At 34.4% G+C, this 57,671-nt stretch carries 52 protein-coding genes, 1 CRISPR repeat array and 1 riboswitch (1 of these 54 running past the window's edge); of the genes, 33 read left to right on the forward strand and 19 right to left on the reverse strand.

The window, feature by feature from the left end; translation table 11 throughout:
- Positions 1–215: 215 nt before the first annotated feature.
- From VFM92_RS15890 to VFM92_RS15905, 4 genes are all read right to left on the reverse strand, one after another.
- Positions 216–1,769 carry a M20/M25/M40 family metallo-hydrolase gene (locus VFM92_RS15890; RefSeq protein ID WP_325123216.1) on the reverse strand — a complete coding sequence of 518 codons (1,554 nt, stop codon included), beginning with the start codon at positions 1,767–1,769 and terminating at the stop codon, positions 216–218.
- 269 nt (positions 1,770–2,038) lie between these two features.
- A complete protein-coding gene (locus VFM92_RS15895; RefSeq protein ID WP_325123217.1) occupies positions 2,039–4,576 on the reverse strand; it encodes a DUF2309 domain-containing protein in 2,538 nt (845 codons plus the stop codon).
- Positions 4,577–4,632: 56 nt separating this feature from the next.
- Positions 4,633–6,240: a proton-conducting transporter membrane subunit gene (locus tag VFM92_RS15900; protein WP_325123218.1), complete on the reverse strand. Its 1,608-nt coding sequence runs from the start codon at positions 6,238–6,240 to the stop codon at positions 4,633–4,635.
- 11 nt (positions 6,241–6,251) lie between these two features.
- Entirely contained in the window at positions 6,252–6,539 is a 288-nt protein-coding gene (locus tag VFM92_RS15905; RefSeq protein ID WP_325123219.1) for a hypothetical protein, read from the reverse strand.
- A gap of 106 nt (positions 6,540–6,645) precedes the next feature.
- On the opposite strand from VFM92_RS15905, the gene VFM92_RS15910 reads away from it, so the two are divergent.
- On the forward strand, positions 6,646–7,542 hold the full coding sequence (locus tag VFM92_RS15910) for a LysR substrate-binding domain-containing protein (protein ID WP_325123220.1): 897 nt from the start codon (positions 6,646–6,648) through the stop codon (positions 7,540–7,542).
- Between the two features lie 192 nt (positions 7,543–7,734).
- On the opposite strand, the gene VFM92_RS15915 is transcribed toward VFM92_RS15910, so the two are convergent.
- The gene (locus tag VFM92_RS15915) at positions 7,735–9,300 is read right to left on the reverse strand and encodes a hypothetical protein (protein WP_325123221.1); all 1,566 of its coding nucleotides are present in this window, start codon (positions 9,298–9,300) and stop codon (positions 7,735–7,737) included.
- A 149-nt stretch (positions 9,301–9,449) separates the two neighbouring features.
- Positions 9,450–10,445 (reverse strand): alpha/beta hydrolase family esterase, encoded by a 996-nt coding sequence (locus VFM92_RS15920; protein ID WP_325123222.1) that lies wholly within the window; start codon positions 10,443–10,445, stop codon positions 9,450–9,452.
- Between the two features lie 7 nt (positions 10,446–10,452).
- A riboswitch (cobalamin riboswitch) is annotated at positions 10,453–10,681 on the forward strand.
- A gap of 93 nt (positions 10,682–10,774) precedes the next feature.
- Here VFM92_RS15920 and VFM92_RS15925 point away from each other — a divergent pair.
- The 6 genes from VFM92_RS15925 to VFM92_RS15950 are packed head-to-tail and all read left to right on the forward strand — an operon-like array spanning position 10,775 to position 15,997.
- Entirely contained in the window at positions 10,775–12,661 is a 1,887-nt protein-coding gene (locus VFM92_RS15925; protein WP_325123223.1) for a TonB-dependent receptor, read from the forward strand.
- A 2-nt stretch (positions 12,662–12,663) separates the two neighbouring features.
- Positions 12,664–13,707 (forward strand): YncE family protein, encoded by a 1,044-nt coding sequence (locus VFM92_RS15930; protein WP_325123224.1) that lies wholly within the window; start codon positions 12,664–12,666, stop codon positions 13,705–13,707.
- A complete protein-coding gene (locus tag VFM92_RS15935; RefSeq protein ID WP_325123225.1) occupies positions 13,704–14,093 on the forward strand; it encodes an acyl-CoA thioesterase in 390 nt (129 codons plus the stop codon). Before VFM92_RS15930 ends, VFM92_RS15935 begins: the two co-directional genes overlap by 4 nt.
- The gene (locus VFM92_RS15940) at positions 14,090–14,248 is read left to right on the forward strand and encodes a DUF5522 domain-containing protein (RefSeq protein WP_325123226.1); all 159 of its coding nucleotides are present in this window, start codon (positions 14,090–14,092) and stop codon (positions 14,246–14,248) included. The genes VFM92_RS15935 and VFM92_RS15940 overlap by 4 nt, the downstream gene beginning before the upstream one ends.
- A 53-nt stretch (positions 14,249–14,301) precedes the next feature.
- A complete protein-coding gene (locus VFM92_RS15945) occupies positions 14,302–15,288 on the forward strand; it encodes a DUF3667 domain-containing protein (protein WP_325123227.1) in 987 nt (328 codons plus the stop codon).
- A 1-nt stretch (position 15,289) separates the two neighbouring features.
- Entirely contained in the window at positions 15,290–15,997 is a 708-nt protein-coding gene (locus VFM92_RS15950) for a diphthine--ammonia ligase (protein ID WP_325123228.1), read from the forward strand.
- A 21-nt stretch (positions 15,998–16,018) separates the two neighbouring features.
- On the opposite strand, the gene VFM92_RS15955 is transcribed toward VFM92_RS15950, so the two are convergent.
- On the reverse strand, positions 16,019–17,776 hold the full coding sequence (locus tag VFM92_RS15955; protein ID WP_325123229.1) for a choice-of-anchor B family protein: 1,758 nt from the start codon (positions 17,774–17,776) through the stop codon (positions 16,019–16,021).
- Between the two features lie 93 nt (positions 17,777–17,869).
- Positions 17,870–18,859: a methylmalonyl Co-A mutase-associated GTPase MeaB gene (meaB, locus tag VFM92_RS15960; RefSeq protein WP_325123230.1), complete on the reverse strand. Its 990-nt coding sequence runs from the start codon at positions 18,857–18,859 to the stop codon at positions 17,870–17,872.
- A gap of 142 nt (positions 18,860–19,001) precedes the next feature.
- Between meaB and VFM92_RS15965 the strand changes: the two genes are divergently transcribed.
- From VFM92_RS15965 to VFM92_RS15985, 5 genes are all read left to right on the forward strand, one after another.
- Positions 19,002–20,270 (forward strand): CHASE2 domain-containing protein, encoded by a 1,269-nt coding sequence (locus tag VFM92_RS15965; protein ID WP_325123231.1) that lies wholly within the window; start codon positions 19,002–19,004, stop codon positions 20,268–20,270.
- A 10-nt stretch (positions 20,271–20,280) separates the two neighbouring features.
- Positions 20,281–21,207 carry a hypothetical protein gene (locus VFM92_RS15970; protein WP_325123232.1) on the forward strand — a complete coding sequence of 309 codons (927 nt, stop codon included), beginning with the start codon at positions 20,281–20,283 and terminating at the stop codon, positions 21,205–21,207.
- A gap of 373 nt (positions 21,208–21,580) precedes the next feature.
- Positions 21,581–22,114: a CopD family protein gene (locus tag VFM92_RS15975; protein ID WP_325123233.1), complete on the forward strand. Its 534-nt coding sequence runs from the start codon at positions 21,581–21,583 to the stop codon at positions 22,112–22,114.
- 16 nt (positions 22,115–22,130) lie between these two features.
- The gene (locus tag VFM92_RS15980) at positions 22,131–22,793 is read left to right on the forward strand and encodes an SCO family protein (protein ID WP_325123234.1); all 663 of its coding nucleotides are present in this window, start codon (positions 22,131–22,133) and stop codon (positions 22,791–22,793) included.
- Positions 22,783–23,244, forward strand: coding sequence for a cytochrome c (locus VFM92_RS15985; protein ID WP_325123235.1), 462 nt, complete (start codon positions 22,783–22,785; stop codon positions 23,242–23,244). The genes VFM92_RS15980 and VFM92_RS15985 overlap by 11 nt, the downstream gene beginning before the upstream one ends.
- A 6-nt stretch (positions 23,245–23,250) precedes the next feature.
- On the opposite strand, the gene VFM92_RS15990 is transcribed toward VFM92_RS15985, so the two are convergent.
- The 3 genes from VFM92_RS15990 to recA all read right to left on the reverse strand — a co-directional run bounded on the left by VFM92_RS15990 (position 23,251) and on the right by recA (position 25,519).
- Positions 23,251–23,652 carry a hypothetical protein gene (locus tag VFM92_RS15990; RefSeq protein WP_325123236.1) on the reverse strand — a complete coding sequence of 134 codons (402 nt, stop codon included), beginning with the start codon at positions 23,650–23,652 and terminating at the stop codon, positions 23,251–23,253.
- Positions 23,653–23,716: 64 nt separating this feature from the next.
- Complete coding sequence (locus VFM92_RS15995) at positions 23,717–24,331, reverse strand: DUF3267 domain-containing protein (RefSeq protein ID WP_325123237.1); 615 nt, start codon at positions 24,329–24,331, stop codon at positions 23,717–23,719.
- 138 nt (positions 24,332–24,469) lie between these two features.
- Positions 24,470–25,519, reverse strand: a complete 1,050-nt coding sequence (gene recA, locus VFM92_RS16000; protein WP_325123238.1) for a recombinase RecA — start codon at positions 25,517–25,519, stop codon at positions 24,470–24,472.
- 103 nt (positions 25,520–25,622) lie between these two features.
- Here recA and VFM92_RS16005 point away from each other — a divergent pair, with 103 nt between their 5' ends.
- From VFM92_RS16005 to tsf, 9 genes are all read left to right on the forward strand, one after another.
- Entirely contained in the window at positions 25,623–26,753 is a 1,131-nt protein-coding gene (locus VFM92_RS16005; protein ID WP_325123239.1) for a hypothetical protein, read from the forward strand.
- The gene (locus VFM92_RS16010) at positions 26,750–27,784 is read left to right on the forward strand and encodes an aminopeptidase (protein WP_325123240.1); all 1,035 of its coding nucleotides are present in this window, start codon (positions 26,750–26,752) and stop codon (positions 27,782–27,784) included. The genes VFM92_RS16005 and VFM92_RS16010 overlap by 4 nt, the downstream gene beginning before the upstream one ends.
- Before the next feature lie 111 nt (positions 27,785–27,895).
- Positions 27,896–28,585: a response regulator transcription factor gene (locus VFM92_RS16015; protein ID WP_325123241.1), complete on the forward strand. Its 690-nt coding sequence runs from the start codon at positions 27,896–27,898 to the stop codon at positions 28,583–28,585.
- A gap of 8 nt (positions 28,586–28,593) precedes the next feature.
- Positions 28,594–29,679, forward strand: a complete 1,086-nt coding sequence (locus tag VFM92_RS16020; protein WP_325123242.1) for a sensor histidine kinase — start codon at positions 28,594–28,596, stop codon at positions 29,677–29,679.
- A 17-nt stretch (positions 29,680–29,696) separates the two neighbouring features.
- Positions 29,697–30,410, forward strand: a complete 714-nt coding sequence (locus VFM92_RS16025; RefSeq protein WP_325123243.1) for an RluA family pseudouridine synthase — start codon at positions 29,697–29,699, stop codon at positions 30,408–30,410.
- A 199-nt stretch (positions 30,411–30,609) separates the two neighbouring features.
- On the forward strand, positions 30,610–31,053 hold the full coding sequence (gene rplM, locus VFM92_RS16030; protein ID WP_325123244.1) for a 50S ribosomal protein L13: 444 nt from the start codon (positions 30,610–30,612) through the stop codon (positions 31,051–31,053).
- 11 nt (positions 31,054–31,064) lie between these two features.
- Entirely contained in the window at positions 31,065–31,451 is a 387-nt protein-coding gene (gene rpsI, locus VFM92_RS16035; protein WP_325123245.1) for a 30S ribosomal protein S9, read from the forward strand.
- Between the two features lie 33 nt (positions 31,452–31,484).
- The gene (rpsB, locus tag VFM92_RS16040) at positions 31,485–32,279 is read left to right on the forward strand and encodes a 30S ribosomal protein S2 (protein WP_325123246.1); all 795 of its coding nucleotides are present in this window, start codon (positions 31,485–31,487) and stop codon (positions 32,277–32,279) included.
- Between the two features lie 116 nt (positions 32,280–32,395).
- On the forward strand, positions 32,396–33,226 hold the full coding sequence (gene tsf, locus VFM92_RS16045; RefSeq protein ID WP_325123247.1) for a translation elongation factor Ts: 831 nt from the start codon (positions 32,396–32,398) through the stop codon (positions 33,224–33,226).
- Positions 33,227–33,323: 97 nt separating this feature from the next.
- Here tsf and VFM92_RS16050 read toward each other — a convergent pair whose 3' ends face one another.
- Genes VFM92_RS16050 through VFM92_RS16070 form a run of 5 tightly spaced genes read right to left on the reverse strand, consistent with a single transcriptional unit; the run spans position 33,324 to position 37,909 of the window.
- Positions 33,324–33,947: a TIGR04282 family arsenosugar biosynthesis glycosyltransferase gene (locus VFM92_RS16050; protein WP_325123248.1), complete on the reverse strand. Its 624-nt coding sequence runs from the start codon at positions 33,945–33,947 to the stop codon at positions 33,324–33,326.
- The gene (locus tag VFM92_RS16055; protein ID WP_325123249.1) at positions 33,940–34,425 is read right to left on the reverse strand and encodes a rhodanese-like domain-containing protein; all 486 of its coding nucleotides are present in this window, start codon (positions 34,423–34,425) and stop codon (positions 33,940–33,942) included. The genes VFM92_RS16050 and VFM92_RS16055 overlap by 8 nt, the downstream gene beginning before the upstream one ends.
- A gap of 16 nt (positions 34,426–34,441) precedes the next feature.
- Complete coding sequence (locus VFM92_RS16060; RefSeq protein ID WP_325123250.1) at positions 34,442–35,740, reverse strand: hypothetical protein; 1,299 nt, start codon at positions 35,738–35,740, stop codon at positions 34,442–34,444.
- 1 nt (position 35,741) lies between these two features.
- Complete coding sequence (locus VFM92_RS16065; protein WP_325123251.1) at positions 35,742–37,217, reverse strand: cellulose synthase family protein; 1,476 nt, start codon at positions 37,215–37,217, stop codon at positions 35,742–35,744.
- A 2-nt stretch (positions 37,218–37,219) separates the two neighbouring features.
- A complete protein-coding gene (locus VFM92_RS16070; protein WP_325123252.1) occupies positions 37,220–37,909 on the reverse strand; it encodes a glycosyltransferase family 2 protein in 690 nt (229 codons plus the stop codon).
- 190 nt (positions 37,910–38,099) lie between these two features.
- Between VFM92_RS16070 and VFM92_RS16075 the strand changes: the two genes are divergently transcribed.
- Positions 38,100–38,492 carry an Hsp20/alpha crystallin family protein gene (locus VFM92_RS16075; RefSeq protein WP_325123253.1) on the forward strand — a complete coding sequence of 131 codons (393 nt, stop codon included), beginning with the start codon at positions 38,100–38,102 and terminating at the stop codon, positions 38,490–38,492.
- 163 nt (positions 38,493–38,655) lie between these two features.
- Here VFM92_RS16075 and vapC read toward each other — a convergent pair whose 3' ends face one another.
- Together vapC and VFM92_RS16085 are read right to left on the reverse strand one after the other, a co-directional pair.
- Entirely contained in the window at positions 38,656–38,997 is a 342-nt protein-coding gene (gene vapC / locus VFM92_RS16080; protein ID WP_325123254.1) for a type II toxin-antitoxin system VapC family toxin, read from the reverse strand.
- Between the two features lie 24 nt (positions 38,998–39,021).
- Positions 39,022–39,204: a type II toxin-antitoxin system VapB family antitoxin gene (locus tag VFM92_RS16085; RefSeq protein WP_325123282.1), complete on the reverse strand. Its 183-nt coding sequence runs from the start codon at positions 39,202–39,204 to the stop codon at positions 39,022–39,024.
- 355 nt (positions 39,205–39,559) lie between these two features.
- Between VFM92_RS16085 and VFM92_RS16090 the strand changes: the two genes are divergently transcribed.
- The 11 genes from VFM92_RS16090 (at position 39,560) to cas2 (ending at position 49,982) form a co-directional block, all read left to right on the forward strand.
- Positions 39,560–40,447: a helix-turn-helix transcriptional regulator gene (locus tag VFM92_RS16090; RefSeq protein ID WP_325123255.1), complete on the forward strand. Its 888-nt coding sequence runs from the start codon at positions 39,560–39,562 to the stop codon at positions 40,445–40,447.
- A 47-nt stretch (positions 40,448–40,494) separates the two neighbouring features.
- A complete protein-coding gene (gene cas6 / locus VFM92_RS16095; RefSeq protein ID WP_325123256.1) occupies positions 40,495–41,277 on the forward strand; it encodes a CRISPR-associated endoribonuclease Cas6 in 783 nt (260 codons plus the stop codon).
- A 197-nt stretch (positions 41,278–41,474) separates the two neighbouring features.
- Positions 41,475–42,092, forward strand: coding sequence for a hypothetical protein (locus tag VFM92_RS16100; RefSeq protein ID WP_325123257.1), 618 nt, complete (start codon positions 41,475–41,477; stop codon positions 42,090–42,092).
- A 76-nt stretch (positions 42,093–42,168) separates the two neighbouring features.
- The gene (gene cas6 / locus VFM92_RS16105; protein ID WP_325123258.1) at positions 42,169–42,825 is read left to right on the forward strand and encodes a CRISPR-associated endoribonuclease Cas6; all 657 of its coding nucleotides are present in this window, start codon (positions 42,169–42,171) and stop codon (positions 42,823–42,825) included.
- 55 nt (positions 42,826–42,880) lie between these two features.
- Positions 42,881–43,465, forward strand: coding sequence for a hypothetical protein (locus VFM92_RS16110; protein WP_325123259.1), 585 nt, complete (start codon positions 42,881–42,883; stop codon positions 43,463–43,465).
- Positions 43,465–45,612, forward strand: a complete 2,148-nt coding sequence (cas3, locus tag VFM92_RS16115) for a CRISPR-associated helicase Cas3' (RefSeq protein WP_325123260.1) — start codon at positions 43,465–43,467, stop codon at positions 45,610–45,612. Before VFM92_RS16110 ends, cas3 begins: the two co-directional genes overlap by 1 nt.
- Entirely contained in the window at positions 45,609–46,925 is a 1,317-nt protein-coding gene (locus VFM92_RS16120) for a hypothetical protein (protein WP_325123261.1), read from the forward strand. Before cas3 ends, VFM92_RS16120 begins: the two co-directional genes overlap by 4 nt.
- A gap of 60 nt (positions 46,926–46,985) precedes the next feature.
- The gene (locus VFM92_RS16125; protein ID WP_325123262.1) at positions 46,986–48,047 is read left to right on the forward strand and encodes a CRISPR-associated protein Cas7; all 1,062 of its coding nucleotides are present in this window, start codon (positions 46,986–46,988) and stop codon (positions 48,045–48,047) included.
- 64 nt (positions 48,048–48,111) lie between these two features.
- Positions 48,112–48,624, forward strand: a complete 513-nt coding sequence (gene cas4, locus VFM92_RS16130; protein ID WP_325123263.1) for a CRISPR-associated protein Cas4 — start codon at positions 48,112–48,114, stop codon at positions 48,622–48,624.
- 23 nt (positions 48,625–48,647) lie between these two features.
- Entirely contained in the window at positions 48,648–49,652 is a 1,005-nt protein-coding gene (gene cas1b, locus VFM92_RS16135) for a type I-B CRISPR-associated endonuclease Cas1b (RefSeq protein ID WP_325123264.1), read from the forward strand.
- A gap of 66 nt (positions 49,653–49,718) precedes the next feature.
- A complete protein-coding gene (cas2, locus tag VFM92_RS16140; RefSeq protein ID WP_325123265.1) occupies positions 49,719–49,982 on the forward strand; it encodes a CRISPR-associated endonuclease Cas2 in 264 nt (87 codons plus the stop codon).
- 214 nt (positions 49,983–50,196) lie between these two features.
- Positions 50,197–55,894: a CRISPR direct-repeat array (repeat unit 30 nt; unit sequence CTTTTAATCGCACCATACTGGAATTGAAAT).
- Positions 55,895–56,222: 328 nt separating this feature from the next.
- Here cas2 and dnaE read toward each other — a convergent pair.
- Positions 56,223–57,671, reverse strand: partial view of a DNA polymerase III subunit alpha gene (gene dnaE / locus VFM92_RS16145; RefSeq protein ID WP_325123266.1) — the 3' end only. It continues 2,853 nt past the right edge of the window; the window shows 1,449 of its 4,302 coding nt (coding positions 2,854–4,302); the start codon falls outside the window, past its right edge; the stop codon is at positions 56,223–56,225.

Below are 57,671 nucleotides of genomic sequence, written 5' to 3' on the forward strand. Positions count from 1 at the left end.
ACAAATTGAGAAAAGCGCCTGCCGCGGGCTCCTCGAAATTTAAGTAGCGATTTTTACAAAATCACTCCCTAAATTTCCGAGGCTCAATAACTGTTTTGTAAGCCCTGATTTAGAACTTACACAGTTTATGAGATACTCCCTCTAATTTGATAATGCAGACAGCTTTTTAAATTTTCAACCAATTTTACTTTTGAAATGTCTTTTTAGATGATAGATTAATCTTTACCCCCATCTCTTTCTGGTGACCTTGGCTCAGGCCAGGTATATGGTTCATTTGTGCGTGAGTTCATAGGCAAAACAGCTCTCTCACGAGAAGTACTTGTTTCATCTTCAGAAGCCATATAAGTCATGATGGCAGTTAAAATCGCATTATTACGAACATCATCAAATACGATTTTATCATAAGTATCTAGATTGGTATGCCATGTATAATTCCAATAACTCCAGCTCAGTGAGCTTAAAGAAAACGCAGGTGCACCAGCTGCAACAAACGAAGCATAATCTGAGCCTCCTCTTGAAGGTGTTCCTGGGAAAGTAGTTTCTATTTCATCTTTATAATCATCAGGAACCGCAGCAAGCCATCTTCCTATATAATCATAAGCATGTAAAAATCCTTGCCCAGAAATACTTACTACCCTACCTGTTCCATTATCTTGATTAAAAACCGCTTGAACATTGTCTACAATTTCGGGATGGTCTTCCACAAATGCACGTGAGCCATTCAATCCTTGCTCTTCACTGCCCCAATGCCCTATTAAAATAGTTCTTTTGGGATTTGGATATACTTTTTTCAGTATTCGAGCAGCTTCCATCATTGTAATGGTACCTGTTCCATTATCAGTTGCTCCTGTTGCACCATCCCATGAATCTAAATGTGCGGATAAAATCACATATTCCTCAGGTTTTTCAGTGCCTTTAATTTCCGCAATAGTATTGAAAGTTGGTACCGTTCCCAACTCCTTAGACTCGGCTACGATTTTTAACTTTGGAGTATTGCCACTTTCTACCAAGCGATAAATCATGCCATAATCCTCTAATGATAAATCAATTACAGGGATCTCTTTTGTGTTGGCACTGAATATTTTATTAGCTCCAAATCCGTTGGACCATCTAGATTGAATCAATCCAACCGCACCTGCATTTTCAAGTGCCTCATTTATGCTTCTATAATTATAGCCAGTAGCATTGATTTTTTCTCTCCAAGCTTCTGTTTGAGCAGAACGCTCTTCTTTCATTTTCTCAAAAGATTCTTCCTTTGCAAATTCTTCCCAATTATAATCTGGTCGACCAGTTGGCTGCGGCATAGAAATTAAAACAATTTTACCTTTCACATTTGGCAACCATTTTTGGAAAGAAATGGAATCTTCAACTTCTGGAAGCGTGATGACATCAGCTGTAACGCCTCTTTTTGAAGTGCTCGGACTCCAAGCAAGCTGCATTCCGCTTAAGCTCACCACCCGAGGTTCAATCATATCAACATGCGTGATTCCACGTTCCCAGCCTCGCCACTTTCCATATTCTTGATTTTCTGCTTCTATTCCCCATTTCTTGTAAGTGCTAACCACCCAGTCATTGGAATTTTTCATTTGAGGAGTTCCAACTAATCTAGGTCCAACAACATCCATCAATTCATGTGCAAGTGGTTCCAGTTGTGAGTTTTCCTCTCCCTCCTCCACTATGGCCTGAATGACATCTTCAGTGGACTGAGCAAATGTTATAGTGCTAGTTAAGGCACCAAACATCATAAATATTAATATTAATTTTTTCATAGGATGTTAGAATTTTATGTTTGAGCTTCAATATATCTAAACTTCACATGATTTAAGTATTCTTTTATATGTATGGATTAATTGAACTTTAGAGGAGACGAAAAGTAAAAAACCAATTTCAATATATTTGAGTATTGATTCATCCGTTTTCATAATAAGCCAAATTTGTGTCAACTTATTTTAGGACGAGACAATCGCTAAAAAAAGCCTCATTAAGTTAATAATGAGGCTTTAATAAATCACCTAAAACTAAACAAAACCTTTCTGATTTACACCAGCTCTTCAATCACTTCATTGCTTACTGATTTCAAAGATTCCTTACTTTCCTCAAGATTCACCCAACTTAAATCACCGTTATAGCGACTGGTAATTATCCCTTCATCATTCATAGCCAAAAGAAAAATCCATTGATTATCACAAAGCTGCCGTACTGAGTCATGCTTTTCTAAAATTTTAGTCATGGCCCCTTCAGGGGCATTAATTACTACATTTAACCGTAATGGTTCATGCTGATAGTTTTCTCCATCGTGAATAGATTGCATCGGTAGACCAGACCTTAAATCTCCTGCAAAGCCCTCTAGAACCCCAATTCCAGAAGTCACATTATGTAAAGTCTTATTGCCTGAACCAAAATGCTTATTGTCGACTGTGGACGCATAATATTGGAGATTTATCCAGCTAGTCACAATCATCGGAGCAGTCATAATAGCTTCCAAAACCTTAAAACCTTTATCTTCTTTCCAATTATAGGAATGTAAAAAGGAACGTCCTTCCAGATTAACTCCTCTGGTAATGGAGCGAGGCGCCACCACAAAAGAAGAACATCCTGCAAGCCCCCACTCAGGTCTTACTTGTGACCAATCATTGGCTCTTAATTTTATGAATGAGTCAACATCTTTTCCAATTTCTATATTCATTCTCAATATTCTTTCCGCACGTGTGGCTTTTCCTGCTTGTGAGATTCTCGCTTTAATGTTTTCTAAATCTTCTTCGTGAGATGCTGGAATCTGATTGGTATTGAAAAGTGATACTTCATCAGTAGTGGTGTCATGCAAACAAGCTAAAAAATAGGTTGAATCAGGAATAATTATATTTTCTTCAGCAAGCTGTTTTCTTACTTCTCTATCATTTAAGATAATGGAAGCAACTTTTGCATTTGCTTCACCTGACTGTCCCGCACATGCTCCACAATCCAAACCAGAAGCATGTGGATTATTGACTGAAGTAGAACCATGGCCAACTATCATCACAACTCTTGCAAAGTTCCCTGTTAATGACATGGCCTGAAGAGCTCCTTTTGCCATTTTCACTCTGTCCGCAAGTGGAATCCCGATTGTCAGTTCATCTGTATTGCTTTCAATATCCACTGATAAATTTTCTATCTCTTCTTTCCTAAGCCCATTTTTTTGCGGATGCGGAACAGGTCTGGTTATTCCATAAGAATCGGTAAAAAGTTTAGGTAGTAAAGACAATCCAATGGGACTCACAAAGCCAAAAGAACTGATAGCGCTTGATTTAAAGGATTTCCATGAGTAATTGAATAATCTGTTCAGCTTTCTTTTTAAAATTACTTTCTCGTGCTGTTCTTTATTTAGTATTTTTTCCTTCACAATGTAGCCAGATGGAATTAATGCCGGACATTGGTCATATCCTTGGTCATGTCCAATTTTCCTAACATTTATAGGGAATCCAAAGAAGCCTGCGAAACCTAGCGTATCAATTTCTGGAGCAATTGATTCTAAATTTCTACGATATACTTCTGATCTAACATCAATACAGAAAACAGCTTGGACTTTAGGTTCTTTTCTTTTTTGAGTTGAGGAAATCCGTTTTTTAAACTTCCCTATTAAGTGTCTTTGAGCTGTTAAATCATATGCTTCCTGTAAAAGGAGCAAATCATTTAAAGCAGAATCTGCAGTCTCTGATTCATCATATTTTAGCATTCTTTCTTTAGCTTTTTTCCACTGACTTTCCAGAAGTGGATTTCTTAAAGCATTATATATACCATATTCCCAACAGATTAAAACACTTAAAAATTGAGCTAATTTTTCTTCATTTCTCCCATATCGCTTACTATCCCAATCAAAATGTGCAATGTAGGATGACCAGCCTCCTACCCTTAGCAACAAACTGTGCAAATAAATTGGTAGTGCCTTTTCTTCCACTTCCAAATGATAAAGCGCAATAGCTACGGCTTCCATATGATTATCTGGCAGTTCTTTTATCAGCTTATGAAATCCCTTTAGCCCCATCAAAGTGGGTGACCGGTTGGTTTCAGCTTCAATTTTCCATGCAGTAAATAAACCCAGAGTTTGTCCCTCCTCTTTCCACTGCCCTTGAGCTTCATCAAAATATGAGGAAGCCCAGGAAGAAATGGAGTCAATCATAAAATCGGGCCAGTCAGCAGTGCTTATTTTCTTTGCTACTTCCGCAACTGTATTTACTTTTGAAGTTTCACTATTTTGAAGGCCTTTCCTTTTCAGTTCTTCAATAAAAGAATGTGCATCTTTATATTGATGCGCTGCTTTCCTATCAAGTGTGATTTCTAAATCTTCGATTGTTATTTTATGCTCCTCAATTGCTTTAAGATAATAATCTAAAGGCATTGTAGATTGAATTCCATCTGTTAAAGATAATGTATGAGCTACAGAATCGAATCCTTGATCGCTTAAACCCAAATATGGGTTTACGGCTACGAAATTCTCCAAAGGCCAAAGAGGTGCAATTTTTTTGGAAGCATGAAGTAAAGCTTCCCTAATTATATTCCTATTCAATTTTATCTGAGAATTCTTGATATTATTTAACATTTTCGATTGTTTAAATACACAAAATTTGCTTTAAATTATTAGGGAATCTGCTTCCCTTAATCATATCCCTTTACAATCTTTGCATTAGAACTTCTCGCTTGAATATACAAAGCACCCACAAAGCGATCGTACAGTACATTAGCATACAGTCCATTTCTGAAATGAATAGACCATTTTCTCCATATAGTTGATTTTTTTAGAAGTGGCGAAAAGATTTGAATAAGTACTAATCCTGCGAAAATAATGAGCCAAAAGAATAATAAGATGATAACTCCTGTAGATGGCTGACTAATTACCGGAATTTGAGTTTTCAAAATAGCGCCCATTAGCGTTTCCAAACTGAAAAATGCTAAAGCCACAACTGTAGCCATTAGCATCACCCTTGGAATTAATTTTCTGCTATTTAACGAATCCAGTGAAGTTCCAATGAGCAAGGATAATCCCATCACGATGATGCAACTTATCACCAATAATGACAATTCCTCTACTGGATTAACTCCCCACAACAGAGCCAAACTTCCAAAAATGATAAAAGCCAGAACTATACTTATAATAAGGATAATCGGATTAGCCTTTCTTCCAGGCAATAAAACCTTAGATGCTCTTTTTACATCTATTACACTTCCTGAAGAAAGAAATGCATGTGCTTTATAAAATGAATGAGCTACTAAGTGTAACATGGCAGCAGCATAAACACCAAAACCACATAAAAGTAGACTAAATCCCATATGAGATATGCTCGAATAACCAAGGGCGGTTTTTACAGAAGGCTGAGTGAGATAAGCAACTGAACCAAATAAAGCTGTAAACCCACCAAATAGTATTAAAATAATTGGTGCATAAGTAGTATCCATCATTATAAAGGACATTCTTGCCACTAAAAATGGACCTGCGTTCAATAGACCAGCGTGGAGCAAAGCAGAAACGGGCGTAGGAGTTTCCATCACCTCAACTAACCAGCCTTGAGTAGGAAACAAGGCAGATTTTAAGATGGCGGCCAAAACAATAAAAATAGCCGCTAATTCAATAGCAAATGGTAAGGTAATGACCATATTTTTAGCACCAATTACTATTTCCTCTAGATTACCAGTCCCAAAATAATTATAAATCAGCATCACCGCTCCCAATAGAAACAAATCGCTTAAGCGAGCCGCAATAAATTTTTTCCTTGCGGCTAATTTAGATCTGCGCCTTTCTGAATAAAAAACAAGCAATCGATGTAAAGCGATACTCGTTAAAACCCATGCAATCCATAAAATCCCTAAATTTCCTGCAAGCACTAACAATTGTACGGAAGCGATGGTCGCAGCAAGCTGACCTAAAAAAATACCCTGCCGTTTGTCTCCATCCATATAATTGAAACTAAACCTCATTACAATGAAACTAATGAGATTAATCATGCTGAAAATAAGTACACTTAACGCATCCAGTCGAAGTGAAAAGCCTATATTATTATAATCAAGACTTTTACTTTCCAACAAACCAAATTGATAAACTATACCGCAACTCACTAAAGCCATTATTAACGCCAAAGTAATTGAGATTTTGCTCAGCACTATCAATTTATAAGGTCGAAAACCTGGCAAAAACCATGATGAAATGGCAACGGTAGCAAAAAATAGTGGAGAAATTAAAACCGATAGTATAAGTAAGTCAGTGTTCATCTGTAACAGAATTATATTAATTCAATAGATATATTGGACTTTAACCTTACCGTTTTACCTTCTTTTTTGGCTGTGTTTATTAATTCCAACATTTGCTCTCTACTTTTTCTCAATTCTTCCATTCTTTGCACTGATTCTTCATCAGGTTTTCCAAATCTCTCTTGTGAACTAAAATTCCTGAAATTGTGAAAATTAATTTTCTGCTTGATAAGATTGAAAATGATCTCTTTTGCGTCACTGGCTGAATACTCTCCTCTCATTAAGGCTTCCGTTTGATTTTTATTTAATGTTTTTTCCATAATTATTGATTTTGTTTAATGCTCTTAAAATTTATTTCTACAAATTTGAAAAACATTATTCATATATTTTTATTTATATATTTTATATGAATCATAAATTATTATTATGAACTACACTATTCATCAGCTGCAGATTTTTCTTAAAGTGGTACAGAAACTTAGTATCACAAAAGCTTCTGAAGAGCTCTTTATGTCACAGCCAGCGGTATCAATCCAGCTAAAAAACTTTCAAGACCAATTTGATATACCATTGTATGAGATTGTTGGAAGAAAATTGTTCATAACAGATTTTGGTAATGAAATTGCCAAAATTGCGGAGAGGGTAATAGAAGAATTAAATAGCATTAATTATAAGACAGAAGCCTATAATGGAATGATGACTGGGAAATTAAAGATTTCCTCAGCATCAACAGGGAAATATGTAATGCCTTACTTTCTAGAAGAATTTTTGTCCAAAAACCCTGGTATTGATTTGGTATTAGATGTTACCAATAAAACTAAAGTCATTCAAAGCTTAAAAAATAATGAAATTGATTTTGCTCTCGTAAGTGTGCTTCCCGATTTGTTAGATGTTGAAGAAGAACTATTGATTGATAATAAATTGTATTTAGTCAGCAATGATTCAAACCCGGATGATTCGAAACCACTAATATACAGGGAAGAAGGATCAGCCACGAGAACTGCTATGGAGCATTATTATGGTACACACAATTCAAAGATTAGAAAGAGATTAGAATTAACATCTAATGAAGCCATAAAACAGGCGGTTATTGCAGGGCTAGGGAATTCTATTATGCCTCTAATTGGTATCAAAAATGAACTATTAAATAAACAACTACATATTTTACCAACAAAGGACTTACCTGTTATATCAAAATGGAGATTAATTTGGTTAAAGGGCAAAAGAATTTCACCAGTTTCTCAAGCTTACCTTGATTTTATTAAGCTGAATAAAAATGAAATCCTTAATAAGAAATTCAGGTGGTATCAAGAATATAAATAGCTAAACTAAATATATCAATAAAGATAGATTCAATCAGTAATTTTATATAGACTTATTCAATAAATCATTCACTTCATATTTACTTAGATTATCTTTACCAATACATTTTTTAATCTAGTTACAAGATAAAAGTTGTTAGTACTTCTATAATACATAAAAGAATTCAATTCTTTTATTTCAAAGCAGCTTCAATTAAAATGAATATCTGTAGAGAGTCGATCGAAGTCCGTCATAATCGCTGCTAACGATTATCAATTTGCGGTTTTCAATAAACTTGGCATCATCTCTTGGAATTGGGATTTCTTTGATAAAAGATTGGTCATCAACATTAAAAAATCCTTCATAACCGAAAGCAAGTTGTCCATCAGGAGATACATCCATGATAACAGCTTCCCTGCCTTCATTTTGAAATACACCTATCCACTCTAATTCAGAATTCATAATGATATGATGCCAAAATAGCTTTCCATTTCTAAAGAAAATGAAATTTGTTAGGATACCTGTTCCAATTTTTCTCACCTGATTTGAAAAGGTATCGTTTGCAGTTGAAAATTTGTAAATAGTAGCAGAAGATAAATGCTCCACATGATAAATAGTATTAGTTTCAGCGTCAATAGTGAATTCCCCCCAGAAATAACTGGAATACGCTGGTGCAATCTCGGTATTGTAAGCAAGCACGTATTCATTTTCCAGATCTACTATTCTAAATTCAGAACTACAACTGCAATATCGACCGGGATATATTTTATAATACAATCTATTATTACTTCCCACTTCAATTTTATCAATCGGTTCGTACACTGAAATAGTGGATACCTCATTGAAACCATCCAATGCTATTTTATGAATCGTATTTCTAGTCGCAGCGTATAGAAATTGATTATCTGCTGAAATGGTAAAATCCACGAATCTTTCAGAAGTTAGAATTCTTTGTTGCACCTCAAGATTGTCCCCATCAATTAAGGTAATTCCATAGCCATCTTCTAGGTTATCATCTAAATCTTTAGGTGCAACTAGGCCATAAACAACTTGACGTTCCTGATCAACCTCTATTTTAAGCAATGGGAAATCTAAATAATTGAAAAAACCTGGCTCTGCAGAAATAATATTAGTTGGAACATGGTCTCGATCGTCCAGCAATATTCTTACTTGATAATAATATTCTCTTCCTACACGAGCAGTAGAATCTACAAATACAGTATCATTTGGATTAGTGGTGGTGTAAATAGGATCGTCAAAATCGAGACTATAAGTATTTCTGGATCTATAAAACTCATACCCTGCAAAGCTATTGATGCTTACCTTATCCCATGAGAATGTTATAGATTTGTCAGTTCTATTTAAAGTATCCAGTTTACTTAAATTAAAAATTGTAACTTTTTCCTCTACAACAGAATCAATTTCATTAAAAACTTTGAAGCTAATTTCATGGATATTTCTTGATAAATTGTCCAGTTCAAATGAAACATAATCGTTTGGATTGATAGCGCTTTCCTTTAGCAACCCATCGACAGAACTTGTCCATTCAGCTCTCAGACTAGATTCCTCCTTTTCCGGTTCGCCAAATAAGTAACCGATAAATTTTACAGATTCTCCAGGCATCATTATGGATCCATCTTGGGGTGAACTAATTTGAATGCGTAATGAATCCAAAGAAGTGAAAGAAGGTTCGGGTTCTGGTTCTTCAGGATTACAAGAAGAAAATAGCGTAATCAAAATTACAAAAAGTATGAAAAAAGGAGGTTTTAAATTATCCATTTAGAAATCTTTGTGGTTGATTTTTTAATATTTTATAAAAGTAGTTGCAAAGCACCTACTTATCCAAAAAAACTAAACCCCAAATCCGTACATATTTTAAATTTAATCCACCCTGTGCTGACTTTGAAATAGCGTTTATTTTTTAACTTTTAGAAAGACGCACTAAAAAATTCCCAAATCACGTCATTAGCATTCAAACTAGTAGCGTTCTCCCCTACCACAGCAAATGGCAGCGAAGACTCCGATCCTGGCCAATGGTGACCGTGACCTATTAATGCCAACATTTTTAATTGTTCACTTTCTGTGCAATCAAATTGGTAGGTTCTAATATCTTGTTGAGTATCAGTTGTAAATCCGTTTTCACAACTTAGCAGATCTGTCCATGGCAAAATCATTTCCTCCACATCAGGCTTTGTGCCAATATAAGTATTGCCAATAAAAATATCGCCACCTTCAAATGGATTCAAAGGATCCTCTGTCCCAGTAATATAGAGAAGGCGTGGAGGATTCGTATCGGGCACTAATTGTTGCATCCAATCCGAACCTGCAACTGGAGCTACCGCTTCAAATACATTGGGCAACTCTCTCGCCAATCTAAAAGTCATACTTGAGCCATTAGAAAACCCAGTAGCAAAAATCATATCATTGTCAATTGAAAGAGTGTCTTTCATTTTAAAAATCAAAGACTCTATAAAGCCTACATCATCTACTTGCCTGACTACTGCACCAATACTTGTCCTTTCTGAACCATCGTTCCAAGTTTGGGGGTTGGTATTGAAGCTGGCTGATGATTCCATATCATTACGACTACCATCTGGAAAAACCGCAATAAATTTTTGTTCATCAGCCGTTGCAAGCCAATTATCATTTTCGATTACTAAATCCGCAGTTCCTCCTCCACCGTGCAAAATTAGAACCAGTGGGTAAACTCGATTTTCATCAAAACCCTCCGGAATATAAACTGTATATGTTCTATCTAATCCATCATGGGCTAAAGTCATTTGATGGATACCAGATTCCCAATTATCAGTTTCAGGCTCCAATATTCTTTGGCATGAAAATGAGCCTACTAAAATCATCCAGGAAATAATAATTCGATAATTCATTTCTAAATATAAATATATTCCTTTGCTAATAATCACCATTTCTCTACATTTGCAATAGAATTATGGTTTCTGATGGATTTCATTCCTTCAGAATTAAAAGGGAATTCGGTGCTTGGTTTTAATTTTTGAATCCAATATTCCGAAACTGTCCCCGCAACTGTAAGTCCATTTTTAAGTGAATTGTAATACCCTTGCCACTGTCAATCTTCTGGTTGACGGGAAGGCCGCAACTTCACAGGACGAGTCAGGAGACCTGCCATAGCTCATAATTGATTTCGACTTTCGGGTGAAAGGTCAGGAATGTACGAAAGCTATAAGCTAACTTTTTTACATCTGATTTTGACCGTGGTCGCATTAAACTAAATTTTATGCGATTAGGTACACTATTTTTATTGCTGTGGTTCACAAATGGACTAATAGCACAAGGCCATCAGGACAGTATTCCTGTGTTGGAGGAAATCTCTGTGCAAGGCAGTTTTGAAAAACAATTTCTGCCTGGCAACACAATCATTTTGCCCAAAATAAAAACTTTAAATTTCTACAATGGTGATAATATCAGTGAAATTTTAAGGCAAAATAGCAGTATCTACTTCAAAGAATATGGAAATGGAATGCTCACAACCATTTCTTTCCGAGGAACCAACGCTAGTCAAACTGCAGTACTCTGGGAAAATTTTAATATCAACAGCTTTACTTTAGGCCAAACAGATTTTTCATTGTTGCCTTCTCAGGCTATTTCTGAAATTTCTATTATACCCGGAAGCGGCAGCAGCATGGGAGGAAGTGGTGCATTTGGAGGAGCCGTATTACTAGAAAATCCACTTTCTTTCAACTCAAGAAATAAACTTTCAATTGGGCAGCAAATCGGCAGCTTTGGACAGCTAAATAGTTATTTGAATGCAAATGGTAGTGTCGGAAAATGGGCTTATGACACCAAAATTTACTGGGGAAAAGCTGAAAATGATTTTGAAATTTTGCAAACGGGTGAAAAACAAGAAAATGCAAGTTTTGAACGCTGGGGAGTAAACCAAAGTATTGGTTATAAAATTAATAATGCTGAAAAGCTAAAACTGGCCATTTGGTACAATGACAATTTCCGAGAAATACAACCCTCCATTGGATCCACCAGAGATATTAACAAACAAAGTGATTATAATGTCAGAACTTATCTTAACTATGAGAGAATAGGTGAAAAAAGCAGCTTGAATATCGGATCAGGCTACTTCATGGACGAAATGGATTATCAGTTAGATCAAGCTATTTCCTATTACAAAGTGGATAGATGGGAAAGTTTTACTGATTACAAGTTTTATTACTCCTCTAAACATCAAGTAAAACTATCAGGTAGGTATAATTATATTAATGCAAAAAATCAAAATTACGATGGCGGAGGTGCTATTGAGGAACGGTACAGCTTAGCTGCATTATTTGAAGGAAAAATTTGGAAAGGAATGGATTATGCAGTTCATTTCAGACAACAACTAGTGCCGGGTGTTAATATTCCAATTTCTCCTTATATCGGAATTTCTAATCAAATGTGGGGTACAGAAAATCATCGGCTTTATCTAAAACTTAATACTTCTTATAATTACAGACTGCCCACCTTAAATGATAGATTTTGGAATGAAGACGGAAATCCAAGGCTAAATTCAGAAACCGCTTGGAATAAAGAATTTTCTATTCAGTCCAACCATAAATGGGATAAAACCAACGCAAATTTTTCGGTTACCGCTTACCACAATGAAGTAGATAACTGGATTCAGTGGGTGCCAGATGAAAATAATCAGTGGAGGCCTCAAAATATTAAACAGGTCTTGGCTAAGGGAATTGAAACCCAACTAGGAATTCAATTACCATTAGCGAATGATTTCAAATTCGAAACTGACTTACAGTATAGCTTTACACAATCAATTGTTACTGCTTCTGAAAATAATCAAAGGGAAGTTGGTAATCAATTAATATATACTCCTTTACATAAAGCGAATTTTTCTGCATCGATTTCATGGAAACGTTTTTCCTTAGACACTTTCCAGCAACTAACAGGAAGAGTTTTTACGACTCCTTCAAATTCAGAAGTATTCGCTCTTCAGCCTTTTTTGCTATCTGATTTGGGATTAAGCTGGAAGTCATCAAACTGGCTTCTATCGACCAAAGTGAAAAATTTATTCAATACAGAATATTATCTCTATTCTGGCTATGCCATGCCAGGTAGAAATTACCAATTCAATATAACCCATACATTTAACATTAAATAAGCATGACTAAAAATTATTCAAATTTACTAGTACTATTCTCACTTCTATTTATTTTTTCAGCTTGTGAAGATTCAGAAGATATTAATTTCAAAACGGCTGGTGTTTATATTTTCCATGAAGGAGGTTTTGGCAGCAATAATGCCACTATAGGAAGTTATGATCCTGAAACTTTGGAATACAACCCTAATTTATATGGAGGCCAGAATAGTGGTTTTGTGGGAGATGTTCAGCAGAATATTCTAGTTGACAACGGAACCATTTATAGTGTCCTAAATGGAAGTAATTCCATCGAAATTATGGGATCAAATTTAAAATCAGAAGGAGAAATTAGCTTTCCAGAATTAGACAAACCTAGAGATATAGCAGTGGCTGGAAATTTAGCTTACATTGCTAATTGGGGTCCTTACGACCAAAATTTCTCATTATTTGCCAGTGAAATATTCGTAGTGGATTTAAGTACTAATTCTCTTATTGAGCGAATCGAAGTGCAGGAGTATCCAGAGCATCTTTTCATAAAAAATAACCAATTAATTGTAAGTCATTCCAGTTTTGACGGAAGCATAAGTGAAATTTCAATTATCAACCTGAACAACCTGCAAGTGGAACAAACCATTGCCCTTCCCAACGGACCGCAAGAAATTGTTGAAGATGAAAATGGAAGCATTTGGATCGTTTGCACTAGCGGAAGTTTAATACAGCTAAATGCATCTCTAACTAGTATTGAAAATCGAATAGATTTAGATGGTGAGGTTTTGGGAGATATTGATGTTGACGGAAATTCTATCTATTTCTACTCTGCTAATGAAATTTCATTTCTAAATACTGCAGACAATACAGTTTCAAATACTGGTATTGAGGTGGAGATGCAAACACCCTATGCTTTTGCTGTAGATCCAGTTTCAGGAGATTTTTATTTAGGTGATGCTTTAGACTATTCGAGTGAAGGCTTGATGATTAGATACAGCAATGAAGGTGAATTATTAGATATGTTCCCATCAGGCATTATTCCGACACAATTTACATTTAATATCGAAAGAGATAGATGATTGAAAATAAAGAAAATAAAATAAATAACGCAATCACTAAAGTAACTAAGGCAGTTTTTCCAAATACAACTAATCATTATGATACGTTATTTGGAGGAACTGCCCTCCAATGGATGGACGAAGTGGCATTTATTACGGCCACTCGTTATTCCAGACAAAAAATGGTGACGGTGAGCAGCGATAAAATAGATTTCAACAAAGCTATTCCGGCTGGAACGATAGTTGAATTAATTGGACAAGTTGAGAAAATTGGCAATACTAGTTTGGAAGTAAGAGTAGATGTATTTACCGAGGAAATGTATTCCAATCATAGAGAAAAATCTATTTCTGGTCGTTTCACCATGGTCGCTATAGATGAAAACAAAAAACCAATTTCTATTTTATGAGGGCAAATGATATAAAAATAAAGCCAGAAGATTTTTATGTGGAAAATGGTTTTTTCGTATTTACAGAAAAATACCATCTGAAAAGAGGCTATTGCTGCGGGAATAAATGCAGGCACTGTCCTTATCAATTTAAAAATGTCAAAGAAAAAAAATAGCCCAAACTTTAAGAATATTTTTTACTTTCGCAGCAACCTAACCGAAAGCTAGATTGAAAAACAAACTTACGAACTGCCTGAATTGTGGTGAAAATTTGGACAATACACAAAATTATTGCCCGAATTGTGGTCAAGAAAATTCTGATAAAAAATTACCCCTAGGAGTCTTTCTGAAAGATTTTATTTCTAATTATTTAAGTTTTGACACCATATTATTCAAAACCTTAAAACCCTTCGTTTTCAAGCCTGGCAAACTGACTAAAGCGTTCAATAAGGGGAAAAGAAGGAAATACATTAATCCTATCAGGTTATATTTAATTTTTTCTCTATTCTATTTCTTTATGATTAGTCTCACTGTACCCAAGGATTACATAGATTCTAGCTTGCAGGCCATGGTTAATAATAAAGATATTTTTGACTCGGTAAAAGTAGAGGATTTAGACAGCTCAACAGTAGAACAGCTAATTTTAAAAGCCAGAAACAATAAAGCCAAACTAAAAAACAATATTCCTGATGATAATTGGGCTACTTTAAAGTACTGGGCTAATGATGAGTCACTCAGCGATGAAGAATTTGAAAAGAATATTCAAAGTGTCGGTTTGAACCTAAAAGAAATTGATACTGCCTATAAAAGAGGTTTTATCGCCAATTCATCTATGTTCACTTATCAGGCAATTAGAAATTTGCCCATAATGATGTTTTTCTTTCTACCCATTTTTGCATTTATACTTCACCTCCTTTTCATGAAGAAAAGGTTTTATATAGAACACCTCATTCATGGTTTGCATTTGCATGCATTTGCTTATTTTATTTATGGGCTGGCAATACTTTTAATGAGCCTTTTTTCTATAGGAGAAGGATGGCTCATATTCTTAAGCTTTATCTGGGTAAGCACTTACACCCTTTTTTCAATCAAAAGACTATATCAAAACAGCTGGTCAAAATCTATATTTAAATTCTTTACTTTAGGATTTCTTTATTTAATCCTCTTATTAGTTGGATTCATTTGTGAACTGTACATTTCATTTTTAACCCTCTGATATGAAAAAGAAAATTGCTGTAAGTTGGAGTGGAGGAAAAGATGCATGCCTAGTATTGTATTATTTAATTCAGTCTCAAGATTATGAAGTAGACCATCTTCATACCGTAATTGGAGAAGAAACCAACAGAGTGGGCATGCACGGTATAAAAAAGGAATTGATAGAAGCTCAATCAAAAGCATTAAATATCCCAATCAAAATCAGCTATTTACCATCTGATAAAAGCAATAAATCCTATGAGCAAGTAATGCGTGAATATGCCGAATACTGTAAATCTAAAAATATCGACTCTATAGCTTTTGGAGATATATTTCTTGAAGATTTAAAGCAGTACAGAGAAGAAAAAATGGGTGAATCAGGTATAAAATGTATTTTTCCATTATGGGAAAAATCCACTAAAAATGTGATAAATGAGTTTTTAGATTTAGGTTTTAAAACCAAAATTTGTGCTGCTGATGCTTCAAAAGTAAAGAAGAGCATAGTCGGGCAAACTATAACAAAAGAACTTATAAATCAATTACCTACAACTGTTGATCCTTGCGGAGAAAACGGTGAATTTCACACCTTTGTGTATGATGGCTCTTTATTTCAAACAGCAATTCAAATCAGTTTACGATCCATTCATTCAAGTTTTTATGAATATGAAATTGAGGAGAATGGCACTAAGAAGAATATAAAAAGCGAATTTTATTTCGCTGAATTCGACTGAGTTACTTTTTCATCGGAAATCTTAGTTTTTTATAATTTTCTTTAAATGCGTATCCCCATCTGTGGTTTTAAAAATGATGAAATACATTCCTGCTTTCCAGTCGATTGTATTAATTATTCTTTTAGAGATGGAGGACATAGAATCTTCCAAAATGGTCCTTCCAGCTAAATTAATTACTTTAATTGAGGTGATATTTGAATTTTCATCTACTTCAATCTGAAATTTCTCTCTAACTGGATTTGGATAAAGTGAAACGTATTGCTTTAATTTTTCATCAGCATCTAACACAAAATCTTCACCTAAGTTGTCAGATGTAAAGCTAGTTGCTACACTACCATCTGCTAAAGTGACTTTGCATCTAAATCTTACCTCGGTTTCTCGAGCCTCAGAATTCGTTTCTATCCAAAGTTCAGAAGTATTAACATTGGAATAAATACTTCCTGCTGTTAGGTCAGAATAAATTCCGTCTTGAATTTGTTGCCACTGATAGCTCTCAATATCAAAGCTTTCATCAACCTTAATACTAATTTTCACCCTCTCTGCCTCAGAAACAATTTCAGGATGAGTTATAATTACGTCTTTTATATTCAATTGAACCAAAAATAACCCGCTGTTGATATCACTTATCCCTATTATTCCACTTTCAAAATAAGGATAATTACTCCAGCTTCCATCAAAGCCTCTGTTATCATTAGGAGGATATGTATCAAATGAAGCTAATTCCCTCAAATTACCTTCTGCAATTCTGGAACCATCTAAAACCACCAATCCGCTCGTATAATTAGATTGAAATATCATATTATCTTTAGTATAAAGATTGTGGTCAATAGATGCATTTTCAGCGTAATATTGCGTAAGTAATTTTGGACTATCCAAATCTCTCACATCCCAAATTAGCGTTCGTGTATTGAATCCAATATTTCGTTCATCTAATTCGTCATTTGAAATGAAATATTGTTGGTCTTCAGTTAACCAACCTTGATGAGCATATTGCGATTGGGGATAACCAATTTTTGAAATGAGGCTAGTACTAGCCTTATCATCCACATTCGCAATGGTTATGGTATTTTCATTAGCGTTAAAACAAATTTCTTTACCCTGATAATCTGTATCTGGCCCATTATAAACCACACATTGTGCGTCATGAGTATACCCATCTACATCAAAACATCCTGCAAAAACTGGATTTTTAGGATCCTGAATGTTTACAATATGCAATCCACCTTGGCCACAATTATTTGCAGCCCCCCTTGCTCCCACTATGTAAGCAAAACCAGTCTCTTCATTTATTACAATATTATGAGCACTCGATACTCCATCATAAACAGCATCACTTTCAAAAGTAATAGGAGAATCAGTTGCATCTCTTAAGCGAGTTAAATCAAAAACCTGCATTCCATGTCCGTTATTATTATCAGCTACGACAAATGCATGGTTTTCATAAACTTTAACATCCCTCCAAGGGCTGGAATTTCCTGATTCACTAGGCATTCTCCCAATAATTATCGGATTTGATGGTTCGCTAATATCTATAAAAACGACTCCATTTGTTTGACCCATAAGCACATATTCTATTCCGCTAATAGGATCAGTCCAACCCCAAATATCATTTCCTTCCACGCCTCCTTCTCCCGCTAAATCAAAATTATCTAAATGAGCAACCATGTCAATCTGATTACACGGAAAACCTGCCGCAGAGGCATTTTCACAGGGCGTTTGTGAAATAACTTGAAAGCAAACAAAGGATAAAATACTGACGGAAAATAAAAATCTGGTCATCGATAGTTTTTTAATTAATTGTACGATGTAATTGGCTGAATGATCAATATTTCGGGGTAATTCTTTTAATATGGTTTAAGACGAATGTCGCTTTCATTTGAAATATTCATTAAGTAGAAATCTAGCTGCCTGCATAGAATGCTTATTGCCACTCCTTACTTCGTTTTCAAATTTGCTCATTTTTTTGTTGATTTCTGGATTTTTATAGAAGTTTTGCTTTAAAAAATGATGAATTGTTTGGTGCATCCAATGGATGGATTGCTCTTTTCTATTCTCATTAAAAGACCCGGATTGTTTTTGTTGCAGCAGAAATTCCTGCATCGTTTTCCAAATATCCTTCAATCCCTCGTTTTGCAGCGCTGAACAAATATTTACTTTGGGTATCCAACCATTTTCATTTGCCGGAAAAAGATGAAGTGCATTTTGATATTCTCTTTGAGCATTCTTAGCATTTTTGATATTTTCTCCGTCAGCTTTATTAATTGCAATTGCATCAGCCATTTCCATTATGCCTTTTTTGATGCCTTGTAGCTCATCTCCTGCGCCTGCCAACATCAATAATAAAAAGAAATCCACCATATTTTTTACGGCTGTTTCAGATTGGCCTACGCCAACAGTCTCGATAAAAATCACATCAAAACCAGCTGCTTCACAAAGCAGCATTGTTTCTCTGGTCTTGTGCGCAACTCCTCCTAAAGCATCTCCTGATGGCGAAGGTCGGATAAAAGCGTTTTTGGACTGGCTTAATCTTTCCATACGGGTTTTGTCACCTAATATGCTTCCACCTGTTTTCTGGCTAGATGGATCAATCGTTAGAACCGCTAATTTTTTACCCATCTCCAAAATTTGGTTCCCAAAAGACTCTATAAAAGTGCTTTTACCAACTCCAGGAACTCCAGTGATTCCTACTCTGAAAGAATTTCCAGTAAAATCATATATTTCATCAATTAGCTTTGCCGCAACTTCATTATCTGACTCTAAAGTACTCTCAACCAATGTTATAGCTCTACTCAATGCTACTCTATCACCTGATAATACACCTGATTTATAATCCTCTATTGATAATCTTTTCCTTCTTTTCAAGGGCTTAATATTTTAAAAATGAAAAGATAAGACTGTATTAACACAAAATACAATTTTTAATACATATAATTGTAATATTCAATAAATTGAATTAATTTTACTATTCAACTAAAAAAATGTACTATTTCAATATAGTTTATAGATGAAGTTTTTACAAAATAGATGGGTAGATTCTCTATTAGCTACAATATTTATATTTGTGGTAATAAAAGGTTTATCTTCATTTTTAGCTGTTTTTGAAGCAATCGATGTAGTCGGTGAAGCATTAGAAGACGTGGAATTTACTGATGTTGTTTATTCCAATTTGCGGGATGCTCCACCCGCAGAAGAAGAAATTGTTCTAGTGAACATTGCAGATTTATCAAGAGAAGAAATTGCTAAGCAAATCAAGATAATCAATAAGTATAATCCAAAAGTAATTGGTCTTGATACATTTTTTCCTCAGCCAAGAGGGTGGGAAAAAGATAGTGCTCTAGCCTCTACATTATTAGAAGTTGATAACTTAGTCATGGCTTCTAAACTATTACAATTTAATGAAGAAAAACAAGCGTTTGATTCCCTAAAAATATCAGCCCCAGCATTCAGATTCAATGCAGATTTTGCATTTGCTAACCTTATAACAGAAGAAGGTGTTGAGCAAGAGGATGTAAAAACCTGTCGTTCATTTAATCCTATTCAACCATACAAAGACACAACACAATTAGCGTTTGCTGTGAAAGTTGCTCATTATTATGCACCAGAAAAGGTTCAGAAATTATTGGACAGAAACAATGAAGTAGAAATTATAAATTACAAAGGGAATACTTTAGGATCTCAATCTAATTTCGCTACAACTTTCTTTGCGTTGGATTACCACACCGTTTTATCGGAGAATTTTGTACCCGAAATGATAGAAGATAAAATTGTAATTTTCGGTTTTTTAGGGAACTACTTTGGTGATAGATACAATGTAGAAGATAAATATTATACTCCCTTAAATTTAAAATATGCGGGTCGTGGTGAACCAGATATGTACGGAGTAGTAATTCATGCCAACATCATCTCAATGATCCTAGATGAAGATTATGTATATAAGATAGATGAAACTACTCAATTTATCATCGCATTTGTGTTATGTTATTTGAATGTTTTATTATTTATGTGGATCTATTATGCTTTAAAAAACTGGTATGATGGTATAACAAAATTAATTCAGTTAGTAGAATTATTATTAATTATCGGTATCATAATTTATAGTTACCACTTTTTTAATTGGAATTTAGAATTAACACTCGCGATGGGTACTGTAGCAGTAGTAGGTGACTCCTTGGAAATTTACAATGGAGTAGTGAAAAACATGTTTACTAAAGAAGGAAGAAAAGAATTATTTAGTGTAAGCAAAAGAGAGAAAAACAAAATAGAAATCAATTAAATTTAGAATTATGAAATCTTTTATTAAAATTTTGGTTGTGGCATTATGGCTTGGTAATTACGCAGCTAATGCCCAAAGTTATGTATTTAAAGTATTGGCAAACAAAGGAGAAAATTCTGTTAAAATTGAAGGTGCAGATTGGAGTCCTTTAAAAACTGGTCAATCTTTAAATTCAGGTGATGAATTAAAATTATCAGAAGAAGCGTATCTTGGTTTAATGCACAGTTCCGGGAAAACCTTAGAAGTTAAAACGGCAGGCACTCATACTGTAAGCGGTTTGGCTGCAAACTTAAAAAGCAAAAACTCAAGCGTAGCAAGTAAATATGCCGATTTTGTAATGAACAAGATGAGTGATGATGAAGGAAGTGGCGATTACAGAAAAAGCATGGGGGCAACAGGAGCTGTTGATCGTGCTCTTGCAAGTGGAGCATCAATCAAAATAATGGCTTTAAGCTCAAGTGAAATCATCAATGATGAGGTAATCCTGAGATGGAATGAACCTAAACAAGAAGGTGAAATTGAAGAATTAGAATATGAATTAACCTTCAGTAACCTTTTTGATGAAACTATTAAAACCATTTCTGTTGATAAAACTTCTTATTTATTAGATAGATCTCAAGAACCTTTCAAAGGTGAGTCTTTCATAAAAGTGAAAGTTAAAGTAAAAGATAAAGACTTAAAATCAGATGATTACGCAATTACTATCAAGCCTGAGGAAGAATCTGCTGAAATAAAAGCTATTTTAGCGGAATTAAAAAGTGAAATCGAAGGTAAATCTGCGATGGATAAATTAATAATGGCAGCATTTTATGAAGACAATGATCTATTGTTAGATGCTTTAACGGCTTATGAACAAGCCATTCAAGCAGCCCCTAATGTTCCTGTTTTTGAAAAGGCCTATGAAGACTTTTTAATCAGAAATGGATTCACTAACTAATTAAAGTAAAATCTTATTAAAAAAAGGAAGCATTAAAACGCTTCCTTTTTTTATGCCTAAAATATTTCCTCTATGAGTAGAATTTTTATTTAAAACTATATGATATACTTATATTCATGTAATTCTTAGTGAAAAGAAATGCTTCATTTTGAATGACTTTGTCTATAAAGTTTTAAAAATTTTAGGATCCTATTTCCACAACATTAAAATTCCAGCAAACAAAATTCACCCCACTAACTTATAAGTGATATCTCACTAAGAAGTATTATATACTTTCCATAACCAACCAAATTTAAAATCATATTCATTAGTTTTGCATCATGGAAAAATAATATTCCTAATTCATTACCAATGAAATCCATATTTACACACTATGTATTTATATATTAAGTCTTTGCATATCATTTTTGTAGTAACTTGGTTTGCAGGATTATTTTATATCGTGAGGCTTTTCATTTACCAAACTGAGGCGCTACAAAAAGCGGAACCTGAAAAATCCATATTGCATAATCAGCTCAGCAAAATGTCAAGACTTTTATGGAATGTTATTACCTGGCCTTCCGCCATCATAACATTGATTTTAGCGACTACTTTACTTGTTTTGCAGCCATTTTGGTTGCAGCAGCCTTTTATGCATATCAAATTAACCTTTGTATTTTTGCTATATCTTTATCATTTCTCCTGCCATTATATTTATAAAAAACTTCAGAAAGGAGAAATCAAATATAGCTCAACACAGTTAAGAATTTGGAATGAAGTTGCAACTCTATTTCTGGTTGCCGTAGTATTCTTAATAGTATTGAAAAATGAATTGAACTGGATTTGGGGAACTATAGGTTTTATAGGATTTGGCGCTCTTTTAATGATAGCTATTAAAATTTATAAAGCCTTAAGAGAAAAATCATAATTTGTAATAGATAATCATGAATATATTAAAATCGACACTTCTTTTTGCACTACTAACCTTAATTCTTTTTAGCTGTGGTTTAGAGAATAAAAAAAATAAAAAAGCAGAATTTCCAGTATTGGGAAGAAAGCAGTATGTTGAAAAAATTGTGGATGGCAAAACGGTAATGGATACTGTAGACCATACAGTTCCAGATTTCAAATTGGTTAATCAGGATAGCAATTGGGTAACACCAGAAACATTTGAGGGAAAAGTATATGTAGCAGATTTCTTTTTTACTTCCTGCCCTACTATTTGTCCTACTATGAAGAAGGAAATGCTTAGAGTTTATGAAGCATATAAAAATAATGATGAAGTTGGCATTATTTCTCATACTATAGATCCAGAATATGATACTGTTGCTTTATTGAAAGATTTTGCAGAAAGGCTTGATGTTGAAGCTCCAAAATGGAATTTCGTAACTGGTGAGAAAGAAATTATTTATGAACTCGGTCAAAAAGGATACATGGTCACAGCCATGGAAGATGAGAATGAAGAAGGTGGATTTCTTCATAGCGGTGCCTTTTTATTAGTAGATAAAGAGCGAAAAATAAGAGGCGTTTATGATGGCACTCGCTCAGAAGAAGTGGATAAACTCATTACCGATATTGAATTACTTTTAGCTACTTATGAGGAGTAAAGCAGCGTACTTTTCCATTATCGTTTTTAGTATTGCTCTATTTTCCTGTGGAAGATATGAGGAATTTAAAAATTCGGCTACTGAGAACTATCCTGATGCAAAAATGCAAAAGTATGCAAAGTATATGATTCAAGGCAAACAACTTTACACAACACATTGCAGCAATTGCCATCAAGAAAATGGCGATGGGCTGGGAAAACTTTTCCCCCCATTAGCAAAGGCAGACTATATGTTAGCTGATATTCCCAGAACTATTTGTGGTATAAAATACGGTTTGAAGGGTCAAATTGAAGTGAATGGTCAGACTTATAATCAAGCCATGCCAGCATTGGATAGATTAAGTAATTTAGAAATAGCCGAAATTTCAACTTATATCTATAATAGTTGGGGGAATGAAAAAGGTATGATTGAAATTAAAACAATTAAAGAATCACTCTCCAACTGTCCATAACTTGAGTTATTGATTTAAATAAGCTTCGGCTTCTGAAATACTATTTTTCATTTCATCACTCACTTCATGTATAGAAGCTTTTTGTTGAGTTAAATACTCTATTTTTTCCTCATCAGACATGTCTTCCATTCGAGGATCGTAATTCCGCATCCAATTCATCATAGCTTTATCTGAACTTTCCAGCGAATTAATTAACTCTTGAATCTTTTCACTTTCTCTTGTATCGATAGAATCTTGCTTCCTCTTTAGAGAACTCTTTAAATTCATAATAACATCCATCTTAGGCATTACCTCATCATGAACTTGAATAGTCTCAGCTTTAAGATTATCAATCTCTTTTTCCTTTGAATCGCAGCCGATTATTAATAACCCGACTAAAAACAAACTTAAATTAATAACAATTTTCATATCACATAGTAAAATGATTTAACTCGAAAACGGTAACAAGAGATGTAGGTTTCCTAATCTTAAGTTAAGGAATTGACTTATAAAAAACAGTTTTATTTTCTTCAGAACTGTAGATGAAGCAATTTGGAAACTTATACAAATAACTACAAACTGCTAAATCTTTCATAGCATAAAGTGCGTGAAAAAAGGAGAGCGAAAGCAAGGTGAAAAGTAAAATTCGATCTGCAAAAAAAGCTAAGATAAACGGAAGTATGGAAAAAAGTATAAACGTAAAACCGCAAATCAAATAATATTTTCTTTTACTAAGAACAAAATCATTTGCTTGCACATTGAATCGAAATAAATTCCAATTCCACTTGAAGCGAATACTTTTCGCACCATAATATTTAAAAGCCAGCGAATGAATTAACTCATGCAAAACTGGGCTAATTAACAGAGAGATTAATAACCCACCTGTAATACCTACTATCCATAATCTGGATTCAATTGCTATCAATTCGTAATTAAAAAAAAGATAGCAGACTCCAAATAAACCAATAAGTAAATAAACCCCATAAATTTTAGTGACAAGATTTTTTCTTCGAATGAATGTAGCTATAAAAAGCAGCCATTCTGAGCTATCCACTATGGAAAGCATGTTTTTATAGTGACGATTATTTTTCAGTAACTCTGGACTCATAATTTAAAGTTACATTAAAAACAGAGCGAAAATTCAAAAAGCATGTTAAGCTTTGATGAACTTTATATGCAAATGGACTAAAAAAAACAGCTATGTTTCCAGAGCTGCTTCCATTAATTTTCATGAATCAAGATGAACTTATTTTTTAGCCTTCTCAGCTTTTTCCGCTTTCACAGCTTTCTTTTCCAGCTCGTCTCCATTTATTTTTGCCCTAATTTTGGCTTCCAATTCATCCATCAATTCTGGATTATCCAAAATTAAAGATTTAACAGAATCTCTACCTTGTCCTAATTTATTATCCATATAAGAGAACCAAGAACCTGCTTTCTTAATAATATCTAATTCTACACCTAAGTCAATGATCTCTCCTACTTTAGAAATGCCTTCGCCATACATGATGTCAAACTCTACTACTTTAAATGGAGGAGCCATTTTATTTTTCACCACTTTCACTTTTACTCTGTTCCCAGTGATATTATCAGGGCCTTCTTTGATGCTTCCTATTCTTCGGATATCTAATCGAACAGAAGCATAAAATTTTAATGCATTACCACCAGTAGTAGTTTCAGGGTTCCCGAACATTACTCCGATTTTCTCTCTTAACTGATTGATAAATATACATGAGCAGCCTGTTTTGCTAATTGCCCCGGTCAGTTTTCTCAAAGCTTGAGACATCAACCTTGCTTGAAGTCCCATTTTACTATCTCCCATTTCACCCTCTAGTTCACCTTTAGGAACCAAAGCAGCTACTGAATCAATAACTACTATATCCAAAGCTCCAGAGCGAATTAAATGTTCAGCTATTTCTAATGCTTGCTCACCACTATCAGGCTGAGATATCAATAAGTTTTCAGTATCAATGCCTAACTTTTCCGCGTATCCTTTATCAAAAGCGTGCTCAGCATCAATAATTGCAGCCATTCCGCCAGCTTTTTGAGCTTCAGCAATACAATGCATTGCTAAAGTTGTCTTACCTGAAGATTCAGGGCCGTAAACTTCAATTACTCTTCCTCTTGGGATACCACCTATTCCTAAAGCTATATCTAAACCTAAAGAACCTGTGTGAATGGAAGGAACATCCATTACTTTCTCATCACTCAACTTCATGACAGAACCTTTCCCGTAAGTTTTGTCCAGTTTATCAATAGTTAGTTGTAATGCTTTTAATTTTTCGCTTTTTTCGCTCATCTTTAATATTTTGTATAGGGCTTATTCGTAACTTGCTGCATCGAATTTAGCAGGAAAAGAAACAATTGCCAAATGCTTTAGCCGTGCTTTATAACTAAATTTTATGCAATTCAAATTTATTAGTTTTTTTATCATTATTTTAACCTTTTGTGTTAATTCATTGACAGCCCAATTAGACAATTCAGGTTTAGAGCAGAAAATTAGAAAAGATAGTAGCTTAAATACACCCTTCAGCTTTTCACTAAGGGTTCTTTCCTTTAATAAGAATAATGAATACTTTAATCGGATTGTGAAAGGATATACATTATTTGGCACCAGATTTACACCTAGCATTGGATATCAGCTACATGAGCAAGTTAACATACAAGCAGGTATTTTTCTTCAGAAAGATTTTGGGAACAATAATTTAACCTATTCCATACCCTATTTCAGTATTTTATACGATTGGAATAATAGCCAATTGATTTTTGGAAATTATAATGGATCCATTCATCATAGAATGCTCGAACCTTTGGAAGATTTCGAAAGATTACTAGTTGAAGATCCTGAAAATGGTATTCAATATCTTTATAATACTGATAAAATATTCTTTGATGCATGGATAAACTGGGAGAAAATGATTTACCAAGATTCCCCATTCAAGGAAGAAGTTTCTGGTGGATTGGTCAGCAAGTATAATATAATTGAAAACAATGGAAATACTCTTGCTTTGCATTATCAGTTTAGAGGATATCATCGTGCTGGGCAAATAGACGCTTTAAGAGGACAACCTTTGGTAACACGATTTAATAATGCTGTTGGTGCTTCATTTCATAAAAAAAGTAACTCAGGATTTATTCACGGTCATAAATGGGAAGGCTATTTCCTACATTATATTGACAACAGTAGTAATTTCCGACTGCCCTACACACAAGGTTATGGGTATTATCTAAATGGAACGTTAGAGACAAAAATTGGGGATTTTATGCTGAGTTATTGGTATGGTGATCATTTTTATTCTTATAAGGGCGGAAGATTGTATCAATCTTATACTACTGATCCAAATTCAAGATATTTTGAAGATAAAAGACAGCTATTGATTTTGAGAGTAATGAATGAATTCCAAATTGGCGAGTCTACCACTTTGTTATTACGATTCGAGCCCTATTGGGATTTTAAAAATCAACTCTTTGAATTCTCTCATGCTATATATTTCAATATTTTCAAGACTCTTCCCATAAGTAAAAATAAGTGAAGTCTGTTTTTCGAAAAATATTATTGCTTTTTATTACGGTCTGCACTCTTTTTGTTGTACTAAAATGGGATTTAATTCGATATGGTTGGCAGCAAGCCAGAGGTCAGATCGCTATAATGTATAATGCTGAACCACTAGCTCATTTTCTTGAAAATCCCTCTTATCCTGATTCATTGAAAGCAAAAATTAAACTGGTAGAAAAAGTTAAAACTTTTGCTAATGCTGAATTAGGATTCTCCTCCGAAAGTCAATACGAAAAAATGTTTGACCAAAAAGGAAAAGAACTGATGTGGGTTGTCACAGCAGCCTTGCCCTACAGCCTTGAAAGTTATAAATGGAATTTTCCTGTTTTGGGGGAAGTCAGTTATAAAGGATTTTTTATAGAAAAAGAAGCTATTAAACTAGCTCAACAGCTCACCAAAAAAGGATATGATGTACGAGTTAGAACAGCCAGCGCATGGTCAACATTAGGTTGGTTGAATGATCCTTTGTTAAGTAATGTCCTTAATTTAAGCAATGGCAGATTAGCAGAATTAATTTTGCATGAACTAACGCACGATGAGATATTCATAAAAGATAGCATTGAGTTCAACGAAAATTTAGCTTCATTTTTTGGTCAAGAATTTACAAAAAAGTTTTTCAAGAAACAGTTAGAACGCTATGCGTCAGAGCTTTATGATTACTTACTCCACCTTGAAGATAGGCACACCTTAAATAAGTTTGTTAGAAACTATTTACCAAGATTCGATAGTCTTTATCAAAAAATAGAGGGGTTGAGCACAATCGAAAAGGAAAATCAAAAATTTTATTTAATTGAAAAATTTAAACAAGATTTGAGAAATCAAAAATTTAAAAATCCAAAGTATACAGACTTTATAAAAAGTGAAATTGATGTGAACAATGCTTTTCTTCTTTCCTATAAACGTTATTCTGGTCATCAAGAACTTTTGGAAAGAAAATTACAAACTCAATTTGATGGGGACATTGGAAAAATGTTGGATTTTTATCAAAAGAACTACGATTCTTTATAATAGATATATCTTTAAGTTTAATTAGATATTAAGAAATTGTTATTACCATTTTAATCGCTTAATTTATAAATATTTTTATCGAATTTAGCCTAAAACAAAATACAACTAACCATGGGAAACAAGCAAAGCCACAAAGTGCTTGTCGTTGATGATGAATCAGACATTTTAGAGTTATTAGAATATAACCTTATTAAAGAAGGCTATGAGGTAAAAACAGCTCAAGATGGCAAGACGGCAGTTGAAAAAGCTCAAAAATTTCAGCCACATCTTATTTTGCTTGACATCATGATGCCCAATCAGGATGGAGTAGAAACTTGCCGACAATTAAGAGAAAATCCTGAATCAGCTAATGCATTTATTATATTTCTGACAGCTCGTTCGGAAGAATATTCAGAAGTTGCTGCTTTTGAAAATGGTGCAGATGATTACATCACTAAGCCCATTAAACCACGAGCGTTAATGAGTAGAATAAATGCTTATTTCAGGCGAGATGTTAAAAAACAAAAAGACAGCAACAAAATCACAATTGGCAATTTAACCATAGACCGAACGAGCTATACAGTAACGGTAGATGGCAAACAAGTGTCATTGCCTAAAAAAGAATTTGAATTATTATATTTCCTTGCCCAAAATCCCAATAAAGTATTTAATAGAGATGATTTATTGCAAAACATTTGGGGTTCGGATGTATACGTTTTGGCTAGAACTGTGGATGTTCATGTTCGTAAAGTCAGAGAAAAAGTGGGAGATGGATATATTTCTACTGTTAAAGGAGTAGGATATAAATTTGATATGGAGTAAAATAATCTATGCTTTTTAATTCCAGAGGAGTTTCTGTTTTATTGGCTATAACAATTGCTATTGTTACCACTGCTTTTTTAAGTTTGTTAGAAGGAATTAGCAACACAGCCTTAATTCTAACTTTTATTTTATCGTCTTCATCTGCTTATTTATTGATTAGCATCGTGCTGGAATTTCTTTTTTTCAAAGAAATCAATAAACTCTATGAAGTTTTTAACAAGCTAGGAGAAAAAGATTATTCCTTTGTGAATGATATTGAAACTCAACAATCATTTAATCCTTTAAGAAAAATTAATCAAGAAATTTTTAGCTATGCTGCCAATAAGCAGCAAGAGATTGATGATTTGAAAAGGATGGCAACCTACAGGAGAGAATTTCTGGCCGATGTATCTCATGAATTAAAAACTCCTATTTTTGCAGCCCAGGGCTTTGTTTATACCCTTATTGATGGAGCAGTAAGAGACAAAAAAGTAAGAGGTAAATTTCTTAAAAAAGCTGCTAAAAGTTTGGATGGACTAGAAATGCTTGTTAATGATTTATTAACACTTTCACACATTGAAGCTGGAGAAATCACCATGCATTTTGAGGAACTAGATTTACTAGCCTTAGTAGAAGATGTTTTTGACCAATTTGAAGGGAAAGTAGATAAAAAAAATATTGTCATCCAATTCGATAAGACGTATGAATCTCCTATAAATGTAATAGCGGATTATCAGCGGATTTATCAAGTTATTGTTAATTTGATATCCAATGCAATAAAATATTCCGATGAAAATACCGAAATTGTGGTTGGTTTTGAAATAACTGAAAAAGATGTCACCATTGCCATACAAGACCATGGCGCTGGAATTTCACCAGAACACATTAAAAGGATATTTGAAAGGTTTTACAGAATTGATAAAAGTAGATCCAAGGAAAGAGGCGGAACCGGCTTAGGATTAGCAATTGTAAAGCATATTATAGAAGCGCATGGTTCATCTGTATCCGTGACTAGTACAGTGGGGAAAGGCTCCTTATTTAGTTTTAAGCTTCCTGTTAAAAAAGCACCTGAACCTTATGTTCCGGTTCAGGACGAGGAAGAAGAATCAGAATAGATTAATTTAATTTTAGAATGTATTACAAATCATTAAAACCTCTCATCATTGATGAAACAGAGGATTATATATTTATTAATAAACCACCCTTTGTTTCCACATTAGCGGATAGAAATGACCCTGTAACCATATTATCATTAGTAAAAAAACACAATAATGATTATCAAATCTGTCACAGATTAGATAAAGAAACATCTGGGGTTTTATTGGTTGCAAAAAATGCTGAAGCTTATAGAAATGCTTCTATGCAATTTGAGCACCGACAGGTTGAGAAAATATACAATGCGATAGTCGATGGTCTGCATCAATTTAAGGAGGAAGAAGTGAATTTACCATTGCACACCACGGCATCAGGTTATGTAAAGATTTCTCATAGACAGGGAAAAAATGCTAGAACAATTTTCAATACAGTTGAAACTTACAAAAAACATTCCTTAATAGCTTGTAAACCCGAAACAGGTAGAATGCATCAAATCAGGGTACACTTGGCCTCTTTAAATGCTTCCATCACAGGAGATGAAACTTATGGTGGGGAAGCTTTGTATTTATCCTCCTTTAAAAAGAATTTTGTGAAGGGTAAAGAAAAAGAAGAACAACCTATAATTAAAAGATTTGCACTACATGCAGTTACCATAAGTTTGGCGGATTTAAATGGTCAAATTATATCAGTTGAAGCACCCTACCCTAAAGACATAGAAGTGGCACTTAAGCAATTGAGAAAAAATAGATAATCTTAAAAAGGCATTTTATTTTGAAAAAGCGTAAAACAAGGGGTAAATCAATGCGATTTTTTTCGTAGGATGTTGTTTTTCAATTAATAAGCTTCTATCTTTGTGTCCCTTTTAGCAGGTAGTTCGCCCGATCACAAATGTTCACTATCTGTAAAAAGCTAATTAATAAGGAGTTAAGAACTAACAAAAAGAAAAAATAGTGGATACGCTTAGTTACAAAACCATCTCGGCAAATAAAGCAACAGTTGAAAAAGACTGGGTTGTAGTAGATGCTGCAGGAAAAGTATTAGGTAGATTTGCCAGCGATGTAGCCAAAATTCTTCGTGGTAAAAATAAACCAAGTTTTACACCTAATGTGGACTGTGGTGATAATGTTATCGTTATCAATACAGACAAAATCCTTATGACTGGGAAGAAATGGGATGATAGAGTTTACCAACACTACACAGGTTATCCTGGTGGTCAGCGTGAAATCACTCCTCGCCAGTTGAAAGCAAAATCTTCTACTTTACTAGTGGAAAGAGCTGTAAGAGGTATGTTGCCAAAAAACAGATTGGGCAGAGACTTATTCAGAAACCTTTATGTCTATGAAGGAGCTGAGCACGGTCATGATGCACAAAAACCTAAAGTTAAAGAAATCTAAAAAATCAATAGATGGAAATCATAAACACCATTGGTAGAAGAAAAACATCTGTTGCAAGATTGTATATGCAGTCGGGCAAAGGTGCTATTACCATTAACACAAAAGACATAAAGGATTACTTCCCTACTGAAATTCTTCAAGCAATCGTTAACCAGCCATTTGCTACAACAAAAACTGAGGGGTCTTTTGACCTAAAAGTTAATGTTGATGGTGGTGGTGTTTCAGGTCAAGCTGAAGCTGTACGATTAGCAATTTCTCGTGCTCTTTGCGAACTTGATCCTGAACACAGACCAGCATTGAAGGCTGAGGGATTCCTTACTAGAGACCCTAGAATGGTTGAACGTAAGAAATACGGACGAAGAAAAGCGAGAAGAGCATTCCAGTTCTCTAAACGTTAATTTTTTACACAACAATTATAAATTTAAAAACTTATGGCTAAGCTTGAGTACAACGACTTACTTGAAGCTGGTGTCCATTTCGGACACTTAACAAGAAAGTGGGATCCTAAAATGGCTCCTTACATTTTCATGGAGCGTAATGGCATCCATATCATTGACTTGAATAAAACGTTGGCTGCTTTAGATGAAGCATGTCATGCTATCAAGAACCATGTTCGTTCTGGAAAGAAAGTTTTATTCGTTGCTACAAAAAAACAAGCACAAGACATTGTGATGGAAGAGGCAAAAAGATTAAATATGCCTTATGTAGTGGATAGATGGCAAGGTGGAATGATGACCAACTTTGCAACTATCAGAAAGTCATTGAAAAAATTGGCTAACATCGATAAGATGCAAAAAGAAGAGTCATATCTTAATCTTGCAAAAAGAGAAAGATTGATGATTCAGAGAGAGAAAGAAAAAATGGAGAGAGTTTTAGGCGGTATCGCTGACTTGAACAGACTTCCATCTGCACTTTTTGTTATCGATATTAAAAGAGAGCACATCGCAATCAAAGAGGCTCAGAAATTAAACATCCCTGTTTTTGCAATGGTGGATACGAACTCTGACCCTACTCAAGTTGATTATCCAATTCCTGCTAATGATGATGCCTGGAAATCAATCAGCTTGATTCTGAAATCTTTCGGAAAAGCAATTGAAGAAGGTTTGATGGAAAGAAAAGCTGAGAAAGATGATGCTAAAATGAAACAAGCTGAAGAAGAGAAAAAAGCTGTAGATACTAAAGAAGAATCTAAAAAAGAGGAAGCTTCAGAAAAATCTGCTGAATAGAATTTCTAATGAACAATATTGAATAAATAAGTAATTGAACATCGGACTCGTTTCGGTGTTCAATTTTTATTTAACCCTTTCCATAAAATTATTATTAAACTTAAAATCAATTAAGCATGGCTATTACAGCACAAGAAGTAAAAAAGCTAAGAGAAATAACAGGTGCCGGCATGATGGATTGCAAAAAGGCATTAACTGAAGCTGATGGTGATTTTGACAAAGCCATTGAATATTTAAGAAAAAAAGGACAGAAATTATCTGAAAAAAGAGCAGATAGAGAAACCACCGAAGGGAACGTATTCATCAAAACGAATGATGACCAAACTCAGGCTTTCTTAATTTCTTTGACTTGTGAAACTGACTTCGTTTCTAAAAATGAGGACTTTCAGAAATTCGGTAATGCAATTATTTCTAAAGTTGCAGCTGAAAAGCCTGCAAATATTGATGCTTTAAAAGCGATTCCTTATGAAGATGTTACTATCGGAGAAAAAGTAACAGAAATGGTTGGGAAAATCGGTGAAAAAATCGAAATCAGCCACTACGAAACTTTAGCAGGTGAGAAAGTAGTTTCTTACGTTCACGCTGGAGCTAAATTAGGCGTTTTGGTTGCTTTGAAAAACACTGGTGGTGTTGATGTAACTGAAGCTGGTAGAGATGTTGCAATGCAAATTGCTGCTATGAATCCAGTTGCTGTTGATAAAGATGGAGTTGATTCTACTATAATCGAAAAAGAAATCGAAATAGGAAAGGAAACTGCGCGTCAAGAAGGTAAGCCAGAAGAAATGTTAGAAAAAATTGCTCAAGGAAAATTGAATAAATTTTTCAAAGAAAGTACTTTATTACCTCAAGCTTTCGTAAAAGATAATAAAACTTCTATTGCTCAATACTTAGATACAGTTAACAAAGGGATGACTGTTACTGAATTCAAGAGAGTAGCGATTGGATAATTAAGATCCAAGATTCTAGAACCTAGATTCTAGATTTTAGATATAAGATAAAAAGCCTTTGGATAGTATATTCAAAGGCTTTTTTGTGTTTAAGGTGTTAGTTCAAAAGTTGCTTTACAATGGTATCAGGAATTGATTTTAAATCATCATCATTATCAATGTCGGTCAACTCCTCCAGTAATTCAAATTTTAAGTGTAAATTTTTGAAATCTTGAAGAGTATCAAGAGCTACGGATTCAGTACTCCAATCTTTATTTTGAAAAAATTCAGGATGTAATTGATTCATGCCTAGCAAATAATATCCACCATCATTACTTGGGCCTAAAACTGCATCTTTATTTTCTAAGGATTTGAAAGCATGCTCTATGACTTTCTCATCCAAAGCATAACAATCACTTCCAATGATGCAGACTGACTCGTAGCCTGCCTCAAATGCTTCTTCAAAGGCTGATTTCATTTTTATTCCCAAATCAGGATTTTGATTTTGTAAATGTTTGAAGAACGGTATTATATTAGGCCATAAATCGTTTTCATCTATAAAAGAAGAGTAATAGATTGCTTTATCGGCATTTACATTTTCAACCACTTCCTTGGTACGAATAAGCATGTTTTGATAAAAATTCAATGCTTTTACATCGCCTATGGTGGCAGCTAATCGGGTTTTACATTTTCCCAATTCTGGATTTTTGACAAAAATAATGAGTAATCGCTTCTTATTCATAAACCTTGATTCCTTTTCCTTCTTCCAACCATTTACCCCACCGCTTATTGTAAGTATGCACGCTATCGGTTACTTCCCCTTCTTGGTTAACTACATCAAATCCTTGATTTTTCCATTGGAAAATGCCACCATACATATTGCTAACATTTTCATATCCTGCTTTCTTAAGCTTCTCTCCTATTTTCTCACTCCTATAACCCACAGAACAATAAACGACTACTTCTTTATCCTTTGGTATGTCTTTCACCTGAGAAATATCAAAGTGGTCGTATCCTACAAATTTAGCATTGGGTAAATGACTAACAGTAAATTCTCTTGCTGATCGAGTATCTAAAATCACTACATCCTTGTTTATCAGTTTCTCTTTTACTTGATGTGGCTTTACAAGAGGCACTGTATTGCTATAAAGCGATTGTAGCTTTTGGTCGTAAGACTGCTGGCCACAAGCCACTAAGGATTGTAAAAATGAAAATAACATAATATTGAGCCAGATTTTAAGCATGTAGTGTTTTCCTAATATTAGATTTCTGTATAAGTTCAAATACGATGAAAGTTATCAATGAGATGTATTCAACCGCAATTATACCTAAATGTTCTTGATAACCTGATTGAGAATAACCCCAATAAGTGAAGAAAATGGTAAAACTCCATAAGACGGGAAATTTATAATTACTTAATATCCCTAAAACCAAAATTGGTAGAACATACCAAGGATGAACTGTGGTTGCCAATAGAAAGTAAATGATATAAGTCCACAACATTCTTTCGGGCAATTTCATTTTTGATGAAGCAATCAAACTGAATATGACCATACCAAAAAATGCTAAAATACCCATCAATGGGCCTGCAGTGGCAATTATGTTATAACCCTTAAAAGCAAAACCAACTTCACGAATCAAATAATAAAGGCTTGCATTGAATTCAAAATTTTGGAAATAGAGAGAAGTACTGGTCAAAATTCCTTCAATTGCATCAGAAAATAAAAAGGGGAGAAAACTGATGATTGTCACTAAACATACCAATAAAACAAACTTTATATATTGCTTCAAATCTAACTTTTTGAAAAAACTTGCTAGCAAAATTAAGGGGACTAATTTAAAGCTTATAGCCAATCCCAGCCCCATAGCACTCTTAAAAACATTTCTCCTTTCAAATTCATAAATAGACCAAACCAGAAAGAAAATCACAAAAGCCTCAAAATGGAGGTTTCCGGTTAATTCTAAAATCACAAGTGGATTGAAAGCATATAAAATCAATAATTTTGAGTCTTTTCCATACTGTTTCAAGACTTTGGGAAGCATAATTAAAGTGCTAATCTCAGCTAATATTATAAACAATCGAATAGTGAGGATACCCAAAATTGTGTTTTCAACTATACCTCCAATAGCAAAAATCAATTGATTGAGTGGCGGATAAATGCTGTAATAATGAGGTGAATTAAGCTGAGCGAATAATTCAGGACTCAAAATATTTTCCTTAGAAATGACTGAAGGTAAATAAGCATAGGCATCCACTCCTTCCCACCATAATTTTCCATCCCAAAGAAAGCGATACACATCTTCCGATAAGTTTGGAGTCAACAGCAATAAAAGTAATCTGAAAATGATTCCAAAAGCAATTATTTCTTTTAAGGTGAAATCATTTTTTCTATCCGCAGAAAATAAATAAAGAGCAAAAAGTATTACAAATTGGCCAATCAGAAGTGTGCTTTCGTATCGAAAAGTAAAATAACTGATGCTGATGAGCAATGTGCCAAAAATCACAACGGCTATATACTTCCAATAAGTCTTCAATTTATTTGAGTTGTGGTTTTACCGAATGATAAAATACCATTAAAAACCCCATCATCAACATTAAATGGAAAATGATTAGTCCATAATCACCTAAGCTAAATCCTAAGAAGATGGCAAAAGCAAAATACAAGGCCAGTAACAATTCTAAAACACTAAGCCAGCTGAATTGCAATTTGATATATTGATTATCCTTCCAGCTTTTATTCTTGTCAGAAATATTGAATTTGGGCGTACGTATAAATGCTGATTTGAAACCGAGCAAACCTTCAGCTACTGCCAAGGCATTATGCAAAGACAAGCCCATGGATACCGTGATAAAAATTGGAAAAGTTTTAAAAAAATATTTACCGTGTGCTTTCCCTTTCATGAGATGCTTATTGGCAACCCAATAGAAAATGGCGATTGAGAAAAATCCTAATAAAAATACGCTTCCAATCTGGAATAAAATTGCTAATTCAGGATGAATACTTTTAATCCAAAGCATAGGAACGCTAAGCACAGCAGTAATCAAAATTGCAATAAATATTGAGCTATTGAATAAATGGAAAAATGCATGTAGTTTATTAAAGAATCCAATCGGTGCTTTCAAAACTTTCAGAAAATTCTTTCGTGCTGTTTCTGCTCCTCCTTTGTTCCATCTAAATTGTTGAGATTTAATGGCTGGCATTATGATCGGCAATTCAGCGGGAGATTCTATATCTTCCCTATAAAGAAATTCCCACCCCTTTAATTGCGAACGATAGCTCAAGTCCAAATCTTCTGTTAAGGTATCGGCTGACCAGCCTCCAGCATCTTCTATTGTTTTTTTTCGCCATACTCCGCCTGTTCCATTAAAGTTTATGAAGGAGCCCGCTGTGTTTCTACCCACTTGTTCCACTGTGAAATGTGCATCTAATCCGAAAGCTTGTAAGCGAGTGAGAAGTGAATAATCTTTATTGACATGACCCCATCGAGTTTGAACCACCCCAATTTTTTCATTTTGAAAATGAGGAACGGTTGCTTTCAAGAAATGGGGCTGCGGTAAAAAATCAGCATCGAAAATTGCTATGAATTCAGCATCCGTCATTTCCATACCATATTTTAAAGCACCTGCTTTAAAATCGACCCGGTCGGCTCTTCGGATGAGTTGAATATTTTTACCTTTTGATTCCCAATAGTTGGCTTTAGCTTCTAGCATTTCAGTTGTTTCATCAGTAGAATCGTCCAATAACTGAATTTCAAGTGATTCATTGGGATAATCTAATTCACAAACTGCATCAACCAGTCGGTTGACCACATATTTTTCATTATATATAGGCAACTGCACACAAACTTTTGGATAATCTCCCTTCATTTGTGGTGTTTCTACAGCTTGTTTCTTTTGCTTTTTCTTAGCTTTCAGATAATGAAAGGTCAGGTGCAGTTGTCCTAAACTAAAAAAGAATATAAAAAATAAGCTGAGCCCATAAAGTACAATAATAAACCACTCCCAAATCATGCTTATAAATATTTAAAAATGGTATATAAAATTTTATATCCTGCCATAATTGTTCCATATACTGTGCCTGAAACCTTAGATTTCCCAATTCGGTTTCTATATGCCATCGGCACTTCCGAACATTTTAATTTCATTTTGGCTGCTTTAACCTGCATTTCTACTGTCCAGCCAAAGGTTTTATCTTGCATATTCAATTCAATCAATTTATCAAATCGAATCGCACGAAATGGACCCAAATCTGTAAAGCGATAACCATAAAATAGATTAATTAACCTTGTCGCAAGCCAATTTCCAAAAACCTGCGGGAAAGTCATGCTTCCCCCTTCTCTTTCTCCAAGTGCTCGTGACCCAATTACCATATCCATTTCTTCTTTCAAAATCGGTTCCACCAAATCAGGTAATTGCTCTGGATAATCAGAATAATCCGCATCCAAGAAAACAATAATATCAGGTTGTTGAGTTTTGGACTTCACATATTCAATTCCCTTCAAACAAGCATTACCATAGCCTTTTATAGGCTGATCCAAAACCAATGCTCCCTCTTTCTCTGCAGACTGTCGAGTTTGGTCTGTAGAATTATTATTAATTACCACAATCTCTTCCACCCACGCTCTGGGAATGGCCTTCACCACCTTACCAACGGCATTTTCTTCATTGTAGGCAGGAATGATGACTACTATTTTTGAATCCATTTACTTAATTAAACTGCAAAAGTACAAATTCGCTAGTTTTAATATGTCTCTGTATAGACAAAATTCAAGAATAAAACGGAATAATTGTCAGTACAACCTTGTCCACTACGCCATAATGGCTTAATAAATTAAACAATCTACTTTGGAATAAGTTTTGACCACAGTTGATAGATTATAAAATTCAAAAATTATGAATTTACTAAAAAACAAAGACGTATTAAGAAATCTACTTTTTCAAGGCGACCAATTAAACACTTTGGCGGGTGGAGTTGCAAAAATAGATTTTAAAATTGAACATCTAGAAGATGGATTCTCTATTATAGTTCAGGCACCAGGAATTGCAGCAGAACAATTGAAAGTTATTTCTGACCGTAGTTCATTACAAATCTTTGCGACTATAAATCATCCGTCAGAGAAATTTGGAGTTATGATCCCATTATTTTATAGAAAAGTGGATTTACCAATTTTTGCAGATACGGATGATGTTGATGCAGTTCACCATGATAGTCGTTTGGAAATTTTTGTACCGATAGGTAAAAACAGCACTAGCAGTAAAAAAGAAATTAAAATTCAACAAATATAAACCTGCGTGCAGGCTTTAAGTCTGCATTGAATTCATATGTAGTAAATCCTCACCTTAACATAAACTGTTATGAGATGAGGATTTTTTATTTATCCTAAAACCTGCTTTGAAAGTATCATTACTTTAACCAACCAATCAATTAGAACCGTTAAAGGGTGGTTCCTTAAGAAATTGCTTTAAAATCTTTATCTCGATGAAAAAGGTAAACATCTGCATTTAAAGCATAGGCGGCAATTAAACAATCGTAACTTTTTCTGACCGTTATTCCTTCTTTTCTTACATTAAAATATAATTCAGCGGCTTTTAGCGAGACTTGAAAAGGGTCAAATAGAAGTTTTATCAATCCATTTAACAAATCTTTTAATCTATTTAAATCCATTTGGTGTTTTACGCCTTGCAGAATCTCCTGATAAATTGGTGGACAAATACATACCTTATCTTCTTCGAGTAACTTAAGAACTTTATTTTTGGTTTCTAAATCAGTCCCATTAAGAAAATAATCCAAATGCTAGGGCTAATTATTACCATTTTAATCTGCTCTCATTTTATTTAAATCGCCTTCCCAAGTCACTTTACCTGCCAAAGCAGCTAATTCATCTCTTTTAATTTTTTTCAGGTAATTTTCTAGTGCTTGTTGAACTGCAGCTTTTTTAGTTCTAATTGTTCCTCTTTCCATAATCTTATCAATCAAACCTGACTCGATTTCAATTATTAGTTATCATCTTATTGGTTATTTATTTAAACAAAAAAAACAAGTTTTATCCACAAACAATTCAAAATTTGGACAGTGTACTAATTAGGACAGAGATTTCTCAAGTCAAAATCCTATAATTTAAATCTGGAATACGATTAAGTCCCTCTATTAATTCATTGCTATTCATGCCATGACTCGAGTCATATAATGAATTTGAGAGCATTGGAATGAGGAAACTGAGGTTTACAGTTTGTAATAAACCAAACTATTGTAAAAAGCATATCTTCTATCCTTAATAATCCTACTTTTATCGAAAACAATTCCTTTCCTATAAAATTATCGGTTACCTTACATATATTTCAATTGCAACCAAATGAGCCAACAACCCCGCTTCCTTAAACTATTACGCTTAATTAGCCTTCTATCTTCTGGAAGAAAATATACTGTAAAAAAACTGGCAGCATTTTTAGAAGTTACCTCAAGAAGTGTCTATCGAGCTTTTGACACACTGGAAGAAGCCGGGTTTTTGTTAGATAAAGATTTTGAAGATCAGTATTTTCTACATGAAAATCTAGAATCGAGATTACATCCAAAATTTAGTCCTGAGGAATTGGAATACATCAGGCAGTGGGCTGGAGCACTAAAAGAACACCCCACCATGAATAGCATTTTGCTTAAGCTCTTTCAGGATAGTGAGCTCCCTGCTGTTAAGGAAATATTGATGAAAGCCCGACTGCAGCAATTAGCCGAAAAATGCAAACATGCTTTAGAAGATAACAACCAGGTTTTGATTAAAAATTATCATTCAGCAGAAAGTGGTGAAATTAAAGACCGTTTATTGGAAATCATAGAAATAAAACCAGATTACCGAAGTCTTTTAGGCTTCGAAATTGAAAGTAAACAATCTAAAATATTCAAACTGGAGCGAATGGCGGATGTCATCATTCTAAAGACTAAAACCCAACACCATTCCCATTATCAAAAACCTTTAGTAGATTTATTTGGCATGTCTGGTGATCATGAAAGATGGATAGAACTCCATTTAAGTATGAGAGCCTATCATTTAATGCGAGAAGAATTTCCGGCAACTGTAGATTATCTTCATCATGAAAATGATAACTATTTTTTCCATGGTCCAATCAGAGCTAATGAAGGAATAGGAAGGTTTATTTTGGGACTTCCTGGTGAAATCAAAAAAGTGAAAGACGATAAATTATTAAACTATATGAAAGAAAAAAGAGCAGTAGAAAAGTGGGTATGACGCTAATTGTCAATGATCTTTATAAAATTTACAGATAAATTAAAATTATGCGATTTAAGATTAACCTTAATAGAAGCGGAAGTGGTAAATTTTTACCGATAAATTATCAGTATGAGCTTTCCTCATTAATTTATAAAATTATAGATCGGGCTGATACTGATTTTGCTCAATATCTACATAATAACGGCTATACTGTTGCTGGAAAAGCATTTCGGTTATTCAATTTCTCACGATTAAGTTTTGATAAATATAAAGTGTATGGAGATGAAAAACGGATAGAGCACCAAGGGCAATTCGCTAGTTTCTATATAAGCTTTTTAGTGGACAGAGCAGCTGAGGAATTTATAAAAGGGTTATTTATGAATCAGCAGCTTCAACTGGGAGATAAAATCACACAAATTCATTATGAAGTAAGTGGAATTGAAAGCTGTGAACGTCCAGTTTTTCAGGAGAAAATGAGGTATAGATGCCTCTCCCCTATTTTAATAAAACAAAAGCGGGCAGATGGTGGCGAAAATTATTTACAACCAAAAGATAAAGATTATGCTGAAATCTTAGCTTACAATTTATGCAGCAAGGCACAAGCTTTCGCCTTAAATGCCGATGAATTAAACTTAGGACACCAAACACCTCAGATTGATTTTCAGCTAAACGGAAAAGTATATAAAAATGGGGTATTAATTAAACAACATACTAGTGCTGCCACTCATATGATTGCTTATATGTACGAATTTGAACTCACTGCACCGCCAGAGTTACACGAAATTGGCTATTATGCTGGCATTGGGCATTTGAACAGTCAGGGTTTTGGGTGTGTGGAGGTGAAATAGATTTTTTATAAAGACCCGCAAGGTTTGATAAACCTTGCGGGTCTAGGATGGAAATAGCAAAGGCTTCAAAAACCTTGCGGGTTTCAGTTATTTTAAAGTAGCATTAATATTATTTCATGAGTACTGTTTGAATAACAGCTAATCCCGCAAGGTTTATGTATAAAAATCTTACAAGTTTAAAAATAAACTAAATAAGAATGGCAAATAAGAGAGAACCTTTTTTACCGGATAATTTATACCATGTTTATAATCATGGAAATGGGGATGAAAACATATTTCGAAGCGAAGGAAATTATCATTACTTTTTGATGAAATTTAATCAGTACATATCTCCCATAGCGGATACTTTCGCCTATTGTCTGATGCCCAATCATTTTCATTTTGCGCTTTACATCAAAGAGGAAAGCAAATTGACTGAGCATTTCAAGGATAAGCTGTCAAAAAACCCGCAAGGTTTCGAAAACCTTGCGGGTCTGATAAGCAGAAACTTCAGCAATTTGCTAAATGCCTATGCCAAAGCATTTAATAAGATGTTCGAAAGAAAAGGGAGTTTGTTCTTGGATAATATTCAAAGGAAGAAAATAAAAGATGAAAACTATTTCACTCATTTAATTCACTATATCCATTATAACCCTGTTCACCATGGATTTGTGAGGGACTTAAATGACTGGAAATATAGCAGCTACCATGCATTTTTAAGTGAGAAAAAGACAAGGTTAGAAAGGGAAAATGTATTGCAATGGTTTGGAGGAAAAAATGATTTTGAAAAATTCCATCAATGGAAACCTAAGGTAGATTTTGAAATAGAATTGTAAATATTTAAAAGAAAAACCCTAATAGGAAAACCCGCAAGGTTTTGAAAACCTTGCGGGTTTGGATGGGATTAAAATTATGAGATTAATACTAAGAATTTCAGCTAACACAAGCTCGGTGCCATTTGATTACCAAAAATATTTGGTTGGAGCTTTCCATAAATGGCTTGGTAAAAATGATTTACATGATGATGTTTCACTTTACTCATTATCCTGGTTACAGGGAGGTCAGAGAGTTGAAGATGGACTTGATTTTAAAAATGGTGCAGAATGGGCGATTAGCACTTATGATGTGGGGTTGCTTAAAAAGTTGATCCAAAATATTCAAGATGACCCTGAAATCAATTTTGGAATGAAAGTAGAAGGAGTGACTATTTGCCAAGAGCCACAATTTGAAACGAAACAAAGATTTATACTCACTAGCCCAGTTTTTATTAAAAGACAAGAAGGAGAAAGAACAAAATTTTATCTCTTTTCAGATAAAGAAAGTGGAGACCTAATGACTTCAACATTAAAAAGTAAACTAAAAAAAGCTGGTCTTAATCAAGAAGGGTTAAAGGTATATTTTGATCCTAATTATCAAAATCCTAAAACAAAGAAAATCTCTTTTAACGGGATTGATTGTAGGGCAAGTATGTGTCCGGTCATTATAGAAGGGAGTCAGGAACAATTGGCATTTGCATGGAATGTTGGGATTGGGAATTCAACAGGGATAGGATTTGGTGCTTTAAAATAGAAATTAAACAAACCCCAAGGTTTTGAAAACCTTGCGGGTTTAAAACATAGAAATTATGAACTATTATGTAGTTAAATATTCAGGTCCATTTGGTTTTATCAAACCATGGACGGCAGTACGGGATAGTGAAACTTTCAGTCAGCAATTTTTGACCCCTTCTATTGTTGAGGGGATTGAAAAGAAATTGTTTCCTGAAACACTAAGCATTTCGGGCATTAATAAAATCGCAGGGCATCGCATTTCTTATGATCAAGTATCTGGACAACAAGAAGTTATTCAAACCCGTGGTTGGAACTCTACAAAAAAAGGCAAGGAGTTTCTTTTTGACCGTCCCAAGGCTATTTTAATTAGAGGAGTACTTCAAAACCCAATTCTTCACCTTGCATTTTTGAATAAAGAAGATGCAATAAATACTGCAAAACAACATGTTTGCCTGTGTCGAAATGAAGACTTGTTATTCCCTGAATTAGTTTCTGAGAGTACAAAAGAAGAGTTTGAAACAAATGATGAAAAATATACCGGATTTGAGCTTGTATTTGAGAAAAATGAGAAATCTTTTTTAGTGGGCTACCATAGAGTAAGTAATGAACCAATGTATGGATGGATACGCGTAGTTGGACAACCTGTAAATGCCGTATAATGAATAGACTCCTAGCAAAATCAGGACCTGAATGGACTACACTCAAAGATCATTTGCTCCATGTCTCTTATGCAGCTAAGGCATTTGCCTCCTATCTGAAAATGGATGAAGTATTGGCTTACAATGGAGCTATTCTTCATGATATTGGCAAGGCACATACTGAATTTCAAAAAAGGTTGACATCATTAAGTAGAAGCTCAAAGGTTTTCAGGCATGAAATAAGCTCCTTACTATTTCTTTCTGCATTTCCAATTGATCAGCAAGCTCAATTAATAGAAATGGTTGCAGGACATCATAAATCTATAAAGAATGATGCAGGTGATAAAGGGTTGCTGGATTTGGAGGACGGCTATGATTATGAAGATTATCACATAGGTAAATGGAAAGAATGGAGTCCTGCTGCATTTGAACTACTAAATGATTTACGAATCAGTTGCGAGCCTTTCTCAGAAGATGTGGCAAGAGAAAACTTATTCATTGCAGTAAGTTATTGTCAGAAAAAATCAATAGAGAGAGGATTTTCAGAATGGAGGGGTTTACTCATGGGCGCTGACCATTATGCATCAGCTTTGATTGATGAAACACAAAATAAATTAGAAAAGGCTTTCAAAGTTCCTAATCTGGCTTTCTTCAACAGAACGCATAAGCTATATCCTTTATCGTTAAAAGATACCAATTCTCCCAAAAAACACACTATTGTGGTTGCTAGTACAGGAGCGGGCAAAACAGACTTTCTGTTTAAAAGAACGAAAGGAAGAGTTTTTTACACACTTCCTTTTCAAGCTTCCATCAATGCAATGTTTAAGCGTCTTGCACAAGATTTAGAACCAACTAATCCTGATCTGGATATCCGTGTATTGCACTCGGCTTCAATGGTAGTTAAAAGGAAAGGAGCTGAGGAAGAAACTGCACTGCAATCACTTTTTGGTTCATCTATTAAAATATTAACACCGCACCAGTTAGCTTCAATTGCCTTTGGAATGAGAGGGTTTGAAGCATTGCTATTGGATTTAAAAGGCTGTGATATTATTCTGGATGAGATTCACACCTATACAGGTGTTTCACAGGCTATCGTATTAAAGTTGGTACAAATATTAAATCAACTTGATTGTGGCATCCATATCGGAACTGCCACTATGCCTACTGAATTATATGCCAAAATTTTGGAAGTGTTGGGGGATGATGTTTTAGAGATCAAGTTAAGTGATGAAGAGATGGATCAATTTGATCGACATGAAATTCATAAAATTAAATCATTCAATGATGCTACTGAACGAATTGATCAAGCTATTGTAAAAAATGAAAAGACACTAATTGTATTTAATAGAGTAGCAAGAGCACAGGAAGCTTATTTGTCATTAAAAAATGAATATCCGGATGTTCCTATTTTACTACTTCATAGTAGATTCAAACGTGGAGATCGCAATGAAAAGGAAAAAGTATTAATGGGGTTAGATGAAGAAGGAAATTCTCTTGAGGAATTCAATACCTCATCCAAAGCTTGTATAGTAGTATCAACTCAAATTGTTGAAGTTAGTCTGGATATTAGCTTTGATTTAATGATTACTGAAACTGCACCAATCGATTCACTTATTCAGCGCTTTGGCAGAGTAAACAGGAAAAGAACAGCCGCTACAATTGGCAAAAATAAGCCTATTTACGTGATTCCGCCACCAGAGAATAAAAATGACGCTCTGCCTTACGATGTAGAGGTTTTAAAAAGATCATTTGAAATTTTGCCTGACAAACAAGTATTGAAGGAAAGAGAATTACAGGTGAAAATCGATTATGTATTTCCTACTATAGATTTTCTAAATATAGAAGAGCATGCTGTATTTAAAGCAGATGGAAAGATTTCTATTGATCAGTTAACGCACAGAAGTAAATCAATACTTTTTGAATTGTTAGAAATTGATTCTGTTTCCTGCATTTGTGAGGGTGATTTAGAGGAATATGAAAACTCCTATTTTGAGAGAAGGTTGGAGTTAGAAATACCTATTAGATATTATGCTGTACGCAATTTTAATCAAGCCCAAAAAGGAAATAAACCTTTTGTTATCCCAGACAAAGCTTATGAATACCATTCAGGATTAGATGTAAGAAAGATTTCAGAAAAGAATTTTGACGTAAACAATCAACTACTATGATACCATCAGTAATTGGGAAAACCTTTTTGAAGGCGTACAATGAGAAGTACAATAAACAACTTTCTCCAAAAGAATTTTTTGAAGAGGAATATTGGGAATTGTTCTACAACCATCCTAAATATCTCCAATGGGTAACAAACTCTCCTTTTGTTCAAATGAAGAAGGGACAAAAGCCTCATCTATTGACAGAAATTGACAGAAAGGAAAAATTGGAAAATTTATTTGAGAAGGCGGAGAATGAGATTCCTGATGCAAGCTTTGCTATAGGATTTCCTGCCTCTGAATCGAAAGAATTTGCCAGTACCTCAGGTTTAGTAAGTGAAGTGCTAATTCCTGTGAATGAAGAAGAAGTTTTTCTTTCATGGATTGGTAGCAGTCTAGGAATAGGTGTAGCAGGAGGATTTACTATTCTTTTTGATGATCCTGTCATTACATTACAAACTTATGAAGGGTGGAAAATATATCGTGACTATTTAAATGATCCCGTATTGCAAAAATTAAGAGGAAACCAAATCAATACATGGAATGGTCAGTGGTTAACTTATTCATTCAACTCAAAGGATTACAGAGAAGATTTTGATTTTTCAATGCTTACTGATTATAAGGTTTTTAAGGTAGAAACATCCTTGGCGGAGGTAAATACTGTAAACTGGTCTCGATTGTTTTTCAGTCTATCACTAGCATTTCCAGATAAAGAAATGATGGGCTATGTTTATGGATTTGGACAAACCAATAAAACCATTGGTTTCATTCCATTTCAACTAAAGTCTGGTAAAAAACTTTGGGAGATTTATCAACAACTGTTCGGGGGGCAAAAAGTAGATAAAAATATATTCGAAAGCCTATTTGGTATGCATATCAAAAGAGCTTGTGAATTAGGCAGTATTGGATTGCAAGCATTAAGACCCGAAGGTCTTAAAAAATATATGAAGGAAGATAAAAATCTATCCTTTAAAAAAGAAGAAGAATTAATCAATTATCAAGCATATAAAACCTGGTTAGTAGCTATGTTAACAAAAAACAAAGAAGAAATCACAGATTATACTATGGATTTAGCCAAAATAATCCAAAAGTATAGAGCAGGGGGCACAAAATTAGATCGAAAAACCCTCATTGAAAAGGAATTGTTTGCTTCTCCTTCAAAAAAAGGATTTATAGAAGCACTCACTAAGATGATTAAGGATTTGGACGGAGAAAACCTTATCAATATTAAACAGCTTAAAGACGAAGTGCACCTAATGACAAATGAAGAGTATGGTTATTTCTGTACTTTACTCAAATTTGACTATGCTTTTGTCGAAAAACAATCTTAATATTCTTTCCAAGCATTTTAAGTAGAATTATTATCAAAAAGAACAATTAAAAATATTATTATGAACACAATATATATAAGAACATTAAAAAGAGCCGAGCATACAGTTTTCAATGTTTCAGATGGGCAAAAATATTATTTTGACAGCCAATTTGGAAGAAGGATTCCATATTCAAGTGGTCAACAAGTTAAACGATCTTTGGTTGATGCACTTTGTGAAACTATCAATCAAATTCCTTCTCCCACCACTTTCCTATTTGATGTTACCAAACAGAAAGAATTGAAGGAAGGAGAGGTTTATGCAACTTGCGATCCAACCTATGCAGATCAGTTATTTGGGGGATGGATGAAAGCTTCTAAGGGAGGTAAAGAGAGAACTTTAAAAAGAAGAAGTCCTTTATCAATTTCAGCTATGAGAGCATTGCATCCATTACTTGCAGGATTAGATAGTGAAAATGCTTCTTTTGATAGAAGTGATAGACCAAATAATAAAGTAATAATTAGAGATGAAAAAGGCAATCAGCTCAACGAGGAAGAAATAGTTTCTTTACTTGAAGAGAAAGATAGAAGCATAAGTCGTAAATGGATACCAAACAACAGCAGAGCAACTGGGCTTTTCGTTTTTGATGTTGCAATTGATCTCAGACGTCTTTTTTCTGTAAGCATCAATCAATTAGAGCCTGAAATGTCCGATGAGACAATAGAAAAGCTAAAAGTAGAGGGTTGGATTGAATCAGAAAATGTGTTTGGTAAATGTTTAGTAGCACCAAAGGCTTTGCGTGAAAAATGGATTCCTGGTTTGGCTAAAGCAATCATCAACTGGAGAATTACCTCTAACCAATCACGCACCTTCAGTTTAATGGATACTCTAGCTCTTTCCATTAGTGATAATGCCAATTTAATAGCAGGGAGTATTCGAGCTAAGCTTTCTGAAGAAGATTCAAGAAAGGCTGATCCAATTGTTGATGAAAGTATTAATGGCGTAGATACTTTTGTGACACTTCAAGCAGGGGCATATATTCATACCAAAAGCGAAAAAGTTGATGCATTGGAGTCAGCAGAAAAAACGCTTGTAGCGCTAATGAAAGCATTCGACTACGAAAATCAACTAGAAAGAGAATGAAATTCATATGATTACCCCAAAAACCCGCAAGGTTTCCAAAACCTTGCGGGTTTAAAAGAAAAAAATGCCCATCACAGGTACCCATATCGCCTATTACCACACCTGCCATCGAAAGCTATGGCTATTTGCTCATGGCATACAAATGGAGCATACTTCTCAGGTAGTGGCAGAAGGAAAGTTGATAGGAGAAACTTCTTATGCCGAAAGAGCTCAAAAATATACTGAACTAGCCATTGACGGCATTAAAATAGATTTTTACGATTCAAAAAATAAAGTAGTACATGAAGTAAAGAAATCCGACAAGGTAGAAAAAGCTCACATAGCTCAGGTAAAGTATTACCTGTATATACTGGCTAAAAATGGGATACCGGATGCTTCAGCTATAATTGAATATCCTAAAATGAGGCAAAAAGAAATTGTGGAATGGCAGGAGGAAGACAAATCGGAAGTAGAAGAATGGATAAAAGGAGTAGAAGAAATTATGCATCAAAACGAATGTCCGCCATTAGTGAAATTAAAAATATGTAAAAAATGCAGCTATTATGATTTTTGCTATTCCGGTGAGCTAACGGAATAAGAGGTACACATAAAATTCTGTCAATGAAGAAAACCTACTACTTATTTAACCCAGGTCGTTTGAGCCGCAAAGACAACACCTTAAAGTTCACGCCTGTAGATGAAAATGGAAAAGAAGATAAGCCCAAATATATTCCCGTAGAGGGTGTTTCAGATTTATATTGTTTTGGTTCCTTGGATACCAACAGTGCGATGTACAATTTCTTGGGCAAACAAGGAATAAGTGTCCACTTTTTTGATTATTACGAGCATTATACTGGTAGTTTTCAGCCCAAGGAATATTTATTGGCTGGCAAAATGCAAATTGAACAAACTTCCCATTATTTAGACACCTATAAGCGACAATTAATTGCCAAAAGATTTATAGAGGGGGCATCTTTTAATATCACTAAAAACCTTAGATATTATCTTAACAGAGACCGAGAGGTAAATGATCATCTTGAACGTATTCTGGAATTAAGTCAGCAAATTGAAAATACTACCGAAATTCCTAACCTAATGGGAATAGAAGGCAATATCAGGCAGATTTATTATGATTCTTTTAACATTATTGTTAAAGATCATGCTATGGAGGGAAGAAGTAAACAGCCTCCGATGAATGAAATTAACGCACTTATTTCATTTGGAAATATGATGTGTTACACCCTTTGTTTGGATCAAATCTATCATACCCAACTAAATCCTACCATCAGTTTTTTACATGAACCTGGCTTTAGACGATATTCATTGGCATTGGATTTAGCTGAAATTTTCAAGCCAATTTTGGTGGACAGAACAATTTTTCGTATTCTAAATAAAAGGGAAGTGCAATCAAAAGATTTTGATTTCCATGTGAATAAGGTAGTATTGAAGGAGTCGGGGAAGAAAGCTTTTATTAGGGCATTTGAGGAGCGACTTAATGAAACCATAAAGCATAGGACATTAAATAAAAGTGTGAGCTATAAGCATTTGGTAAAATTGGAATGTTATAAATTGAGTAAGCATTTGCTAGGGATTGAAACTTATAAGCCTTTTAAAATTTGGTGGTAGCACAGATTGTAAACCCGCAAGGTTTCCAAAACCTTGTGGGTTTGTTTATGAAATAATTTTGAAACTATGTACGTTATTTTAGTTTATGATATGGGAAAGAAACGAGTAAGCAAAATGTTGAAGCTTTGCAGGGGATATTTAAATTGGATTCAGAATTCAGTATTTGAAGGAGAAATTACTGAAGTTAAGCTTAAAGAATTATTGAGCCGAGCCAAATTATTTATGAATACAGAGCAGGACAGTATAATAATTTTCAAAAGCAGGGAAGAAAGATGGCTGGAGAAGGAAATAATAGGCCAAGAGAAAAATGATCTAGATACCTTTCTTTAAAACTTTAAGTTGTCGAACATCTATTATACAAACTAGTTAAATTTAAAACTTTATGACTTTAACCAGAAAATCTACTCTCCCTCTAGCTTAAAGCAGGTTGTCGAAACCCCAATAAAAATCGGTTATTGCTGGTAGACAACTAGAGCATAAAATTTTAACCCTCCAATCATTTAATAGCCACAAAAAATAGCTACTTTTGTCAACAGCTCAACGGCTTTTAATCGCACCATACTGGAATTGAAATAAGGATGATTCTTTTGCGCATGTTAAAGCCTACTTACTTTTAATCGCACCATACTGGAATTGAAATTGGAAGGCAAGGTAAGCGATTATGCTTGGAGCACTCCTTTTAATCGCACCATACTGGAATTGAAATGGGCTTACAGATGAGTTGAATTCGAATATAAAAATACTTTTAATCGCACCATACTGGAATTGAAATAAAGTGAAAAACTTCAATTTTGAAGTATTGGCATGACTTTTAATCGCACCATACTGGAATTGAAATTTGTGTTGGTTGGGCTTTACAAGCAAAACTATGACACTTTTAATCGCACCATACTGGAATTGAAATAAAGGAATAATATCCGCATTACCCGAAAAAACAAAACTTTTAATCGCACCATACTGGAATTGAAATAAAATCAGAACCCTCAGCCAATTGAATTTTAATACCTCTTTTAATCGCACCATACTGGAATTGAAATACCGAAACAGCAATAGATGAATTTAATAGAAGCGTACTTTTAATCGCACCATACTGGAATTGAAATAATTAATAAAACGTTGATCTTGTGGGTTACCGTCTACTTTTAATCGCACCATACTGGAATTGAAATGGGGAAGAAAGCCCGGAGCTGACCGACCGCATAGACTTTTAATCGCACCATACTGGAATTGAAATTATAAAAGCGATTACAGGACATTGGGTATTGCCTCACTTTTAATCGCACCATACTGGAATTGAAATGGTGTTCAAAGAAGTTTTTCATATTAAGTAGCCCCCCTTTTAATCGCACCATACTGGAATTGAAATAAGGGGGAATTAGGCACGGAAATAATAGAGTAGACACTTTTAATCGCACCATACTGGAATTGAAATTTCGTATTCCTAAAAGCCGTAAAAAAGAAGCTTTGACTTTTAATCGCACCATACTGGAATTGAAATAAAGCAATTGAATATAATGAGACGTATTATACTAAACTTTTAATCGCACCATACTGGAATTGAAATACAATCCATAAGACACGGATATTCTCAGTTTTACGGTCTTTTAATCGCACCATACTGGAATTGAAATTAAACACGTGTTTTTACTTCTTTATTATGAAGCTTACTTTTAATCGCACCATACTGGAATTGAAATTTGCTTCCGGTTCTTTAGATGCTTCTGGACTATTTTCTTTTAATCGCACCATACTGGAATTGAAATCACTTAAATAATAAAGGAATAGACTTAATAAAACATACTTTTAATCGCACCATACTGGAATTGAAATAATACTGTGTTTTAACAACTTGCTAAAATCTCTTTCCTTTTAATCGCACCATACTGGAATTGAAATCCAGCTACGTTCTTCGATACTGATAGAGCAACTACTCTTTTAATCGCACCATACTGGAATTGAAATTTGGTTCTAACTCTTGAAGTTCTAAGGACAGCTTAACTTTTAATCGCACCATACTGGAATTGAAATCTAGTTAAGACTGTTAATAGCAGTCTTTTTTTTGTCTTTTAATCGCACCATACTGGAATTGAAATTTGTTCATTGGGTTTTTCATTATAGATTTTAAGTGCTTTTAATCGCACCATACTGGAATTGAAATACGAAAAGGCACCTGACTTTGTAAAGGGTAAACTTTCTTTTAATCGCACCATACTGGAATTGAAATTCGTGTTCTAATAAAGCTCTGTTAATCCTATCCCCTCTTTTAATCGCACCATACTGGAATTGAAATTTACTTAAACCTCATCAATCATTTGGAATTTTAAAGCTTTTAATCGCACCATACTGGAATTGAAATACTATAAAGTAAAGGATAAGTTTTTTGATAAGGTTACTTTTAATCGCACCATACTGGAATTGAAATTAGCCATAGTAGGATATTTAACTACTGTATTACCACCTTTTAATCGCACCATACTGGAATTGAAATAGAATATAGCTAGGTACTCATCTAATCCGCTAACCTCTTTTAATCGCACCATACTGGAATTGAAATCAATTTAAACAAGTAAATTATGATTAACACAGATTCCTTTTAATCGCACCATACTGGAATTGAAATTGAAGAAATGGTTCAATCCTTAAAAAAGGATAAATCTTTTAATCGCACCATACTGGAATTGAAATGACACACAACAGCACCTATACGCAACCTTGCCGCCTTTTAATCGCACCATACTGGAATTGAAATTTTGACCTACGGTGAACTAATAGGAAAAGAGCCGATACTTTTAATCGCACCATACTGGAATTGAAATCAAGAACAAAGGCGGACAAGAAGCCCATAAATTGATTCTTTTAATCGCACCATACTGGAATTGAAATCCGCTTTCAAATACAACTGTTTGCCCTACTTCAATACTTTTAATCGCACCATACTGGAATTGAAATTCCTCATTGTCTATCTCTTGGCTTAAAAATATTTCCTCTTTTAATCGCACCATACTGGAATTGAAATAATGACGCAGGTGTTTTGTATAGTATGCGAAATCAACTTTTAATCGCACCATACTGGAATTGAAATTTTGAATTGGTAGATCCATACAGTGAATAGCACATACTTTTAATCGCACCATACTGGAATTGAAATCAAATTTGGTAATAACCACAGGGCTAAGGTGAAGGCTTTTAATCGCACCATACTGGAATTGAAATACGATATGGCTAAAAAGCGTACGCCTTTAGGCTATGCTTTTAATCGCACCATACTGGAATTGAAATTTAAGTTAAGGACTTGTTCGCGTTGGAAATCAGAGTCTTTTAATCGCACCATACTGGAATTGAAATTTGGAAGCTTCATTTTAGTTGCTAATCCTAAGTGGACTTTTAATCGCACCATACTGGAATTGAAATAAAGCTTCATTTTCATAGCGCACTCCAATAAAAATGCTTTTAATCGCACCATACTGGAATTGAAATTTTTTAGAATCATATATTGCCAATCGAGCATTTCAGCCTTTTAATCGCACCATACTGGAATTGAAATCCAATCTGAGTGAGTGCATCAGCATCTAAGCTATCGCTTTTAATCGCACCATACTGGAATTGAAATAATGAATTCAATATTTTGATGAAGTAGTTCATCCTTCTTTTAATCGCACCATACTGGAATTGAAATAAGTTTGACGGAGAAATAGCCGTGCTGTACGACACGCTTTTAATCGCACCATACTGGAATTGAAATTCGACTTACCACGGAAAACAACGGATGAGGAATCAGTCTTTTAATCGCACCATACTGGAATTGAAATGCAATTAGCTAAGAGGGTTCAAATACTTGATAAGCGACTTTTAATCGCACCATACTGGAATTGAAATTCACCTCAGCCACTTGCACTGTAGCGGTAATCTTATCTTTTAATCGCACCATACTGGAATTGAAATAAGTTTTTAATATTCCGCCGCCAGCTAATTTAGCACCTTTTAATCGCACCATACTGGAATTGAAATACACTAAACCACAAACATTGACAGAGTTTATTAATCTTTTAATCGCACCATACTGGAATTGAAATAACATTATAACTGACCAATATGTTAATCAAGACATACTTTTAATCGCACCATACTGGAATTGAAATGAGTTTTCCTTCTATAGTCTCGTTTCCCTTCTCATCTTTTAATCGCACCATACTGGAATTGAAATGTGGTTATTGTGAATGATTTATTAGCTAAACTTAAACTTTTAATCGCACCATACTGGAATTGAAATATTGCATTAGCTTTAAATGCGCTTTCAATCTGAGCCTTTTAATCGCACCATACTGGAATTGAAATAAATATAATAATAGCTTATTAGCTACTCTTACAGCCTTTTAATCGCACCATACTGGAATTGAAATGCGATTAAAGCAACTGCCATTCCTACAAGTAGTGCACTTTTAATCGCACCATACTGGAATTGAAATCAGGTCAACATCGGCATCGACTGAAATATCACCTACCTTTTAATCGCACCATACTGGAATTGAAATCAGTTTTCCTTCTACGGTTTCGTTTCCCTTCTCATCCTTTTAATCGCACCATACTGGAATTGAAATTGAGATTAGGAGGAATAAAAATAATAGAATATAATTCTTTTAATCGCACCATACTGGAATTGAAATGTTGTTATCGTAAATGATTTATTAGCTAAACTTAAACTTTTAATCGCACCATACTGGAATTGAAATAGACGAACTACTCAATATTAAGCTATGAAGAGAAATCTTTTAATCGCACCATACTGGAATTGAAATTGATGGAGCCTAAGTTCTATAAAAACTCAGAAGGAGCTTTTAATCGCACCATACTGGAATTGAAATTTGCTTGGTCGGAAAATGGAAGGATGAATATCATGCTTTTAATCGCACCATACTGGAATTGAAATCAAAAGAAGTACAAAGCTGGTTATGAATAATCCTGACTTTTAATCGCACCATACTGGAATTGAAATTCAATTTCACTAAATCCGCCTCCGCTTTTTCACGCAACTTTTAATCGCACCATACTGGAATTGAAATCAGTAAGCCTAATTCAACGGACGTTCATGCGGTTAACTTTTAATCGCACCATACTGGAATTGAAATATTCCACAAACAATTAGAGTTAAAGTGAATGGTGCTCTTTTAATCGCACCATACTGGAATTGAAATAAGCTTATCGACATGCAGGTTTAATTCCTAATAGTCTTTTAATCGCACCATACTGGAATTGAAATAAAATTGGCCAACAACAACACCTACTTCTTTTGTGGTCTTTTAATCGCACCATACTGGAATTGAAATTGAGGGACAGGATGACCGAAAGCACGAATCAGACACTTTTAATCGCACCATACTGGAATTGAAATTTAGGAGGAAATATCTTTTGCCACCTTGGGTCATCTTTTAATCGCACCATACTGGAATTGAAATTCAAGGCTTTAACGGTCGTGTATTCTTAATTGACCACTTTTAATCGCACCATACTGGAATTGAAATAAGAATAAAATACAAGGCGGTCATTTAAAGGCTATGCTTTTAATCGCACCATACTGGAATTGAAATAGAAATAAAAGAACTGCAAGTAAGGCAAAGTAACCACTTTTAATCGCACCATACTGGAATTGAAATTATCAAACTCATCCTGTTTATGATTCCAAAGCCATTCTTTTAATCGCACCATACTGGAATTGAAATTCCACTTTCGGCTGAAGCGGAGTGATCATTAAAGAGCTTTTAATCGCACCATACTGGAATTGAAATTCACCTCAGCCACTTGCACTGTAGCGGTAATCTTATCTTTTAATCGCACCATACTGGAATTGAAATGAGGGTATCATGTTTTTAAAGATGAGTGATAAAATACTTTTAATCGCACCATACTGGAATTGAAATAAAGATGGTTAACTAATGGTTATCAAATAAGGAATTCTTTTAATCGCACCATACTGGAATTGAAATAAGGAAAAAGGAAAAGCACCATGTATGATTGTCTCTTTTAATCGCACCATACTGGAATTGAAATATGGTTGTTCCTGAATTAACAGATTTAACCCTTATTCTTTTAATCGCACCATACTGGAATTGAAATCTTCTCAATGAGGGCTAGGTGTTCTGCTATTATCCTCCTTTTAATCGCACCATACTGGAATTGAAATACGGCAACTCGACAGATGCTAAATCACTTTTGCAATTTTAATCGCACCATATTGGAATCGAAATAAGGTCAGCTAAGGGTATAAGTATAGGTCTCTTTACATTGATTTTGATTTGTTTATGTGATTAATATCTGATTGTATAGGTATAAGTATAGGTCTTTTTAAATCGCACCATACTGGAATTGAAATAGTGGCAAGATTTCATCTCTTCACTCTCCTTTGGCTCCTTTAATCGCACCTTACGGAAGCTTGGATAAAAACCTTGCGGGTTTTACTTTATTTAAATCATTGTCAATTTACTAATTTTATTGATTAAGTTGAATTTAATGAAACCCGCAAGGTTTAATCAGAACCGTACTGGGATTTTTAGATTATCTAAATCCATTACTCCATCAAGTCAAAATCCTATAATTTAAATCTGGAATTCTTTTGAGTCCTTCAATCAGCTCATTGCTAGGATTCACTTTATATTTTCTAGATTTGGTTTCCACCATATAGCCGTTGATTTTGTCTTGCAATTCCAACTTCACCTCACACTCTCCTTTAAAGGTTTGGCATAAATTATCCAACTCCACTATCAAATCTTCTGTAATAGCATTTAAATCCAGCATAATAACTAAACTTTTGGTTCTCTTATCTCTTAATTCAGAAAGTAATTCTACTTTACTAATTTTAAACTCTAAAGCCTGATCCCCCCATGGTTTTTTGCCTACTCTTCCTGAAATGAAGATGAACCAACCATTTTCAAAAAATTGCTTATTACCCAAATAATCATCACCGAAAAGAAAAAATGTAAAAGAACCTCCGTAATCTTCCAGTGTTAAAGTGCCAAAAGGTTTGCCAGTTTTAGTTTGTCTATGCGCAATTGCAGTAACAATACCCCCTACTTTTACTTCATTCTTAGCCTGAAGACTTTCTAAATCGTTCAACTCAGAAACTTGCGTATTGCAAAAGCTTTCCATTTCAAATCTGTATTCATCCAATGGATGTCCCGATATGAAAAGCCCTACTACTTCTTTTTCAATATTAAGCTTTTCCAGCTCGGAATAAGGTTCCATTTCCACAACTCTCGGTGGCGGAATCGCTACTCCGCCATCTCCACCAAATAAGGAAGTTTGCGCACTGTCTTTTTCATGCTGCAGCTTTTGAGCATACTTTATGATTTTCTCTATTAAAGTACCCTCTCCATTATCTGAGACTAAAAACTGCTTCCTATGATATTCTTTAAAGCAATCAAAGCCTCCTGCCATAGCGAGAGATTCAAAGGTTTTTTTATTGACGCTCTTTAACGGAATTCGCTCAGCAAAATCAAATATATCTTTATACTGTCCATTAGCTTTTCGCTCCTGAATAATACTTTCAACCGCTGCAGAACCAGCGCCTTTAATAGCCGCTAATCCAAAACGGATTTGACCACTTTCGTTTACCGTAAATCCAGGATTGGATTCATTAACATCCGGTCCTAAAACCTCAATTCCCGCACGTTTACATTCTTCCATAAAGAAAGTAACATCCGTAATTTGGCCCATATTATTGCTCAACACAGAAGCCATGTACTCAGCTGGATAATGAGCTTTTAAATAGGCGGTTTGATAAGCTACCCAAGCATAACAAGTGGAGTGAGATTTATTAAATGCATAGGCTGCAAAGGCTTCCCAATCTTTCCATATTTTTTCGAGTACATCCTTTGGATGGCCTTTTTCAGCTCCTTGATTAATAAATTTAGGCTTCAACTCCTCCAGCAAAGCAAAGATTTTCTTACCCATCGCTTTTCGCAGAACATCCGCTTCACCTTTGGTAAAACCAGCTAATTTCTGCGAAAGCAACATCACCTGCTCCTG

Origin of the sequence: Marivirga sp. (genome assembly GCF_035704835.1) — a bacterium.
In the GTDB taxonomy this organism is placed as follows: domain Bacteria; phylum Bacteroidota; class Bacteroidia; order Cytophagales; family Cyclobacteriaceae; genus Marivirga.

Bases quoted from the DNA above. Each gene is read 5' to 3' on its own strand.
- VFM92_RS15955 (WP_325123229.1), bottom strand. From the start codon at position 17,776: ATGACCAGATTTTTATTTTCCGTCAGTATTTTATCCTTTGTTTGCTTT.
- VFM92_RS15890 (WP_325123216.1), bottom strand. From the start codon at position 1,769: ATGAAAAAATTAATATTAATATTTATGATGTTTGGTGCCTTAACTAGC.
- cas4 (WP_325123263.1), top strand. From the start codon at position 48,112: ATGCCCATCACAGGTACCCATATCGCCTATTACCACACCTGCCATCGA.
- VFM92_RS16005 (WP_325123239.1), top strand. From the start codon at position 25,623: ATGCAATTCAAATTTATTAGTTTTTTTATCATTATTTTAACCTTTTGT.
- cas3 (WP_325123260.1), top strand. From the start codon at position 43,465: ATGAATAGACTCCTAGCAAAATCAGGACCTGAATGGACTACACTCAAA.
- VFM92_RS15930 (WP_325123224.1), top strand. From the start codon at position 12,664: ATGACTAAAAATTATTCAAATTTACTAGTACTATTCTCACTTCTATTT.
- tsf (WP_325123247.1), top strand. From the start codon at position 32,396: ATGGCTATTACAGCACAAGAAGTAAAAAAGCTAAGAGAAATAACAGGT.
- cas6 (WP_325123258.1), top strand. From the start codon at position 42,169: ATGAGATTAATACTAAGAATTTCAGCTAACACAAGCTCGGTGCCATTT.
- VFM92_RS15995 (WP_325123237.1), bottom strand. From the start codon at position 24,331: ATGAGTCCAGAGTTACTGAAAAATAATCGTCACTATAAAAACATGCTT.
- rpsB (WP_325123246.1), top strand. From the start codon at position 31,485: ATGGCTAAGCTTGAGTACAACGACTTACTTGAAGCTGGTGTCCATTTC.
- VFM92_RS15910 (WP_325123220.1), top strand. From the start codon at position 6,646: ATGAACTACACTATTCATCAGCTGCAGATTTTTCTTAAAGTGGTACAG.
- VFM92_RS15970 (WP_325123232.1), top strand. From the start codon at position 20,281: ATGAAATCTTTTATTAAAATTTTGGTTGTGGCATTATGGCTTGGTAAT.
- VFM92_RS16020 (WP_325123242.1), top strand. From the start codon at position 28,594: ATGCTTTTTAATTCCAGAGGAGTTTCTGTTTTATTGGCTATAACAATT.
- cas6 (WP_325123256.1), top strand. From the start codon at position 40,495: ATGCGATTTAAGATTAACCTTAATAGAAGCGGAAGTGGTAAATTTTTA.
- VFM92_RS15920 (WP_325123222.1), bottom strand. From the start codon at position 10,445: ATGGTGATTATTAGCAAAGGAATATATTTATATTTAGAAATGAATTAT.
- VFM92_RS16125 (WP_325123262.1), top strand. From the start codon at position 46,986: ATGAACACAATATATATAAGAACATTAAAAAGAGCCGAGCATACAGTT.
- VFM92_RS16065 (WP_325123251.1), bottom strand. From the start codon at position 37,217: ATGATTTGGGAGTGGTTTATTATTGTACTTTATGGGCTCAGCTTATTT.
- recA (WP_325123238.1), bottom strand. From the start codon at position 25,519: ATGAGCGAAAAAAGCGAAAAATTAAAAGCATTACAACTAACTATTGAT.
- VFM92_RS16100 (WP_325123257.1), top strand. From the start codon at position 41,475: ATGGCAAATAAGAGAGAACCTTTTTTACCGGATAATTTATACCATGTT.
- VFM92_RS15975 (WP_325123233.1), top strand. From the start codon at position 21,581: ATGTATTTATATATTAAGTCTTTGCATATCATTTTTGTAGTAACTTGG.
- VFM92_RS15965 (WP_325123231.1), top strand. From the start codon at position 19,002: ATGAAGTTTTTACAAAATAGATGGGTAGATTCTCTATTAGCTACAATA.
- VFM92_RS16015 (WP_325123241.1), top strand. From the start codon at position 27,896: ATGGGAAACAAGCAAAGCCACAAAGTGCTTGTCGTTGATGATGAATCA.
- VFM92_RS15980 (WP_325123234.1), top strand. From the start codon at position 22,131: ATGAATATATTAAAATCGACACTTCTTTTTGCACTACTAACCTTAATT.
- cas2 (WP_325123265.1), top strand. From the start codon at position 49,719: ATGTACGTTATTTTAGTTTATGATATGGGAAAGAAACGAGTAAGCAAA.
- VFM92_RS15915 (WP_325123221.1), bottom strand. From the start codon at position 9,300: ATGGATAATTTAAAACCTCCTTTTTTCATACTTTTTGTAATTTTGATT.
- cas1b (WP_325123264.1), top strand. From the start codon at position 48,648: ATGAAGAAAACCTACTACTTATTTAACCCAGGTCGTTTGAGCCGCAAA.
- VFM92_RS15905 (WP_325123219.1), bottom strand. From the start codon at position 6,539: ATGGAAAAAACATTAAATAAAAATCAAACGGAAGCCTTAATGAGAGGA.
- VFM92_RS16070 (WP_325123252.1), bottom strand. From the start codon at position 37,909: ATGGATTCAAAAATAGTAGTCATCATTCCTGCCTACAATGAAGAAAAT.
- VFM92_RS15925 (WP_325123223.1), top strand. From the start codon at position 10,775: ATGCGATTAGGTACACTATTTTTATTGCTGTGGTTCACAAATGGACTA.
- VFM92_RS15895 (WP_325123217.1), bottom strand. From the start codon at position 4,576: ATGTTAAATAATATCAAGAATTCTCAGATAAAATTGAATAGGAATATA.
- VFM92_RS15940 (WP_325123226.1), top strand. From the start codon at position 14,090: ATGAGGGCAAATGATATAAAAATAAAGCCAGAAGATTTTTATGTGGAA.
- VFM92_RS16050 (WP_325123248.1), bottom strand. From the start codon at position 33,947: ATGAATAAGAAGCGATTACTCATTATTTTTGTCAAAAATCCAGAATTG.
- VFM92_RS15935 (WP_325123225.1), top strand. From the start codon at position 13,704: ATGATTGAAAATAAAGAAAATAAAATAAATAACGCAATCACTAAAGTA.
- VFM92_RS16025 (WP_325123243.1), top strand. From the start codon at position 29,697: ATGTATTACAAATCATTAAAACCTCTCATCATTGATGAAACAGAGGAT.
- VFM92_RS16055 (WP_325123249.1), bottom strand. From the start codon at position 34,425: ATGTTATTTTCATTTTTACAATCCTTAGTGGCTTGTGGCCAGCAGTCT.
- VFM92_RS16090 (WP_325123255.1), top strand. From the start codon at position 39,560: ATGAGCCAACAACCCCGCTTCCTTAAACTATTACGCTTAATTAGCCTT.
- VFM92_RS16075 (WP_325123253.1), top strand. From the start codon at position 38,100: ATGAATTTACTAAAAAACAAAGACGTATTAAGAAATCTACTTTTTCAA.
- VFM92_RS15985 (WP_325123235.1), top strand. From the start codon at position 22,783: ATGAGGAGTAAAGCAGCGTACTTTTCCATTATCGTTTTTAGTATTGCT.
- VFM92_RS16110 (WP_325123259.1), top strand. From the start codon at position 42,881: ATGAACTATTATGTAGTTAAATATTCAGGTCCATTTGGTTTTATCAAA.
- VFM92_RS15900 (WP_325123218.1), bottom strand. From the start codon at position 6,240: ATGAACACTGACTTACTTATACTATCGGTTTTAATTTCTCCACTATTT.
- rpsI (WP_325123245.1), top strand. From the start codon at position 31,065: ATGGAAATCATAAACACCATTGGTAGAAGAAAAACATCTGTTGCAAGA.
- VFM92_RS16120 (WP_325123261.1), top strand. From the start codon at position 45,609: ATGATACCATCAGTAATTGGGAAAACCTTTTTGAAGGCGTACAATGAG.
- VFM92_RS15950 (WP_325123228.1), top strand. From the start codon at position 15,290: ATGAAAAAGAAAATTGCTGTAAGTTGGAGTGGAGGAAAAGATGCATGC.
- VFM92_RS15990 (WP_325123236.1), bottom strand. From the start codon at position 23,652: ATGAAAATTGTTATTAATTTAAGTTTGTTTTTAGTCGGGTTATTAATA.